This window comes from Qaidamihabitans albus (assembly GCF_016464705.1).
In the GTDB taxonomy this organism is placed as follows: domain Bacteria; phylum Actinomycetota; class Actinomycetes; order Mycobacteriales; family Pseudonocardiaceae; genus Qaidamihabitans; species Qaidamihabitans albus.
On the sequence record NZ_JAEHOB010000001.1, the window covers coordinates 446,751 to 503,463 of the forward strand.

General features: G+C 70.1%; 54 protein-coding genes and 3 tRNA genes (2 of these 57 only partly in view). 41 read left to right on the top strand and 16 right to left on the bottom strand.

What is annotated here, in order from left to right; genetic code table 11:
- The 3 genes from JAP66_RS02215 to JAP66_RS02225 form a co-directional block, all read right to left on the bottom strand.
- Window positions 1-496: the 5' end (the start) of a metallophosphoesterase gene (locus JAP66_RS02215; protein WP_199430036.1), read on the bottom strand. The gene continues 665 nt to the left of window position 1, outside the view; only the first 496 of its 1,161 coding nucleotides appear in the window; it begins with the start codon at window positions 494-496; the stop codon falls past the left edge of the window.
- Between the two features lie 2 nt (window positions 497-498).
- Window positions 499-1,080, bottom strand: a complete 582-nt coding sequence (locus tag JAP66_RS02220; RefSeq protein ID WP_199429709.1) for a PaaI family thioesterase — start codon at window positions 1,078-1,080, stop codon at window positions 499-501.
- Between the two features lie 79 nt (window positions 1,081-1,159).
- Window positions 1,160-2,350, bottom strand: coding sequence for a L,D-transpeptidase (locus JAP66_RS02225; protein ID WP_307849404.1), 1,191 nt, complete (start codon window positions 2,348-2,350; stop codon window positions 1,160-1,162).
- A gap of 451 nt (window positions 2,351-2,801) precedes the next feature.
- Here JAP66_RS02225 and JAP66_RS02230 point away from each other — a divergent pair, with 451 nt between their 5' ends.
- Window positions 2,802-3,005: a cold-shock protein gene (locus tag JAP66_RS02230; protein ID WP_199429713.1), complete on the top strand. Its 204-nt coding sequence runs from the start codon at window positions 2,802-2,804 to the stop codon at window positions 3,003-3,005.
- Between the two features lie 79 nt (window positions 3,006-3,084).
- On the opposite strand, the gene JAP66_RS02235 is transcribed toward JAP66_RS02230, so the two are convergent.
- A complete protein-coding gene (locus JAP66_RS02235) occupies window positions 3,085-3,507 on the bottom strand; it encodes a hypothetical protein (RefSeq protein WP_199429716.1) in 423 nt (140 codons plus the stop codon).
- A 498-nt stretch (window positions 3,508-4,005) separates the two neighbouring features.
- On the opposite strand from JAP66_RS02235, the gene JAP66_RS31925 reads away from it, so the two are divergent.
- From JAP66_RS31925 to JAP66_RS02250, 4 genes are all read left to right on the top strand, one after another.
- Window positions 4,006-4,254 (top strand): hypothetical protein, encoded by a 249-nt coding sequence (locus JAP66_RS31925; protein ID WP_235998653.1) that lies wholly within the window; start codon window positions 4,006-4,008, stop codon window positions 4,252-4,254.
- A gap of 208 nt (window positions 4,255-4,462) precedes the next feature.
- On the top strand, window positions 4,463-5,239 hold the full coding sequence (locus JAP66_RS02240; protein ID WP_199430037.1) for an SCO6745 family protein: 777 nt from the start codon (window positions 4,463-4,465) through the stop codon (window positions 5,237-5,239).
- Window positions 5,240-5,379: 140 nt separating this feature from the next.
- Window positions 5,380-5,452, top strand: a tRNA-Glu gene (locus JAP66_RS02245).
- A 13-nt stretch (window positions 5,453-5,465) separates the two neighbouring features.
- A tRNA-Asp gene (locus tag JAP66_RS02250) sits at window positions 5,466-5,542 on the top strand.
- A gap of 531 nt (window positions 5,543-6,073) precedes the next feature.
- On the opposite strand, the gene JAP66_RS02255 is transcribed toward JAP66_RS02250, so the two are convergent.
- Window positions 6,074-6,724: a maleylpyruvate isomerase family mycothiol-dependent enzyme gene (locus tag JAP66_RS02255; RefSeq protein WP_199429718.1), complete on the bottom strand. Its 651-nt coding sequence runs from the start codon at window positions 6,722-6,724 to the stop codon at window positions 6,074-6,076.
- Between the two features lie 292 nt (window positions 6,725-7,016).
- On the opposite strand from JAP66_RS02255, the gene JAP66_RS02260 reads away from it, so the two are divergent.
- Together JAP66_RS02260 and JAP66_RS02265 are read left to right on the top strand one after the other, a co-directional pair.
- Window positions 7,017-7,448: a MarR family winged helix-turn-helix transcriptional regulator gene (locus JAP66_RS02260; RefSeq protein WP_199429720.1), complete on the top strand. Its 432-nt coding sequence runs from the start codon at window positions 7,017-7,019 to the stop codon at window positions 7,446-7,448.
- Between the two features lie 253 nt (window positions 7,449-7,701).
- Window positions 7,702-7,775, top strand: a tRNA-Phe gene (locus JAP66_RS02265).
- Window positions 7,776-8,439: 664 nt separating this feature from the next.
- Here JAP66_RS02265 and JAP66_RS02270 read toward each other — a convergent pair.
- A complete protein-coding gene (locus JAP66_RS02270) occupies window positions 8,440-8,829 on the bottom strand; it encodes a glyoxalase superfamily protein (RefSeq protein WP_199429722.1) in 390 nt (129 codons plus the stop codon).
- A gap of 170 nt (window positions 8,830-8,999) precedes the next feature.
- Here JAP66_RS02270 and JAP66_RS02275 point away from each other — a divergent pair, with 170 nt between their 5' ends.
- The 4 genes from JAP66_RS02275 to JAP66_RS02290 all read left to right on the top strand — a co-directional run bounded on the left by JAP66_RS02275 (window position 9,000) and on the right by JAP66_RS02290 (window position 10,950).
- On the top strand, window positions 9,000-9,575 hold the full coding sequence (locus tag JAP66_RS02275; protein ID WP_199429724.1) for a dihydrofolate reductase family protein: 576 nt from the start codon (window positions 9,000-9,002) through the stop codon (window positions 9,573-9,575).
- A gap of 121 nt (window positions 9,576-9,696) precedes the next feature.
- Window positions 9,697-10,191: a DUF2975 domain-containing protein gene (locus tag JAP66_RS02280; protein ID WP_199429726.1), complete on the top strand. Its 495-nt coding sequence runs from the start codon at window positions 9,697-9,699 to the stop codon at window positions 10,189-10,191.
- A complete protein-coding gene (locus JAP66_RS02285; RefSeq protein WP_199429728.1) occupies window positions 10,191-10,454 on the top strand; it encodes a helix-turn-helix domain-containing protein in 264 nt (87 codons plus the stop codon). The genes JAP66_RS02280 and JAP66_RS02285 overlap by 1 nt, the downstream gene beginning before the upstream one ends.
- A gap of 67 nt (window positions 10,455-10,521) precedes the next feature.
- Complete coding sequence (locus JAP66_RS02290) at window positions 10,522-10,950, top strand: DUF6194 family protein (RefSeq protein WP_199429730.1); 429 nt, start codon at window positions 10,522-10,524, stop codon at window positions 10,948-10,950.
- 9 nt (window positions 10,951-10,959) lie between these two features.
- Here the strand turns inward: JAP66_RS02290 and JAP66_RS02295 are convergent, their stop codons facing one another.
- Window positions 10,960-11,703, bottom strand: a complete 744-nt coding sequence (locus tag JAP66_RS02295) for a Long-chain-fatty-acid--CoA ligase (protein WP_199429732.1) — start codon at window positions 11,701-11,703, stop codon at window positions 10,960-10,962.
- Window positions 11,704-11,790: 87 nt separating this feature from the next.
- Here JAP66_RS02295 and JAP66_RS02300 point away from each other — a divergent pair, with 87 nt between their 5' ends.
- Window positions 11,791-12,591, top strand: coding sequence for a hypothetical protein (locus JAP66_RS02300; RefSeq protein WP_199429734.1), 801 nt, complete (start codon window positions 11,791-11,793; stop codon window positions 12,589-12,591).
- A 13-nt stretch (window positions 12,592-12,604) separates the two neighbouring features.
- Here the strand turns inward: JAP66_RS02300 and JAP66_RS02305 are convergent, their stop codons facing one another.
- Complete coding sequence (locus JAP66_RS02305; RefSeq protein WP_199429736.1) at window positions 12,605-12,994, bottom strand: hypothetical protein; 390 nt, start codon at window positions 12,992-12,994, stop codon at window positions 12,605-12,607.
- Between the two features lie 40 nt (window positions 12,995-13,034).
- Between JAP66_RS02305 and JAP66_RS02310 the strand changes: the two genes are divergently transcribed.
- Window positions 13,035-13,769: a maleylpyruvate isomerase family mycothiol-dependent enzyme gene (locus JAP66_RS02310; RefSeq protein WP_199429738.1), complete on the top strand. Its 735-nt coding sequence runs from the start codon at window positions 13,035-13,037 to the stop codon at window positions 13,767-13,769.
- A gap of 15 nt (window positions 13,770-13,784) precedes the next feature.
- Here the strand turns inward: JAP66_RS02310 and JAP66_RS02315 are convergent, their stop codons facing one another.
- Window positions 13,785-15,722 carry an arabinofuranosyltransferase gene (locus JAP66_RS02315; RefSeq protein WP_199429740.1) on the bottom strand — a complete coding sequence of 646 codons (1,938 nt, stop codon included), beginning with the start codon at window positions 15,720-15,722 and terminating at the stop codon, window positions 13,785-13,787.
- 358 nt (window positions 15,723-16,080) lie between these two features.
- Here JAP66_RS02315 and JAP66_RS02320 point away from each other — a divergent pair, with 358 nt between their 5' ends.
- The 5 genes from JAP66_RS02320 to JAP66_RS02340 are packed head-to-tail and all read left to right on the top strand — an operon-like array spanning window position 16,081 to window position 20,648.
- Window positions 16,081-16,599 carry a DUF1772 domain-containing protein gene (locus JAP66_RS02320; RefSeq protein WP_307849405.1) on the top strand — a complete coding sequence of 173 codons (519 nt, stop codon included), beginning with the start codon at window positions 16,081-16,083 and terminating at the stop codon, window positions 16,597-16,599.
- Window positions 16,596-17,069, top strand: coding sequence for a hypothetical protein (locus JAP66_RS02325; protein WP_199429742.1), 474 nt, complete (start codon window positions 16,596-16,598; stop codon window positions 17,067-17,069). Before JAP66_RS02320 ends, JAP66_RS02325 begins: the two co-directional genes overlap by 4 nt.
- 3 nt (window positions 17,070-17,072) lie before the next feature.
- The gene (locus JAP66_RS02330; protein WP_235998656.1) at window positions 17,073-18,296 is read left to right on the top strand and encodes a sensor histidine kinase; all 1,224 of its coding nucleotides are present in this window, start codon (window positions 17,073-17,075) and stop codon (window positions 18,294-18,296) included.
- Window positions 18,293-18,949: a response regulator gene (locus JAP66_RS02335; RefSeq protein ID WP_199429744.1), complete on the top strand. Its 657-nt coding sequence runs from the start codon at window positions 18,293-18,295 to the stop codon at window positions 18,947-18,949. Before JAP66_RS02330 ends, JAP66_RS02335 begins: the two co-directional genes overlap by 4 nt.
- 34 nt (window positions 18,950-18,983) lie before the next feature.
- The gene (locus JAP66_RS02340; protein ID WP_307849406.1) at window positions 18,984-20,648 is read left to right on the top strand and encodes a RecQ family ATP-dependent DNA helicase; all 1,665 of its coding nucleotides are present in this window, start codon (window positions 18,984-18,986) and stop codon (window positions 20,646-20,648) included.
- Window positions 20,649-20,815: 167 nt separating this feature from the next.
- Here the strand turns inward: JAP66_RS02340 and JAP66_RS02345 are convergent, their stop codons facing one another.
- Together JAP66_RS02345 and JAP66_RS02350 are read right to left on the bottom strand one after the other, a co-directional pair.
- On the bottom strand, window positions 20,816-21,463 hold the full coding sequence (locus JAP66_RS02345; protein ID WP_199429748.1) for an aromatic acid exporter family protein: 648 nt from the start codon (window positions 21,461-21,463) through the stop codon (window positions 20,816-20,818).
- A 115-nt stretch (window positions 21,464-21,578) separates the two neighbouring features.
- On the bottom strand, window positions 21,579-21,866 hold the full coding sequence (locus tag JAP66_RS02350) for an aromatic acid exporter family protein (protein ID WP_199429750.1): 288 nt from the start codon (window positions 21,864-21,866) through the stop codon (window positions 21,579-21,581).
- Between the two features lie 143 nt (window positions 21,867-22,009).
- Here JAP66_RS02350 and JAP66_RS02355 point away from each other — a divergent pair, with 143 nt between their 5' ends.
- Window positions 22,010-22,459, top strand: coding sequence for a DUF4383 domain-containing protein (locus JAP66_RS02355; RefSeq protein WP_199429752.1), 450 nt, complete (start codon window positions 22,010-22,012; stop codon window positions 22,457-22,459).
- A 64-nt stretch (window positions 22,460-22,523) separates the two neighbouring features.
- Here JAP66_RS02355 and JAP66_RS02360 read toward each other — a convergent pair whose 3' ends face one another.
- Window positions 22,524-24,077, bottom strand: a complete 1,554-nt coding sequence (locus tag JAP66_RS02360; RefSeq protein WP_199429754.1) for a carbamoyltransferase C-terminal domain-containing protein — start codon at window positions 24,075-24,077, stop codon at window positions 22,524-22,526.
- Between the two features lie 149 nt (window positions 24,078-24,226).
- Between JAP66_RS02360 and JAP66_RS02365 the strand changes: the two genes are divergently transcribed.
- The 4 genes from JAP66_RS02365 to JAP66_RS02380 all read left to right on the top strand — a co-directional run bounded on the left by JAP66_RS02365 (window position 24,227) and on the right by JAP66_RS02380 (window position 29,944).
- Window positions 24,227-25,510 (top strand): ATP-grasp domain-containing protein, encoded by a 1,284-nt coding sequence (locus JAP66_RS02365; RefSeq protein WP_372448929.1) that lies wholly within the window; start codon window positions 24,227-24,229, stop codon window positions 25,508-25,510.
- Window positions 25,511-27,535: a CocE/NonD family hydrolase gene (locus tag JAP66_RS02370; RefSeq protein ID WP_199429756.1), complete on the top strand. Its 2,025-nt coding sequence runs from the start codon at window positions 25,511-25,513 to the stop codon at window positions 27,533-27,535.
- An 11-nt stretch (window positions 27,536-27,546) separates the two neighbouring features.
- Window positions 27,547-28,461 (top strand): alpha/beta hydrolase fold domain-containing protein, encoded by a 915-nt coding sequence (locus JAP66_RS02375; protein ID WP_235998657.1) that lies wholly within the window; start codon window positions 27,547-27,549, stop codon window positions 28,459-28,461.
- A gap of 97 nt (window positions 28,462-28,558) precedes the next feature.
- On the top strand, window positions 28,559-29,944 hold the full coding sequence (locus JAP66_RS02380) for an MFS transporter (RefSeq protein WP_199429758.1): 1,386 nt from the start codon (window positions 28,559-28,561) through the stop codon (window positions 29,942-29,944).
- 16 nt (window positions 29,945-29,960) lie between these two features.
- Here JAP66_RS02380 and JAP66_RS02385 read toward each other — a convergent pair whose 3' ends face one another.
- Window positions 29,961-30,722 carry an IclR family transcriptional regulator gene (locus tag JAP66_RS02385; RefSeq protein WP_199429760.1) on the bottom strand — a complete coding sequence of 254 codons (762 nt, stop codon included), beginning with the start codon at window positions 30,720-30,722 and terminating at the stop codon, window positions 29,961-29,963.
- Window positions 30,723-30,757: 35 nt separating this feature from the next.
- Here JAP66_RS02385 and JAP66_RS02390 point away from each other — a divergent pair, with 35 nt between their 5' ends.
- Genes JAP66_RS02390 through hxlB form a run of 3 tightly spaced genes read left to right on the top strand, consistent with a single transcriptional unit; the run spans window position 30,758 to window position 32,941 of the window.
- Window positions 30,758-31,753 (top strand): sugar kinase, encoded by a 996-nt coding sequence (locus JAP66_RS02390; protein WP_199429762.1) that lies wholly within the window; start codon window positions 30,758-30,760, stop codon window positions 31,751-31,753.
- On the top strand, window positions 31,750-32,385 hold the full coding sequence (locus JAP66_RS02395; protein ID WP_199429765.1) for an orotidine 5'-phosphate decarboxylase / HUMPS family protein: 636 nt from the start codon (window positions 31,750-31,752) through the stop codon (window positions 32,383-32,385). Before JAP66_RS02390 ends, JAP66_RS02395 begins: the two co-directional genes overlap by 4 nt.
- 4 nt (window positions 32,386-32,389) lie before the next feature.
- Complete coding sequence (gene hxlB / locus JAP66_RS02400) at window positions 32,390-32,941, top strand: 6-phospho-3-hexuloisomerase (protein WP_199429767.1); 552 nt, start codon at window positions 32,390-32,392, stop codon at window positions 32,939-32,941.
- Window positions 32,942-32,971: 30 nt separating this feature from the next.
- Here the strand turns inward: hxlB and JAP66_RS02405 are convergent, their stop codons facing one another.
- Window positions 32,972-34,012, bottom strand: a complete 1,041-nt coding sequence (locus JAP66_RS02405; protein WP_199429769.1) for a LacI family DNA-binding transcriptional regulator — start codon at window positions 34,010-34,012, stop codon at window positions 32,972-32,974.
- 220 nt (window positions 34,013-34,232) lie between these two features.
- On the opposite strand from JAP66_RS02405, the gene JAP66_RS02410 reads away from it, so the two are divergent.
- The 14 genes from JAP66_RS02410 to hypF all read left to right on the top strand — a co-directional run bounded on the left by JAP66_RS02410 (window position 34,233) and on the right by hypF (window position 52,131).
- Window positions 34,233-35,768, top strand: a complete 1,536-nt coding sequence (locus JAP66_RS02410; RefSeq protein WP_199429771.1) for a sugar ABC transporter ATP-binding protein — start codon at window positions 34,233-34,235, stop codon at window positions 35,766-35,768.
- Window positions 35,765-36,808, top strand: coding sequence for an ABC transporter permease (locus JAP66_RS02415; protein ID WP_199429773.1), 1,044 nt, complete (start codon window positions 35,765-35,767; stop codon window positions 36,806-36,808). The genes JAP66_RS02410 and JAP66_RS02415 overlap by 4 nt, the downstream gene beginning before the upstream one ends.
- Window positions 36,801-37,856 carry an ABC transporter permease gene (locus tag JAP66_RS02420; protein WP_199429775.1) on the top strand — a complete coding sequence of 352 codons (1,056 nt, stop codon included), beginning with the start codon at window positions 36,801-36,803 and terminating at the stop codon, window positions 37,854-37,856. Before JAP66_RS02415 ends, JAP66_RS02420 begins: the two co-directional genes overlap by 8 nt.
- Window positions 37,853-38,938, top strand: coding sequence for a rhamnose ABC transporter substrate-binding protein (rhaS, locus tag JAP66_RS02425; protein WP_199429776.1), 1,086 nt, complete (start codon window positions 37,853-37,855; stop codon window positions 38,936-38,938). Before JAP66_RS02420 ends, rhaS begins: the two co-directional genes overlap by 4 nt.
- 77 nt (window positions 38,939-39,015) lie before the next feature.
- Complete coding sequence (locus JAP66_RS02430) at window positions 39,016-39,348, top strand: L-rhamnose mutarotase (RefSeq protein ID WP_199429778.1); 333 nt, start codon at window positions 39,016-39,018, stop codon at window positions 39,346-39,348.
- 75 nt (window positions 39,349-39,423) lie between these two features.
- Window positions 39,424-40,590 (top strand): L-rhamnose isomerase, encoded by a 1,167-nt coding sequence (gene rhaI / locus JAP66_RS02435; RefSeq protein ID WP_199429780.1) that lies wholly within the window; start codon window positions 39,424-39,426, stop codon window positions 40,588-40,590.
- A gap of 1 nt (window position 40,591) precedes the next feature.
- A complete protein-coding gene (locus JAP66_RS02440) occupies window positions 40,592-42,085 on the top strand; it encodes a BNR repeat-containing protein (RefSeq protein WP_199429782.1) in 1,494 nt (497 codons plus the stop codon).
- A 22-nt stretch (window positions 42,086-42,107) separates the two neighbouring features.
- Complete coding sequence (locus JAP66_RS02445) at window positions 42,108-44,153, top strand: bifunctional aldolase/short-chain dehydrogenase (protein WP_199429784.1); 2,046 nt, start codon at window positions 42,108-42,110, stop codon at window positions 44,151-44,153.
- Window positions 44,154-44,166: 13 nt separating this feature from the next.
- On the top strand, window positions 44,167-45,573 hold the full coding sequence (locus tag JAP66_RS02450; protein WP_199429786.1) for an L-fucose/L-arabinose isomerase family protein: 1,407 nt from the start codon (window positions 44,167-44,169) through the stop codon (window positions 45,571-45,573).
- Window positions 45,574-45,575: 2 nt separating this feature from the next.
- Entirely contained in the window at window positions 45,576-46,979 is a 1,404-nt protein-coding gene (locus tag JAP66_RS02455; protein WP_199429787.1) for a rhamnulokinase, read from the top strand.
- Window positions 46,976-47,692 carry a (Fe-S)-binding protein gene (locus tag JAP66_RS02460; RefSeq protein WP_199429789.1) on the top strand — a complete coding sequence of 239 codons (717 nt, stop codon included), beginning with the start codon at window positions 46,976-46,978 and terminating at the stop codon, window positions 47,690-47,692. Before JAP66_RS02455 ends, JAP66_RS02460 begins: the two co-directional genes overlap by 4 nt.
- Before the next feature lie 70 nt (window positions 47,693-47,762).
- Window positions 47,763-49,187, top strand: coding sequence for a LutB/LldF family L-lactate oxidation iron-sulfur protein (locus JAP66_RS02465; protein ID WP_199429791.1), 1,425 nt, complete (start codon window positions 47,763-47,765; stop codon window positions 49,185-49,187).
- Complete coding sequence (locus JAP66_RS02470) at window positions 49,180-49,797, top strand: LutC/YkgG family protein (protein WP_199429792.1); 618 nt, start codon at window positions 49,180-49,182, stop codon at window positions 49,795-49,797. Before JAP66_RS02465 ends, JAP66_RS02470 begins: the two co-directional genes overlap by 8 nt.
- An 84-nt stretch (window positions 49,798-49,881) precedes the next feature.
- Window positions 49,882-52,131 (top strand): carbamoyltransferase HypF, encoded by a 2,250-nt coding sequence (gene hypF, locus JAP66_RS02475; protein WP_235998658.1) that lies wholly within the window; start codon window positions 49,882-49,884, stop codon window positions 52,129-52,131.
- 118 nt (window positions 52,132-52,249) lie between these two features.
- Here hypF and JAP66_RS02480 read toward each other — a convergent pair whose 3' ends face one another.
- Window positions 52,250-55,024 (bottom strand): sensor domain-containing protein, encoded by a 2,775-nt coding sequence (locus JAP66_RS02480; protein ID WP_199429794.1) that lies wholly within the window; start codon window positions 55,022-55,024, stop codon window positions 52,250-52,252.
- 204 nt (window positions 55,025-55,228) lie between these two features.
- On the opposite strand from JAP66_RS02480, the gene JAP66_RS02485 reads away from it, so the two are divergent.
- Window positions 55,229-56,386 carry a beta-ketoacyl synthase N-terminal-like domain-containing protein gene (locus tag JAP66_RS02485; RefSeq protein ID WP_199429796.1) on the top strand — a complete coding sequence of 386 codons (1,158 nt, stop codon included), beginning with the start codon at window positions 55,229-55,231 and terminating at the stop codon, window positions 56,384-56,386.
- A gap of 52 nt (window positions 56,387-56,438) precedes the next feature.
- On the opposite strand, the gene JAP66_RS02490 is transcribed toward JAP66_RS02485, so the two are convergent.
- Window positions 56,439-56,713, bottom strand: the 3' portion of a protein-coding gene (locus JAP66_RS02490) for an OsmC family peroxiredoxin (protein ID WP_199429798.1). The gene runs 160 nt beyond the window's last position; only the last 275 of its 435 coding nucleotides appear in the window; the start codon falls outside the window, past its right edge; it ends in the stop codon at window positions 56,439-56,441.

A 56,713-nucleotide genomic window follows, 5' to 3' on the forward strand; every position in this document is an offset into this window, starting at 1 on the left:
CGATCCGGCAGCCCGCCGCGCGGGGGTCGAGCCGGTCCAGCTCGATCGGGACGCGGGTGATCGACGGCGGTCCCATCGCCACCGAAGTCCCGTAGCCGACCAGGCCGGTCGCGGCGACACCGGCGATCGCCGCCGAGCCGCGGGCAAGCACCACCCGCCTGCTCACGCCCTGCGGGGGTTCGGTGTCCTCGTCGCGGGGACGCCGCGCCCACCGGCGCAGTGCCAGCCGTGGAAGCTCCAGCACGAGCAGCACCAGCAGGAGGTAGAAGGACATCGCCAGCCACAGGTAACCCGGCCAGGCGAACCACTGCGAGATCGCCGGATCGGTGCGGGTGCCGAACGCGAGCGCCGCCAGCAGCAGCAGTAGCAGCACGGCCATCGCCGCCGTGCCGAGACGGCGGCCGCGCGAGCGGCGCGACGTCGTGTCGACGACGAGCCGCTTCCACAGGTAGAGGTTCAGCAACCCGACGACGCCGAAGACCACGACGACGAAGATGATCAAGGGTTGATATCCCAGTCCTTGGCGGGCTCGCCCCGCCGCGTCGCCTTGAACTTCTCCAGCGCGTTGGTGTCCCCGTGCGTGGTGAAGTGCTCGAACTCGACCGTGACGAACAGGCCCCGCGCGCGGAGCGCGACCGGGCCGTCCTCCGCGTCGAGCCGCCCTTCGGCGCTGACGTAGATCTTGCGCCCGGCCATGCCGTCCAGCTTGGCCGCGATGTGCAGCGTCGAGCCGACCGGCACCGGGCGCCGGAAGTCGGTCTCCAGCCGCCCGGTGACCGCGGGCCTGCGCAGCAGGTTCCCGACCGTCGAACCGAGCGCCTCGTCGAACGCGCAGGCCAGCAGCCCACCGTGGGCGAGGCCGGGCGCGCCCTGGTGTGCCTCGGTGACGGTGAACCGGGAGTGCACGACGCGGCCCTCGCCGACGGTCGAGCGTATGTGCAGGCCGGCATCCACGTCGTCACCGCAGCCGAAGCACTCGTCATAGTGGACGCCGAGCTTGCTGCCCGGGCCGGGTGCGTCCGGATGCGGCTCGACCGGCTCGACCTCCACCGGTGGCCAGGTTTGCCCAGATTGCTTCACCCGGACACGCTAACCGGTGGCCGACGCCACGGGTTCGGCGGTCTTCGTGGCGCACACCCGCGAACTCACGATGCCGCGGCTACTGGCTCAGTGCCGACTTCGCGGTCCACTCCTCCCACGAGTACGTCCAGTCGTGGTAGTCCCCGTCCTGCGGGCCGAGCTGCTGCGTGCTGCCCTCGATCTCCACCGGATCGCCCATCATCGCGCTGTCGAAGTACTCCTTGGCGTCCGCGGGCGCGAGGTTGACGCAGCCGTGCGAGACGTTGCGCACCCCCTGGTCGGCGACCGACCACGGCGCAGCGTGCGTGAACTCACCGTTGTTCGAGATCCGCACCGCCCAGTGCACCTCGAAGTCCTCGTAGCCGTAGCCGGGGTTGTTCATGAAGTACGTCGAGTGCTTGGACATCACAACGTGCGTGCCGCTGCGGGTGACCCGCCCCGGATCGGAGTCGAGGCCGAAGCTGGCCGGGTAGTCGGCCACCTGCTTGCCGTCGCGGATGACGACCATGCGGTGGGTCTGGGTGTTCGCCTTGACCACCTGCGAGCGGCCGATGGAGAAGTCGACGGTGATGTCCTGCTCTCCGTAGGCGCCGTCGCCGAGCTCGACGCCGTAGAGGGGCGCGTCCACGCTGACCTGCGTGTTCGGCTTCCAGTACTCCTTCGGCCGCCAGTGCACCGAGTGGTCGTTCTCCAGCCAGGCCCACGAACCCTCGGTCTCCGGCTTGGTCTGTACGTCGAGCACTTCCTCGACGGCGGCCTTGTTGGTGACCTTCTGGTCGAAGGTGATGCTGATCGGCATCGCGATGCCGTACGTGCGGTCGTCGCCGACGTTCATCCTGGCGCCGATCACCTGCGCCGGGCTGACGGTGGTGAAGGACCCCTCGATCGGTACCTGCTCGCCGTCGGCGCCGGTGGCGCTGCCCGACCACGTGTAGGTCTTGCTGTAGCCGAGCGGCTCGGTGACCGTCCAGCGGGTCTTGTCCTCCGAGAGCTCGCCGGCCACCTTCTCGCCGGCCGGATTGGTCAGCTCGACCGACTCGATCGCACCGTCGGTGACCGCGACCTCCACCGGATCACGTGGCTTGACGTCCTGCGCGCCGTCGGCCGGCTGCGCGACGACCTTGGCCGCCGGCTTCGCGGATGCGGAATCCGGCCTGCCCTGCGTCGAGTTTCCGCCGTTGCCGGCCGTGCAGGCGGTCAGCCCGAGCAGAACGGCCAGAACCAGAGCCGGCAGCCGGAGTCGGCGTGGCCCCGTTCTTGCTTGTGTCACAGTTACTCCCCGTTTGTCCCCATGTATCCCCACTGACGCTCCACGAGAAGCGTTCGTTGCAGCGAAGAAAAGGTGACTGCCGTCACACTTTGGGGATCGTTCACTGTCCTGGGTTTGTCTTGGTTCCGCTCCGTGAAGACGGTCGGCGGCCATGCGCCCATTGTCACCCTGTCGGGAACCGACATCGTCCGCCGCGGACGTTTCGCAACGTTCCCTGCGAGCTAACCGCCCGGTTGGAGCAACCTCGGGTGATGGGAGACGAGACGGGCCTGTTGCCGGTACGATCTCGATCAGGCCGTCGTTTTGCGTGTTCGTGGCTTCACACTCGCGGAACTTCTGACGCGAGCCCGAGCCGTGAACGCTCTCAGCTCGTCTCGTTGGAACCGCCCGGGGCGGCCCTGGTGTCGCTGCTGGCGGCATCCGATGCGGATCTGTAACGAGGAGTAAGACGGTGGCGCAAGGCACTGTGAAGTGGTTCAACGCCGAAAAGGGCTTCGGCTTCATCGCCCAGGACGGCGGCGAGGGTGACGTGTTCGTGCACTACTCGGAGATCGAGGGGCGCGGCTTCAAGACCCTCGAGGAGAACCAGCGCGTGGAGTTCGAGGTCGGCCAGGGCCAGAAGGGCCCGCAGGCTCAGCAGGTCCGTCCTATCTAGGGCGGCGCTTCGCTTGACGCATCGAGCCCCCGGCGGAGATTTCCGCCGGGGGCTCGACGCTTGTCGGGGATCGTGTTCGTCAGCGGAGGCTCCCGCGGGCGGGGCGCTCCCACCGCGGGTCGAAGTAGTGCTCGTCGGTGTGCGGTTCGTTGAACTGGCCGCCCGGCCCGGAAAGGGCCTGTGACTCCCAGGACAGGCGTTCCAGGACCCATTCCTGCGCGAGTGCCTGCGGAGACGTGCCGCGCTGGGCCGCGAGCTCCTTGAGCTGTTCGCCCGCGATCTCGGTCATCCGCAACTGGTAGACCTGCGCACCGCCGAAACGGCGGCCCGATCCCGTGCTCTCCGGGTCGGCTTCGGGGGCGAGCGCCGCGAGGTAGCTGGTCAGCTCGTGGTCATCGGTTGCCGCCTCCGTGTGGTCGGTGCCCGAGTCGCGGTGGCGACCCTGGCTCACGGGCTTGAGGTTGGTCCGGCTGCTCAGCCGGCCGAATGAGGGAAGTGGCACGCGACCACGATAACGGTTGTGTCTCGGCTGCCGTTGTTCTGTGAACCTCCCCACACCGCGTGTCGCGGAATTCTTGCCCGCACTGGGCCACCTGGACGAAAGGCCGTGCCGACATCCGCGCCGATGGTCACTCGGCGTGCCGGGCCGGTCGCCGCTCACGCGCCGAAAAGTGCCAGGCATGGAAAGGTGCAGCCATGGAGAGGCCCCCGCGCCAGGGGGAGGAACGCGGGGGCCGGAGGGGATCTCCACAGGCGCTGACCGGGGGTGTGTCAGCACGTTGATTGTTACACGAGTCGGCGCCGTGCCGCGAGGGTTGCGCCCGAAAAAGGCCCCCGACCTGTCACTTCCGCTTTGCCTGGAGTTCATCTTCGAAGTCGCCCCGGATGGCCGCTCAAGCCCACGGAGCGTGCTGGGACTTTCACTCTGGCGGGGCCTGTGTGGCGGTTCCCGTGCTCGCTAGCCTCGCGGCCAAGGTGTCCAGAAACCGTGGGAGGAGCCATGAGCGGGTCTCTCGAAGTTCGACAGTTCCTCCTTCGACACGAGGGAGATGCGCAGGGATCCGCCTATGGCGGTGTGCCGGCGCAGCGGGCCGGTCACGGCGATGCTCCCCGCGTCTCCGATGACCAGGTGAGAAGGGCGCGCCTCGCCGTGGCGCGCGGGGCTTCAGGGCCGGACGATTGTGCCGAGTTGCTCGACATGCTCGGCCTGAAGCCGGACAAGGACGGTCCTCCGCCCGTACAGCGGTAGCGGCAGAACTCTGGTCGAACGGACTGCCCAGGTGCGCACCCCCTGGTCCCGCACCTGGGCAGTATTCGCTAAAGGTACTGGTCCAGACCGCTGAACGGCAATCGGTCAAGCGCCGTCCGGCCGACTGCCGTGAATCTCTTTCGCATCTGCGAATGCTTCGACCAGTTTTGGTAACAGTGTTATGGTCGCCTTGTCGAGAGGGGACCATGTGGAGACCGTCCAGGTGTCGTCGGAGTTCGCCCGTGCGAGCCGGCTGTTCGTTCAGCGCTGGGGTGGCGCGTTCATGACGTCGGAGCAGCTGGCAGAGGTCGAGGGGGAGGTTGGGCTGGGCCAGCACTCGCTGTACTTCCGGGGCCGTGCGGCGGTGCTCGGTGACCTGTCGCCGGGTGTCGCGACCGAGGTGTTCGGCATCTTCCCGCGCTGGATCTTCGACGTGGTGCTGCCGGCCGCCGTCGAGGCGATCAGCGCCACCGAGGCCGTCGCCGCCTATCAGGAGGCGTCCGCGCGCTGGGCGCGTGCGCGGCTGGCCGGGCTGGCGGAACCCGAGCGCCTCGCGGAGCTGCTGGTTCGGCTGGTCGAAGGGGCGGATGCGAGCGGCCTCGGGTTGTTCGCCGGATGGCGAGAGGCGGCGTGGCCCGCCGGTGCGGTCGAGCGGGTCGCGCACGGCTTGACCGTGCTGCGGGAGTACCGCGGCGGCGTGCATTTCGCGGCTCTGCGAGCGGTCGGGCTGACGGTGCCCGAAGCTGTGGTCGCCGATCCGGAGGGTGGGCGTGGCCGGCTCCTGCGGACGGCCTGGCAGCCGGAGGCGGCCGACGAGCTGATCGCGAGGGCCGAGGCCAGGCCGGGCCTGCGCGAGCGGTGGGCGGAGGCCGAGCGGCTGACCGACGAGCGGGCGGGCGAGCTGATCGAGGCGGTACTGAGCGAACCGGAGCGGGCCGAGTTGCTGGACCGGCTGCGCGCGCTCGACGCGGTCGCCAGGGCGTGAGCCGGGTTTGTGCTGGTAAGCCGACCGCGGTGGCGAAGGGGGACCCGTTTTGAAAGGGCTTGTGGCGGTGCCCTATGCTGGTAATCGCTCCCAGGGAGGACCTGGAGAGTGCGGTCGGTCGGTTCGCCGAAATCGGCCGGGCTCCCATCGTCCAGCGGCCTAGGACTCCGCCCTTTCAAGGCGGCAACGCGGGTTCGAATCCCGTTGGGAGTACGCAGTACAGCAAGGCCCTGTGGCGCAGTTGGTTAGCGCGTCGCCCTGTCACGGCGAAGGTCGCGGGTTCGAGTCCCGTCAGGGTCGCCAGATCTACCCCTCTCGTGAGTGCGTACACGAGTTAGAACACTGTTACGCACTCACGAGCGATCTCTCGGGCCGCCGGAGAGCGAGGCCTGTGTGCGTGCCTGGTGAACGGCGCCCACCTTCGATGCCACCATGCTGGCCTCCCCGACAAACCCGTTCGATTGCCTCCGCAACGCAGGTGCAGTGTCTCGGTTCGGGTCAGTGCCTTCGTCGTCAGCAGGCTGAAGGGCCTCTGGTAGGCGCCGGCTTCCGAGAAGAACCCGGCGCTCCCCTGGATACCACTGGGTGCGTCGAAGAAGCACGAGCCGCCGCCTTTCCTGTTCTGGCCCGCTGTTCCGGCTGCTTGAAGTACATATGACCCGGCTGGTAGTTCCAGCGAAAGCACGTCGACGGTCGTGTTGGCCGGTAGCCGTGCCCGGTAGTGACTGGCCGGTGCGCGGGGACTCGTGGGGAGTTCGGCAGACAGCTGGTTCATGGGTCACCGCAACGGCGGTGTCGCCAGTGATGGCGAAGAGTGTCATTGCGGTGCTCCGTTCAGGTGTTGGTTGCGGTGTTCAGGCGTGCGGCCAGTGACGCGACTTGCGCACCGGTCAGGTACGGCAGCGCGGCGGTGCGGCCGGTCAGCAGGAGCAGCAGCGCGGCGATGGGTCCCCGCACCTCCGGTCCGGCGCCGGCCGTCCAGTCGACGTCGGTGGCAACCAGCCGGAGCCCTGCGAGCTTGCGCCGCGCCCAGAACGGCCAGCCCTTCTGCCAGACCAGGTTGGCGCTGGCCGTGGCGGCGTCGAGTGGCATCTGGCGGGTGCGGCCGAGCGGGATCGCGATGTCCTGGCCGTGTACCAACACGTCCATCAGGAGGTTGCGGTAGTTCGTCAGCGCGGGCACTGTGCGGGACGCGGCGTGCCGCCGAAGCTCGGCGACGATCACGGCATTCGGCCGTTCGGCGTACCGGACCGAGACGTCGTGCACACACCGGTTGAAGCTGCCCCGGGCACGCACCATCTCGGCGAGCATCCGCCAGGCACCGGGCGGCTGCGGCGTGAGCAGGAGATGCGCGGCGACGTCCTTGATCTGCCACCCCACGCACAGCGAGGGCAGTTCCCATTCTTCGTCGGTGAGGGTGGCGAGCAGGTCGGCGAGGCTGCGCCGTTCCTGCTCGATCACTCGCCAGCTGTGGTCGGGCTCCATTCTTGCCTCCGTCGGTGGAATCTGAGCTCGCCGGTGATCGTGCGCTTTGAGCTCGAAAAGTGACGCTCGCGTGCGAGCACACCGCGTCAGCGGTACCCGCGGGTGGTGCACCACCTCGCGACCTGCAGGAGCCATCGCGACGTCACCCACGCGAACGGGCAAGCGGGATCGAAATACACATCGACCTGGGTCTGCTTGGCCACGTCCCGGCCTCCCACTACACTTAGTCAGTGCATCTGACCAAATACGGCACTTTAGTCAGGCATACTGACTAAAGTCAAGGAGTTCCTGCATGGCTGACGAGCCGAACACCGGGCTGTTGCTCTACATCCCCTACCGATGGCTGGAGAACCGCGTGTTCGCCGCGATGACCGAGGCGGGGTACGACATCACAACCGCCCAGATGAAGCTCATGCAGCGCGTCGGCCCCGAGGGCACCCGGTTGACCGACCTGGCCGAGCAAGCCCAGGTCACCAAGCAGACCGGCGGCTTCCTGGTGGACCAGCTCGAAAAGGGCGGCTGGGTCGAACGCGTCCCGGACCCCACCGACAAGCGCGCGCGGCTGGTGTGCCTCTCTGACAAGGCCAAAGAGGCGATCCCCGTTGCCGAAGCCGCCGTCGCCCAGGCCGAGGCCGAGTGGCAAGCCCACCTCGGTAAACAGGGAATGGCACAGCTACGACACGCCCTCACCCGGCTCCGCGAGATCACCGACCCCTACGCCTGAGCCCGCTCCAGCGCGGGGCGACATATCTGTCCGAAGAACGGTTGAGGTTCGGGTCTTGGCCGATGACTTCGGGGCAGGCGAGGTAGGCGAGGACCCATTCCAGCCGGGTGCAGCGTCGTTGCGCATGGGGAGCGGATGCCCGCCTGAGCGACCGGTGCCCCTTGGGTGCATTCAGGGCGTTGCCGCCAGATGGCCGGTCGAGGGGGGCCTGCGCGTCCATCGCTCCAGTTCCGATACACTTCGACGCGTACCTGGCCAGGTAGCTCAGTTGGTACGAGCGTCCGCCTGAAAAGCGGAAGGTCGCCGGTTCGACCCCGGCCCTGGCCACACCGATGACCTGCGAGTACGGCCCGCCTCCCCTCAGAGGCGGGCCGTTCTTGTGGAGCAGGGACTCATTTGATCTGTACAAGCTGTTCTCGTCTGGTGGTGAGTCAGCGGCTTGGGTGGCTTCCAGGGGCGTAGCTCCCATCCATTGGGCCACACGTGTTCGTAATCCAGCGGCGCAGTCGCCCCCAGTGGCAACTTCGATCGCCTCGTGCAGGGTGGTTCGTTGAAGGTCGTTCTCCTGAAAACGGTCCCCTCGTTGGCAGTTACCGAATCGAGGGCAGCAACGCCGTTGCACGTCACTTGGTGGGCAGATTGATTGAACATTGCTTCCGTCGGGATGGGAGCAGGCATACGTAGGTACGCGCACCACACATTGACGATGGGGCCGCGTTGGTCCGGATGTTCCTGGCCGAGACGTTTGAGCGCGCACGGCAAGTAGCAGGGTAAACGCAGCCCCAGCCCCGCCTGCGGCCAATAGCCCGGTACGTATGGCATCGGTCTGCGCCCGATGCCACCTCGACCGCAGCACCCTGCGCGCCCGTCGGCCATGACCACCAGCTCACCGCAGCCCCAGCCATGAGTGCTACAGCTGAATATGCCGCAACGAGCCGTTCAGCTGGTCGACGACGTCCCGCCGGATGTCCTCAGTCACGATCGAAGGCGACTAGACAACCCGGGAGGCCACGCGCTCGTCGATGCGCAGGCAGTTCCCGAAGGGATCGAGCAACGTGAGACATGCTCCGCCGTCGTTGCCTGGGCTCTCACCCATCCCGGGATTGAGGTATGGGTAGTCCTTCGCTTGCAACTCAGCATGCAGCTCGCGAACGCCGGTCGCCGCCACGTAGACGGTGTGCCCGGGCGAGCCGTCCCCATGGTGTTCGGATAGGTGCAGCACGAGCGAACCGCGGGAGACCTGCATATAGAGCGGAGCTCGCTCGCTGAATCGATGCTCCCAGTCCACATCGCAGCCCAGAAACCCGACGTAGAAGTCTCGGGCCCGGGCCTCATCGAAGATCCGCAGGATGGGGACGACACGCTGGACCGTGAGAGCCATGACCAGATCGTAGCTTCCCGCCCGAAGGCGGCTGGGCGCTCTGCACGCCCTGAGCTGCTGTTCAGGGCAGCGTCGGCGCGTCATAGATTTCTCGGTGCGGGGTGTCGCATTCGACAGCTTCCGTTCGACGCACTGACGACAGCACTTCAGACCCCCAAGGAGCAGACCCAATGCGCACCCTGATCGCCACCGCGTTCATCTCGCTCGACGGCGTCGTCGAGGCGCCCGGCGGGGAAGCGGGCTACCGCAACTCGGGCTGGACGTTCAAGGACATCGAGTTCGACGAGGCCGCCTACGAGATCAAGGGCCGCGAGCAGGCCGAGGCCGCCGCCATGATGATGGGCCGGGTGAGCTACCAGGCGTTCTCGCCGGTGTGGCCGGACATGACCGAGGAGTTCCCCGGCTACAACGCGATGCCGAAGTACGTCGTGTCGAGCACCCTGCGGGAGACGGACCTCGTGTCCAACTGGGGCGAGATCAACATCCTCCGCTCACTGGACGACGTCGCCGCACTCAAGGAGACCGAGGGCGGGCCGATCATCATCCACGGCAGCGCCACCCTGAACCGCAACCTCTCCGATGCCCGCCTGATCGACCGCTACCACCTGCTGGTCTTTCCGCTCCTGCTCGGCGCGGGCAAGCGGCTGTTCAGCGACGCCGACAAGGACAAGCAGAACCTCAAGCTCATCGAGAGCGAGTCCTACGGCAACGGAATCCAGAAGCTGGTCTACGACGTCGTCCGCTGATCAGCCCTGCCGTGGTCGGCCCTGTTCAGGGACGACCACGGCAGGCAGGGGTCACCCGCCGCTTGCCAAGGCATATCGACTATCGATATATTCCCATCGTAACTCGATCGAAGGAGGCCCGGTGGGAAAGCTGACCGTCCTGGCGTTGCGCATCGTGCTCGCGACGGTGCTCGCCGGCACGCTGTACGTGCAGGCGGTGATGGTGCCCCTGCTGGACATCGACCTGCAGGAGGCCGGTGCCGACCTGGCCACCGTGCGCGTCCCGATCGCCACCATCATCGTTCTGGGCATCGTGACCATCCAGGTGACGCTGGTCTGCGTGTGGCGGCTGCTGACCATGGTTCGCCGGGGCACGGTGTTCTCCCATGCCGCCTTCAAGTACGTGCACATCGTGATCGGCGCGGCCGCCGCGGCCTCCCTGCTCACGTTCGGGCTCGCCGTCACCCTCGCCCCGACCGCCGTCCCGCCGGGCTTCGTCCTCCTGATCTGCGGGGCGGCCGTGATGGTCGCCGGAATCGCGCTGCTCGTCCTCGTGCTGCGGATGCTGCTCGCCCAGGCCGTCGCCCGCGACGCCGACGCGCACCACCTGCAGGCCGAGCTCGACGAGGTGATCTGATGCCGATCGTCGTCGACATCGACGTGATGCTGGCCAAGCGCAAGATGTCCGTTGGGGCGCTGGCGGAACGCGTCGGGATCACGCCCGCCAACCTGGCGGTGCTCAAGAACGGTCGCGCCAAGGCCGTGCGCTTCACGACGCTCGCCGCGCTGTGCGAGGTGCTCGACTGCCAGCCCGGTGACCTGCTGCGCTGGGAGCCCGACGGTCAGGCGAGCGGGGTGACGTCGGACAGCGGCGATGCCCGATCGCGACGCCTCCCATAAAACTCAGATTGTGATATCCATCACTTGCTTTGCACATTGATCATCAATAAAGTGCTCTATTGGGTCAATGGATATTGATCAGATTGGCCAGGAACTCGGTTCACACTCCGGTACGCGCCTCGTCGAGGCGAACGGCGACACCTTCGCGATCTACGACCCCCGCGGTGATCTTCCGCCGGAGCGCCAGATGCCCTGGGCAACCATCGTCACCTCCGACGCCTACGACTCGGCCTCCGATCTCGACCGGCCCGGCGTGTTCCGGCTGAATCTCGCGCTGCCGAAGGCTCGATTCCGGGAACTGGTCGATCCCGCCGTCGAGTACGACGCCACCTCTCTCGACGTCCTGTTGCCACACCCGGTCTATGCCGGACAACACTGGATCTGTGTCCTCAACCCGCAACAGAGCTGGCCGGTCGCCCGCGAGTTGTTGCGCGAGGCGGCCGCATTCGCCGTGCGCAAGTACGACAACGCGGAGCAGCGCCGCGCCCGCCGGTGAACCCCCGGCTCAGCCGACCGGGACGGGATGTTCGAGCCAGACGTTGGGTTCCACGTAGACAGCCATGTCCTGCTCGATCGAGGCGAGCACGGGCGCCAGGCCGCCGTCGACGACGTTCGCTCCGGGGTGCAGCGGTGCGCCCGTCCAGTGTTCCCATTGCTTCAGCGTGCCGGTGATGGTCATCGCGAACGGTGCCACCTTGACGAACCGTGCTCCGAGCCGTTCGTGCGTTCGCAGCCACGGATCGTCGGACAGGCCATCGGGGCGGCGCTGGTCGAGATAGGCGCGCATCGACAGATGCGGGAAACGCTGCTTGCCGGCCGGGCGCACCGGTACCACCAGACGCTGCAACGCATGCGTTCGTGCGCCGTCTCGCAGGGCGGAAAGCGCCTGTGCCGCGACACCTCGTCCGCGATGGCCGGCATCCACCTGCACGTCCAGGGCGGCCAGCGCGGTCGGGCGACGTTCGTCGAGTGCGTCCTCCACCGCCCAGAGGATGACTCCGTCCCACCCGTGGTCCGGGAGCTCTGTCCGGTCATCGGCCGGGAAGGTCAACGGCACGCCGACCGCCCGGGCCACGGGGAGGCCCCGGTCGAGCACGACGAGGAAGTACTCGGGCCAGCGAACCGCCAGCCGGCTCGCTCTGGTCAGGCCGGCGACCTGGTCGTGCCGCATGAACTCGGCACCGACACCACCCAGTCCGAGTGCGGCGTCAAGAAGATCCGGCCGCGTCGCCAGGCTCTCGATGATCACGGCTGCTCCCTTGCGATTTGCTGTCAGGTCGGGAAGCTGCCTCTCTGCTGGACTTCGTGGCAGCGGTCCGGATGCCAAGCTGTACCCGTGAACCACGGCACCGGCTACAGCGCATACCGGCTCGACGCGAGGTCTTCGTGGTCGCTGCCGTTCCGGCTGGTGTCGGCGGTTCTCCGTAACCGCCGGATACGGCCGGCGCCATGGCTGTACGTCGCGGCGGCCGCCGCAGGCTCCCTCCTCGGCGTCGCCGCACAGTGGGCATTCGGCTGGCCGTGGTGGCTCGTGGCGGCTGCCGCGGTCGGCGCCGTGGTCCTGTTCTTCGTGTCCACCGCCTTCTGGGGGCCCACGCGCCAGGACCTTGCCGGTGACCTGCTGCGGGAGATCAGCCTACGCGAGGCCGATCTGCGGGCCCGCCGGATCGAGACGGACAGGTTCCGGGCCGCGCCATTTCCGCTCTACGGGCTGCCGCCGTCGTGGCCTGGCGCCCGGTACCTCTCATCCTCGGCACACGCCTCCGGCCCGGGGATACCGCCACGTGTCACCGCGCTCGAGCTCGGCCACGGTGCTCCCGCCGGCCGCGATACGGCGTACCTGCACGTCGAGACCCTGGCCGACAAGACTGATCGAGCGGCGCACCGGAGCGAGCTGGCCGAATGGCTGTGGCTGGAGACCGATGTGGAAGAGCCCGCCGATGCTGCGTGGTCGACCGCCACCATTGCGGTCGACGGGCGGCCGGTCGACTTCGACCTGCTGTTCTGCGGTGAGAACTGGGTGGCGCTGGCCGAGGTCGGTGGCCGTCCCGTCGTGCTTTCCGCCCGGCGCTTCGACGTCGAGACCGTCGAACTGGTCCGGATCAGCGACGTCGAACCGTACGTGCGGCGGGAATGATCGGCGACCGAGCTCACCCGGCAAGGCGGGTGAAGCCCGTGAACGGAGGCGTCAGGCTCACCGGCATGGTGTCGCCGGTCGGCGGCCGCAGCCCCGCCCGCACCTCGTCGTTCGGCTGCCCGTAGACGTCGAACTGCCGTACGCTGCAGTGTTCCATCACGTCCCGGATGTACGGATCGGACATCCGCCAGTGGGCGAGGACCGCTTCGGAGTCACGGTAGAGCTGGAAACTGTGCGCCAGCATGTTCTCCTCGTCGATGAACACCTCCACCATCAGCTGAGGTCCGTGTTCCGAGACGAACTCGACCGCCTTGCGGATCGCGTGCTTGAAGCCGTCCAGGTGCCCCTCGGTGATCGTCATCGTGTTGTGGAAAAGGATGGGTTCGTCTTGTCGCGTTCGCATGGTTCGATGCTCGAACATCGAGTGCACTGGAGGTCAACACGTGAACGACATCCGTGGTGACAGTTCCGTCCCGCCAGCGGTCGGCACCTCGCTGAGCTGGGTACGGGACGGGCAGCGGCGGCTGGAGGAGACGGTCGCCGGCCTGCCGGCCGACGCCGTGCGGGAGCCGTCGGCGCTGGCCGGGTGGACCCGGGGGCACGTGCTCACCCACCTCGCCCGCAACGCCGACGCGCTGGTGAACCTGCTGACGTGGGCGCGGACCGGCAGGCGGACGCCCATGTACTCCTCACCGGGGCAGCGCAACGCCGACATCGAGGCCGGTGCCGGACGAGCGCTCGCCGAGCAGCAGGACGACCTCCGTACCTCCGCGCGACGGTTCGCCGAGGCCGCCGCGGCGATGTCCCAGGACGACTGGCAGGCCCTGGTCACCAACGCACAGGGACGCGACATCCCCGCCGCCGAGGTTCCGTGGATGCGGGTGCGGGAGGTCTGGATCCACCTGGTCGACCTGCGCGTGGGCGCGGGCATGGACGTGCTGCCTGCCGAGCTGGCCTGGACACTCGTGCGGGAGGTCGCCGGTTCCATGTCGGCCAAAGTGGACGTGAGCGTTGAGCTGGTGGCGCACGGATACGGCCGCGTCGTCCTCGGCCCGGCACGACCGCGCGGCACGGCCGCCGGTCCGCCCGCGGCGCTCGCGGCGTGGCTCACCGGGCGGGACGGCGTGGGATCGCTCGACCGTTCCGGGGAACTGCCCGAGATTCCCCGCTGGCTCTGACCGCGGAGGCCCGGGTCACGTGCCGTTGCGGACGATCACCGTGTAGGGCCCGACATCGCGCTTGCTGAAGTCCGGCGAGCTGAACTGCTTCCCCGGGAACACGACGTCGTAACCGCCGACGTTCTGTTCCAGCGGGAACGTGTCGTGGGTGAGGTGCACCGCGTACCCGTTCTCGGCGCGGCGCAGGACGAAGACCGAAGGTGCCTGCCAGCGGCCGGCGTCCAGGCGCCGTTGCAGCTCCGCGGGGTTCGCGGCCTTGGTCCACCGCGTGATCTCGGCCCTGCGGGCGTCGAAGTCGGCCAGCGGGTTCGCGTAGTGGATGGTGCTCTGCTGGAAGCTGCGGTACGGCGCGAAGCCGAGCACCGAGTAGTTGTCCGTGAGCAGCACGAGCTCACCCGGCGGTCGCGTGGTGAACGCGTCGATGGTCTCGATGAGCTCGCCGTTCCAGGCGTCGTCGTCCTGGGGATCGCGCTCACCCGCCGCGGTCACGCCGCTCGGGTAGTGCGTGTTGTAGGCATCGTCGACGGCGTCGTCCCACGACTTGGTCGTCCCCTGAACGAGTGAGGCTCCGCCCAGGATGCCGACCGCCACGACCGCTGCGGTCGCCGTGCGCATGCGCTCCGCGCTGGTCACCCGGCCCACGTGTCGGACCGCGTCGACCAGCCCGAACACCCCGGCGCAGCTGAGCAGCACATACAGGGCCGGGTTGAACCGGAATGCGAGCAGTGTCGTCTCGAACGCCAGTGCCAGCGTGGAGAGCGCGAACCAGACATAGACGGCACCGGCGCACAGTGCCAATGCCTGAGCGATGTGGCTCTGCCGGGCCCGGACGACCAGCCAGATTGTCCCGGCCAGAGACAGCGCGCCGAGCACGGAGAACTGCAGCATCGGGAACGGCAGCATCGCCCGCGACGGTTCGAGGTAGCGGGGCGCCGCCTGCGGCGGGAATCCGGCGGCGACCGCGGCGACCAGGTAGCCGCCCCAGATGACCAGCACCAGCGGCAGCGCCGCGAGACCCATGCCGGCCAGCCGTCCAGCTGCCGTGCGCAGCGCGGCTCGCCAGGACGTGCCCGAGCGGTGGGCGAGCGCGGCGGCCAGCAGCCCCATCACAAGCAGGACGAAAAAGACGAAACCGAAGTAGAGGGTGTAGACCGCGCCGCACAGGCCCAGGAACAGGCCCACGCCGATCAGTGCGGGCCTGGGCGCCCGCCCTCGGGTCCGCAGTGTCCGCCAGGCGTGGACCATGACCGGCGGCAGCAGCGCGGCCAGCAGCCAGCAGTAGGGCTCGACCGCACCGACCGACACGTCCGGCATCCGCAGGCCGGTCAGGGTGACGGCGAGCGCGACCAGCACGGCGAGGCGAGGCCGCACGACCGTGCTCCAGAGGGCGAACACGAGCGCCGCGGTCACGGCGACGCTGACGACGGCGTAGGGCTTGTACGCCTGCCACGCCGGTATTCCGAGCAGGTCGGCGGCGCGGGCGCCGATCCAGAACCAGCCCGCCGGATAGTAGGAGGGCAGGCCCGCGTAGTTCATGTCGGCCAGCGCGGGTGAGTCGGCCAGCCGACCGAAGAACTGCATGCGGAACTGCTGATCGATCCCGATACCGCCGAGGTAGAACAGCGTGCCGTGCAGGGGAAGTGCCAGCATCGCGCTGGTCAGGCCGGACAGCCCCGCCCAGACTGCCGGGTCTGCCCACCGTGGCCACGCGCGGTGCGCGGTGCCGTAGCGGAGAGCGATGGTGGCCAGCGCGATGACGACCAGCGCCCCGCCCACGTTCAGCAGCGCCTTCGGTACCGCCGACGGGTAGGGCAGCGGCAGCAGAAGCACCGCCGACTGCACGAGCACGCTGGTGAGTGCGGCGACGGCGACCGCGGCGACCAGCCGCGCGGCGCCGCGCCAGGCTTGCCGGCCGCCGTCGTGCCGTTCCGGGTGCCCACCGGAGAGATTCACGAGCTTGTCCGAGACCTGGGCCGGGGAAGGGATGTGCCCGCACCTCCTCTGATCGCACGTACGGATGCCCTGCCATGCGGGATTCGGGTGGGCAGACTACGTGCCGCGGTTACGTGCGCGCCGTCCAGGTGCACTGTTTTCCCACGTCACAGCGATTTCACTACGGATATTCGGGCGGTTCCACCCGTTCCGTACACGAGTTGTCCACAGGTGGACAGCCTGTGGGTGAAATTGTGGACAACTGCCGTCCGGCGACGGGACTACGTCGAAACGCGTACCCGGTCGAGTCCGGAAACGGATGTCGCCGCCCCCGCCCGAACGTAGCGTCACCTGTGTCGGAGTTCCTTGCCTTTCGGGGGTGTATTGGCCGATGCGAAGAGAACGATTGTGTTCGGCCGTTTCCGCCGCCTACGTCTGGGTGGCCATGGTGGCGTTCGGCGGCATTCTCGTGGAGACGATCGTCATTTATCCGAACGTGTTTCACAACGTGCCCGAGTCGCTCGCCGGCGCGATGGACTTCTTCGAGGTGGTCGGGCCCGCGGACCTGTTTCCGCCGTTGGGAGCGGCGACGGTCGTGGCGGGATTCGCCAGCCTGGTGGTGTTGTGGCGGTATCCGCGCGTACGGATCTGGATCGCCGCCAGCCTCGTTTCCCTCCTGCTCGGCGAGTTCCTGTTCTCCATGCTGTTCTTCTGGCCGCGCAACGACATCATGTTCGAAGAGGGGATCGCCGTGCATTCCGTCGAATTCCTCCGGCAGACGGCCGCCGAGTTCGAAACGGGGCACTGGTTGCGGCTGGGAATGAGTGCCGTGACGGCGACGCTCGCCTTCACGGGGCTGCTGCGCTTCTACCGGGAATCAAGGGGGTTCGCGCGATGAACGAAACAAGGACCGAGCAGGGGCGGGTGCGGCGGCGCTCGCTGGGCATGTCCCCGCTCGGCATCTTCGGCCTGGCCGCGCTCGGCGTGCCACGTGTGATCGCGCACGACCTCGACCTCGTCGGGCCCGTCGGCAACGCCCTGCTGGTCTTCGTGCCGATCGCGGTGTGGCTCACGGTCGCGCTGTGGAAACGCGTGCCCAACGCGTTCCTGACCCTGCTCGTGGTGGGCGTGGTCTACGGCCTGCTGCTGGCGGTGACCCACCAGGTGCTGTGGGCGGAGGCGTTCGCGGACGACCCGCCCGCCCTCGGCGGCAACCTCACCGACGTGCTCGCGCCGTCGGCCGAGGGGATCGTGTTGCGGGTGTTCGCCTTCTTCAGCAGTCTCGTCACCGGAACGGTCGTCGGCGCGGTGACCGGCGCGGTCGGCTGGGCGCTCAGCCGGCTGGTTCCAGGGTTTCGTCTGCGGTAGCGGATGCTTGGGCAAGGAGGAGTCCTGATCGGACAGCCGAACGACGAGCCGTCCGGCGGCGACCGGCGGCGGCTGATGGTCGACACCGGCCTCGCCATGCTCGTACTGATCGTGGTGGGCACGGCGATCACCGCGAACGTCGGCACCGAGTCGACCGAGCCCGGCCCTGCCGCCTATGCCTTCGGTGCCCTGCTCGGCTCGCTGATGTTCGTGCGGCGTCGCTGGCCGGTGGCGACGTTGCTGATCACCGCGGGTGCGCTGCTCGTCTACTACATGCTGTCCTACCCGCCGGTCGGCCTGGCCGCGCCGGTCGCCGCGGCGCTGTACTCGGCGGCCGAGCAGGGCAGGATCCGCTGGTCGATCGGCACGGCGGTCGCGCTGCTGGCGCTCTCGACGGTGACGCGGCTCGCCGAGGGTGACGACGTCGCCTACGTGCTCGGGCTCGAGTTCGCCATGTCGGCCGGGCTGATGGCCGCCGTCGTCGCGCTGGGCGACAGCGTCCGGTCCCGCCGGGGCTGGCGGGCCGAGCTGGACAAACAGGCCCACGCCGCGGTGCTGGAACGGGAACGGGAGGCGGCGCGGCGCGTCGAGGAGGAACGGCTGCGGATCGCCAGGGACCTGCACGACCTGCTCGCCCACACGGTGTCGGTGATCTCGCTGCACGCGGACGTGGCCAGGGAGGCGCTGCACGACGAGCCCGCGACCGCCGAGCGGTCACTCGCCGCGGTCCGGGGTGCGTGCGGCGACGTGGTGGGGGAGCTGCGGGCGACTCTGCGGGCACTGCGCGCCGGCGACGGTGACGACGCCGCCGACGAGAACCGCGCGCCGGTGGCCGGGCTCGCCCAGCTGGACGGCCTCGTCGAGCACGCCACCGCGGCCGGGCTCGACGTGCGGGTCCGCCGTACCGGCGTGCGGGCGGAGCTGCCTGCGATCGCGGACGCGACCGCCTACCGGCTGGTTCAGGAGTCGCTGAGCAACGTGCAACGGCATGCCGGGGCACGCACGGTCGTCATCGAGCTGGAGCACGGCGAGGACGCCCTGCGGGTACGGGTGTGCGACGACGGTCGCGGCGCGGCCGAGTCCGACCTGACCGACCCGGACGGGGGCTGGGGGATCATCGGTATGCGCGAGCGGCTGACGCTGCTCGGCGGCAGCCTGCGGACGACGTCGCGACGAGGTGAGGGATTCGTGGTCGAGGCATGTGTCCCGCTGAACGGGCAGGCGTGATCCGCGTCGTGCTGGTGGACGACCAGCATCTCGTGCGAGAAGGGCTGCGGGCGCTGCTCGACCGCGCCGACGACCTCACCGTGGTCGGCGACGCGGGCACCGGCGACGCCGGGGTCGAGCTCGTCGGCAGGCACCGGCCCGACGTGGTCCTGATGGACATCCGCATGCCCGGCGGTGACGGCATCACCGCCACCAGGAGGATCGTCGAGGATCACGCGCTGCGTGAGGTCCGGGTCATCGTGCTCACGACCTTCGACACCGATGAGCACATTCTCGACGCCGTCCGAGCAGGTGCCGCGGGCTTCCTGCTCAAGAACGCCTCCCCGGAGGAGATGCGGGAGGCCGTCCGCATCGTCGCCCGCGGGGACGCGCTGCTCTCCCCCGCGGTCACCCGGCGGGTCATGCGGGCCGCGGCGGCGGGCCCGTCCCCGCGGGCACGGGAACGGCTGGCCACCCTCACCGAACGGGAGCGGCAGGTGCTCGCCAAGGTCGGGCAAGGATGCTCCAACAGCGAGATCGGGGCGGCTCTCTTCATGAGCCCGGCCACCGCGCGGACCCATGTCGGCCGCCTGCTCGGCAAGCTCGGCGCCCGCGACCGTGCACAACTCGTCGTCGCGGCCTACGAGACCGGCCTCGTCGCCCCGGGCGAATAGGTTTCCGGCGGCGCCGAAGGGGAACACGGCAGCCGTGTGCCAGCATTCCGCCCGGCCGGACCCGCCCCGCGACGCCCGTGCCCGGCTCCGCCACACCGCCGAGGACGCGTTCGGCTGGTCCCGGCTGCGTCCTGAGCAGCTGACCGCGATGGAGGAGCTGCTCGACGGCCGCGACGTGCTCGTCGTGATGCCGACCGGCTCCGGCAAGTCCGCCATCTACCAGGTGCCCGCGCTGCTGCTGCCCGGGCCGACCGTCGTCGTCTCGCCGCTGATCGCGCTCCAGCGCGACCAGGCCGCCCAGCTCGACGACAGCGACGCGCCCGACGCGGTCACGCTCAACTCGCTCCAGCGCCGCCGGGACAGCGAACACGCCTGGGCCGCCGTCGACTCGGGGGACGCCGAGTACCTGTTCCTCTCCCCGGAGCAGCTCGCGAGGGAGGATGTGCTCGCGGAGCTGCGCCGGATGCGTCCCACACTCTTCGTCGTCGACGAGGCGCACTGCATCTCCGCATGGGGACACGACTTCCGGCCGGACTACCTCCGCCTCGGCCACGTCGTCGAAAGCCTCGGGCAGCCACGGGTGCTGGCGCTGACCGCCACCGCGAGCCTGCCGGTACGCGACGACATCGTGGCCCGGCTCGGCATGCGTGACGCGGCCCGCGTCATCGCCGGCTTCGACCGGCCCAACCTCTACTTCGAGGTTCGCCGGTTCGATGACGACGGCGCCAAGCGCGACGCGGTGATCGAATGGACCGTCCGGGCGGCCAGGCCGGGGCTGCTCTACGCCGCGAGCCGCAAGGACACCGAGCGCTATGCGCGGGAACTCGCCGAACGCGGGGTGCGGGCGGCGGCGTTCCACGCCGGTCTCGACCGGGCCGAACGCAAGCGGGTGCACGAGCGGTTCCTTGCCGGCGAACTCGACGTGGTGGCTGCGACCTCGGCCTTCGGCATGGGCATCGACAAGCCCAACGTGCGGTTCGTCGCCCACGCGTCGGTGCCGGAGTCGCTGGACTCCTACTACCAGCAGATCGGCCGCGCCGGGCGCGACGGCGAGCGGGCCGACGCGGTGCTGTTCTACCGCCCGCAGGATCTCAGCCTGCAACGCTTTCTCACCTCGCGCCGGTTCGACCCGGACGGCGTGCGCGAGGTCGCCGAGGCCGTGCGCGAGCACGACGGTCCGGCCAGCCCGCAGGATGTCGACAGCGAGGTGGACCAGACCCATCGCCGCGCGATGCGCAGCCTCGACCTGCTGCACGACGCGGACGTCGTCGAGCCGACCCCGGAGGGGCGTTTCGAGCTCCGCGAGGACGGGGCCGCCGCCGACGAGGCCGTGGATCGCGTGGCGGGCGAGTTCGAGAAGCGCAGGCGTTTCGACCGCTCCCGCATCGAGATTATGCGGCACTACGCGGAGACGCGGTCGTGCCGCAGGCGCTACCTGCTCGGCTACTTCGGCGAGTCGCTCGAACGCCCCTGCGGATTCTGCGACACGTGTGCGGCCGGGACCGCGCAGGAGCACACCACCTCCGCGGGCTCGGACGCCGAGTTCCCCGCCGACACGCGGGTCCACCATGCGGAATGGGGCTCCGGGACCGTGGTGTACCACGAGGACGACCGGGTCACGATCCTGTTCGACGACGCCGGCTACCGCACGCTGTCCATGCCCGCGGTCCGCCGTCGCCGCCTGCTGACCAGGGAGTAGCTCACGGCCCGCGGTCACCGGCGCTCGGCTGTCGCGCCGGTGCAGTCCCCGACCATCGTTCGCAGCGCACGCTCGGCCGCCAGCAGCAGTGCACCCTGCGCGCTTCACGTGGTTGGCGGATCCGCACTGCGTATTCGGTCGGTGAGCCGCCGATGCAGCTCCTGGGGTCACCCGGAGTTGCTCCCGCAGGCGAGGAGCGCGGTCGCCATCGCGCTCCAGCGGCCGCTGGTAGCAGGCGGCGGCGTGCGCCAACCGCTCCAGCAGGTCGGCGAAGGTGTCGTCGAAAGCGCCGTCGAGTGACTTCGCCGTGTCTTCGGTGTCCTCTGTGCCCTCGGTGTCGTCTGTGTCCTTGTGTTGTCCGGATTCTCCGCATGCCCGGCCGCGATCAGCGTGTCGGTGATGTGCTGCACCTGCTTGGTGACCTCGTGCAGCGCCGAAATGGCGCTCTCGTACTCGGACGGGACCGTGACTCGGCGCCGTCGCCACGGCAGCAGCCTGCGGGGTTGAACCAGGTGCTCTCGCGGCCCAGCGGGCGGTCTCCTCGGCGTACCTGGCGGTGGTCTCCAAACCGCGTGCCTGGGACAGCCAGCCCCTGGCGTCCCCCCGGTCCAGCTGTCGCGCAGTCCCCCGGCGATCGTGCGCAGGAGCCGCTCGACCTCCCTGCTCGTCCCTTCGACGCTGCGGTGGGTACTGCGCTGGTGCATGGGCGGGATGACGAGGAGGTTGACGGCGACGCCGACCGCGGCGCCGAGGCTGGTCTCCAGGACGCGCAGCAGCAGGTAGCCGACGTTGTCGGCGGTCCCGTAGGTGAGCATGAGCAGCGCAGTGACGCCGACCCAGATACCGCTGCCACCGAGCCAGCGCCACTGCCCCCCCCACCGCCATGCCGACGAAGACGGCGACCAGGAGCGCGACCCGCCTGCTGCGGGATCAGCTTGATCGTGCCGAACGCCGGCAGTACACCGAGTGCCAGGGCCGCACCTCATGCACGGCATTGGTCATGGGCCGGTACACGGTCTCGCTCATCATGAAGACGGCGGCGTAGGGCGCGATGAACGACTGCGAGGGGTCGACCTGCTGTGCGACCAGCCACGCGATCACCGCGGCTACCGCCATCTTGGCGGCCTGGATGGACCCTTCGCGTTCCCGGCCGGACTCCCGGACCGCCTGCCTCACCCACCGGGCCGGGGCCAGCAGCCGCGCGGCGGCGATCATCACGGTGCGGCCGGGCCGAGGAGGGGCATTGTGCTGGCAACCCGCCGGCTCGCCACCCGAACCCGGCGCCGTTGTGTTTGGGTTCGCGCCGATCGGTTATTCCGGTCGTGAACGGAGTGTCCGTTTCGAGGCGAAGGGGGACAGCGGTGACCGACGCAAGGGCGACCCGGCAGCGGACGAGGCCGGTACAGCCGATTGCCGCGGCGGTGGGCGCGGTGTTCGTGGTGGTCGGCGTGCTGGGCTTCATCCCCGGCGTGACGGCGGACTACGACCAGCTCGGCTTCGCCGGACCCGGCTCGGCGGCGATGCTGTTCGGCGTGTTCGCCGTCTCGGTGCTGCACAACATCGTGCACCTGCTGTTCGGCGTGGTCGGCCTGGCGGCGGCGCGCTCGGCGGCTGTTTCGCGGGCGTTCCTGGTCATTGGCGGTGGTGTCTACCTGCTGCTGTGGGTCTACGGGCTGGCGATCGACCTCTCCAGCAGCGCCAACTTCGTGCCCCTGAACACCGCCGACAACTGGCTGCATCTCGGGCTGGGCGTCGGCATGATCGGGCTGGGCCTGCTCGGCACGGCGATCGAGCGAACGAAGATCGGCTAGCCCCCCCCGTTTCCCCTGGTCACCACTCGTGAGTGCGCACGCGAGTTAGAACTCGCGCGCGCACTCACGAGCTTTGCCGGCGCCGGTACCAGGTGTCACCGACCACCATGTCGGTCAACGACCTGCTCTCGCAGTACTCGACCAGGTCGGACATGCGGTTGATGAACCCGCTGCCGTTGAAGTTCAGCGACGTGTTGCACAGCATTCCGGTGCCGCATTCGTCGGCGAACGCGGTGAGCAGTTCGTGCAGGCGCCCGTTCGTGACGGCGCCCACCGTCTGCGCCCGCGCCGTGCCGTCCACGTGGGTGACCGCGCCGAACTCCGCCGAGCGCAAACGCTGGAAATACAGCATGTAAGGATCGCGCAACGGTGTCGCGAACACCATGTCGAGGTCCTCCTCGCGGCAGCACGGCGCGATCGGCCGGTAGTCCTCCCGCTGCTTGATGGCGTTCAGCCGGTCGCGCGTTCCCGGGTGGAACGGTTCAGCGAGCAGTGAGCGGTTTCCCAGCGCCCGCGGGCCGATCTCCCACCTGCCCTGCACCCAGGCGACGATGCGACCGCGCGCGAGCGCGCCGGCGAGTTCCCGGTGATCAAGCCTCGTCGCCGTCCAGCGCGCCGGGTCGGGGGTGCGGTCGTGCTGGAACTCCAGTCCGCTGTAGACGTCCCAGCCGATGTGCGGATCGCCCTGGATGGTGCACAGTGCGTCGATCGCGGTGCCGATGGCCGAGCCGGAGTCGTTGGTGCACGGCGGGACGAACACCGACGAGAAGTAACCGTCACGCCGCCAGCGCTCGTTCCAATCGCAGTTGAGCCCGCAACCGCCGGAGATCCGCAGCGGAATGCCCGGCGGCAGCTCCTCTTTCGCCGCCTGGGCGAAGATCTGGTAGATGCGCTCGGTGAGCAGCGCCGCGGCGTGCTTCGCCACCTCGGACTCCACGCCCGCGTTGTACACGGGCGAGTCGCGGAAGGCCTCCTTCGGCGCCGGGTAGACGTCGTCCATCGAGAGAATTCCCTCGACCGTGCCTGCGATCGCCGGATCTCTCTCGTCCGCCTCGCCGTAGGCCGCCAGCGCCATGAGCTTTCCGCTGACCCCGAGATCCGGCACCGCGCCGCGGTCGGGAAACGTGGGATCGGCGAGCGCGAACAGGAACGCGTAGCGGGCGCCGGGCGCCGACAGCACGGGAATCTCGCGTCGCACCCGGAAATGCTCGTCGACCAGGTAGAAGCTTCCGGTCACGCCCTCCCACACCAGGACCGCCTGTTCCTGTGGCCGGGCCAACCGGGGTGCCATGCCCAGCGCCATCATGATGTGCGAGCGGACGTGTGACGACGAGAAGTACTCGGCCGGGTGACCGAACCAGCTCGTCCGGCGCCGTACGGGTTCATCGACGCCGTGGTAGCCGGCCGCGATCGGCTGCCTGCCGGTCTGCCAGCCACCGACGGCGACCACGTCGGGTGGTGCGCCGACCCGTTCGGCAAGGCCGAGAAGTGTGCTCGGGGTGAACGCAGAGTTCCGCGGGAACGAGTCCTTCTCCGACTCCAGGGAGAGCTCCAGTCTCCGGTCGTCGATGACGGCGACGCCGCCGTCGTGGCCCGGTTTGAAGGCCGCTACCAGCACCTCTGATCACTTCCCTGCTCTCGGCGACGGCGAGTCCTCCGTGGGTCGTACCCACGGTGCCGTCCGTCAAACGGTCGTCGCCGTGCGTGCACGGGGTTTAGCGATCACGCGTCGTGGGATGTCTGAGTGGGACGAACAAAGGAGCGACAGTGAGCCAGATCGACGTTTTCGTGCTTGGCCTCGACGACGCCAATATGCGGACGTTGCACGATGTGCCTGGATCCGTGCATTACCGTTTCCACGGCCTGCTCAGCGTCGAGGAGGTTCAGAGCGGCGAGATCCCGGTGGCCGACCTGATCGAAAAGGCCGAGCGGCAACTCGACGAGTTCGACGGTGAGATCGGCGCCATCATCGGCTACTGGGACTTCCCGGTCAGCACGATGGTGCCGATCCTGTGCCGCAGGTACGGCCTGCCGAGCGCCGACCTGGAGCCGGTCGTCAAGTGTGAGCACAAGTACTGGAGCAGGCTCGAACAGCAGAACGTGATCGACGAGTACCCGAGCTTCGCGGTGGTCGACCTGGCGGATCCCCGGCGCCCGGAGAACGTCGGCTATCCGATGTGGCTGAAGCCGGTGAAGTCCTTCTCGTCCGAACTGGCCTTCAAGGTGTCCGACGACACGGAATTCGGCGACGCGGCGCGGGAGATGGCCGAGGGCATCGACCGCGTCGGCAAGCCTTTTGAGACGATCATGGAACGCCTGGATCTCCCGCCGGAGATCGCCGAGGTCGGCGGGCAGGCGTGTCTCGCGGAAGAGGCGATGAGCGGTCAGCAGGCCGCCACGGAGGGCTACGTCTACAACGGTGACATCGTGGTGTACGGCACGCTCGACTCGCTGAACTACCCCGGCACGTCGTCCTTCCAGCGGCACCAGTACCCCTCGCAGCTGCCGGAGCCGATGGTGCGCAGGATGCGTGCGGTCTCCGAGAAGGTCATCCGGCAGGTCGGACTGGACAACAGCACCTTCAGTATCGAGTTCTTCTGCCGCCGGGACACCGGTGACGTCCGTCTACTGGAGATAAACGCCCGGCACTCGCAGTCGCATGCCGAGCTCTTCGAGTACGTCGACGGGGTGCCGAACCACTACTGCATGCTCAGCCTCGGCCTCGGCCGCGACCCGGCGCTGCCGAGCCGCGAGGGTCCGTACGCCCTCGCCGCCAAGTGGTACTACCGCCGCTTCGGCGACGCGCTGGTCGAGCGGGTGCCGACCGGACAGGAGATCGCGGACCTCGGCGGGCGCATCCCCGGCGTGGTCGTCGACGTCCAGGCGCCCGAGGGGCGGCGGTTGTCGACGATGCCGGCGCAGGACAGCTACAGCTACGAGCTCGCCTACATCTACGTGGGTGCCGACGACGAGGAAGAGCTCGAGCGCAAGTACGAGCAGGCGGTGGCGGCGCTGCACTTCGAGTTCTCGGACGGGGAGGAGATCGGCTAGATGCGGACGGTCGGTTCACTGCCGTACGAGGTGCACGAGGACGAGCACGTCTGGATTCCGGTCGCCGACGGCACCCGGCTCGCCGCGCGGATCTGGCGCCCGGTGTCCTCCGACGTGGAGCCGGTTCCCGGTGTGCTGGAGTACCTGCCGTATCGCAAGCGGGATCTGACCGCGTGGCGTGACTCGATCCATCACCCCTACCTCGCCGGACACGGTTACGCGTGCGTCCGGGTGGACATCAGGGGGACCGGTGAATCGGAGGGGGTCCTCCTCGACGAGTACCTGGAACAGGAACAGCTCGATGGCGAGGACGTGCTCGCGTGGATCGCCGCGCAACCGTGGTGCGACGGCCGGCTGGGAATGATGGGCATCTCCTGGGGCGGCTTCAACTCCCTGCAGCTGGCTGCGCGCAAACCGCCGGCCCTGCGAGCGATCGCGATATCGTCGTTCACCGACGATCGCTACGCCGACGACATGCACTACATGGGTGGTTGCCTGCTGTCGGACAACCTTGCCGAGGCGGGCACGATGTTCGCGCACGGCACGCTTCCGCCCGATCCGGCGCTCGTCGGCGAGCGGTGGCGGAGCATGTGGCACGAGCGGTTGCGCGAGAGTGGCCCGTGGGCGGACGAGTGGCTCAGCCACCAGGTCCGGGACAGCTACTGGAAGCACGCCTCGGTGTGCGAAAGCTACTCCGACGTCGCCGTACCGGTGCTCGCGTCGAGTGGCTGGGCCGACGGCTACTCCAACGCCGTCCTCCGTGTGCTCGAGAACCTCCACGTTCCGCGCAAGGGGCTCATCGGTCCGTGGTCGCACAGGTACCCGCATCTCGGCGAGCCGGGCCCTGCCGTGGGCTACCTGCAGGAGCTGGTGCGGTGGTGGGATCACTGGCTCAAGGACGCCGACAACGGTGCCCTGGACGGGCCGATGTTGCAGGCCTGGATGCAGGACAGCGTGCCGCCCTCGACATCCTATGAGGACCGTCCAGGACGCTGGGTCGGCGAGCACGAGTGGCCTTCACCGCGGGTCACGGTGGCCGAGTACCCGCTGGCGAAGCGCCGCATCGGCACGCGTGAGGAACAGGTCCGGGAGGAGGCGCTCACCATCTCCTCACCGCTCTCGGTCGGGCAGTACGCCGGCAAGTGGGCCTCCTACAACGCGCCGCCGGACCTGCCCTACGACCAGCGCGAGGAGGACGGTGGATCGCTCGTCTTCGACAGTGAGGCGCTCACCGAGACCGTCGAGATCCTCGGCGCTCCGACGGTCACACTGGAACTGACGTCGGACAAGCCGGTGGCCATGGTGGCAGCCCGGCTCTCCGACGTCGGTGAGGACGGCCGCGCCACCCGGGTCAGCTACGGGTTGCTCAATCTCACCCACCGCGACGGCAACGAACGGCCGGAACCGCTCGAACCCGGACAGCGGTACCGGGTCACGTTCATGCTCAACGGAGTCGCGCAGTCCTTCCCTCCGGGACACCGGATCCGGCTATCACTGTCCACTTCGTACTGGCCGCTGGCGTGGCCGCCACCCGAGCCGGTGCTGCTCTCGGTGTTCACCGGGCAGAGCTCGCTGAGCCTGCCGATCCGGCCGATCCCCGAGGACGGGGACGTTCCGGTGCGGCCGCTCGGCGAGCCCGAGGGAAGTGAGCCGATCCCGATGACCCAGGTGCGCCCCGCCGAGCACTCGTGGACCGTCCGACGGGAGCTGACCGACTACCGGGCGGCGCTGGAGATCGTGAAGGACAACGGGACGGTCCGCTTCGACGACATCGACCTCGACATCGCCAAGCGGGTCCTCGAGACCTACGCCTGGGTGGCAGGCGACTTCTCCTCGGTGCGCGGCGAGACCCACTGGTCGGTGACCCTTTCCCGCGGCGACTGGGTCGCCACGACGGTGACCCGGACGACACTGACGTGCACGCCGGCGGACCTGCGCCTGCACGCGCGGCTCGACGCCTACGAGGGCGACGAGCGGGTGTTCTCCCGCAACTGGCGGCGGACGATCCCGCGCAACCTGATTTGAGGGCAGGGACATTGACCGGCGGCATCAGTATGCAGGCGCTCGCGTTCATCGTGAAGCTGCGCCTGTCACGGGCGAAACGGACGTATGCCGATCTGGACGAGCTGTACGCGAGTATCGAGCGGAGCCGGCGGACCGATCCCGCCCGGCCGCCCGCGCGTGTCCGGCGCGAGGTGTCGGTGAGCTGCACCGAGGTCCTCGGCCGGCCCTGTTACACCTTCGCGCCGTTCGCGCGGAGCAGCGGCAGGCACGTGCTGTACTTCCACGGCGGGGCGTACGTGCACCAGATCCAGAACGACCACTGGTGGTTCCTCGTCCGGTTGGTCCAACGCACCGGCTGCACGGTCACGGCGCCGATCTATCCTCTCGCGCCCGCACACACCTGCGAGCAGACGGTCGCCATGGTGAAGGAGGCCTACGACGTCTTCCTCGGTGACCGCGATCCGGACCAGCAGGTCGTCATGGGCGACTCGGCGGGCGCGGCGCTCACGCTCGCGCTGGCCGAGTCTCTTGAGGAGGCGGGCAGGCCACAGCCCAAGGAGCTTGTGCTGATCTCGCCGTGGCTGGACGTCACCATGACCGATCCGGTGCTGCCCGAACTCGACCGCCGCGATCCCCATCTGGCCGTGGCCGGGCTGCGGGAGGCCGGATGGCTCTACGCGGGCGACCGCGATCGGCGTGACCCCGTGGTCAGTCCGCTGTTCGGGCCGCTGTCCGCGCTGGGCCGGGTCAGCGTCTTCATCGGGACGCGAGACGTGCTGCTCGCCGACGCCCGGCGGCTCCGCGAGCTGGCGGAGGGGCGCGGGGTGCCGATCGAGTACCACGAGTACCAGCACATGTTCCACGTCTGGCCGATCGCGGACATCCCCGAGGGCAGGCGGGCCGCCGAACGCATCGCGCATCTGGTCACCCGACCGGCGCTTAGTTGATCTTCCGAATAATGGAAGGTGATTCCACAAGATAGACAGGCGGGTCTACGGTGCGGCCGCACAGTCCGCACACCGACGACCAACGGAGGTCGTGACCATGCCCGCTGGGACGACGTCCCTGTCCGGCTCGGCCGGGCAGGGACGGATCACCGAAGCCGACCTGCGCCGTGCCGCCTGGGCGAGTTCGCTGGGCAGCGCACTGGAGTACTATGACTTCGCCCTCTACAGCCTCGCCTCGGCGCTGATCTTCAGCGAGCTGTTCTTCACCGGCGCCGACCCGGCCACCGGGCGAATCCTCGCCTTCGCGACCTACTTCATCGGCTTCGCCGTACGGCCCATCGGCGGCCTGTTCTTCGGCTCGCTCGGCGACCGGATCGGCCGCAAGCAGGTGCTGCTCCTGACGGTGCTGCTGATGGGCGCGGCGAGCTCGCTGATCGGCCTGCTGCCCACCTACGGCAGCGTCGGCCTCCTGGCGCCGATCCTGCTCGTCGTGCTGCGTGTCGCGCAGGGCCTCGGCGCGGGCGCCGAGCAGGCGGGCGCGGCGACGCTGATGGCCGAGTACGCGCCCCGGCAGCGGCGCGGCTTCTTCGCCTCGTTGCCGTTCATGGGAGTCCAGCTCGGCATGGTCACCGCGGCCCTGGTCTTCTTCCTGCTGCTCATCCCGAGCGAGGACATCGTGCACGGCTGGCTCTGGCGGGTCCCGTTCCTGGCGAGCGGTGTGCTGATCGCCGTGGCCCTGTGGATGCGGCTGCGGCTGAAGGAGTCGCCGTCCTTCAGCAAGCTCGCGGCCCGCGAGCAGGTGCGGGACAAGCCGCTGCGCACACTGCTGCGCACCTCCCGCCGCCCGGTGCTGGTCGGGCTGGGCCTGCGCATGGCCGAGAACGGCGGCTCCTCGATCTACCAGGCGCTTGCGGTCAGCTACGTCGTCACGGTCGCGCTGAGCGAGGCCGACTCGCCCGGCCCGATCGGGGCGATCTCGCTGGTGTTCGCCGCCGCGGTGGGAGCGGTGACGGTGCCGGTGGCCGGGCGGCTGACCGACCGCTACGGCCGGGTGCCGGTGTACCGCGGCTTCGCGCTGTTGCAGCTCGCGCTCGCCGTGCCCGCCTGGTGGATCATGAGTACCGGCCACGTCGTCGCGACGGTGGCCGTCCTTTCGGTCGCCCTCGGCGTGGGTGTGTGGGGGATGTTCGGCGCGCAGGGAGCGCTGCTGCCCGAGCTGTTCGGCGCCGCCCACCGCTACACCGGTGTCTCGGTGGCCCGCGAGTTCTCCGCCGTGGTGGCAGGCGGGGTCGCGCCGCTGGTCGGGGCCGTGCTGCTCAGCGCGTTCAACGACAGCTGGGTGCCGCTGGCCGGCTACGTGATCCTGCTGACGCTGATCACGCTGGCCACCACGTTCGTGACGCCGGAGACGCGGGGCAGGGACCTAGACGCGGAGACCGACGCGGTCGCCGGTGAGGCCAGGTTCGCGGAGGCCGTGCGGTGAGGTTGGGGCGGTGAGGTCAGGTATGGGGCAGCAGCACCGAAAGCTGTTCGGCCGCGTCCCGCAGCGGCGGCAGGAAGCGCATCGCAGCGGCCAGCGTGTTCCGGTACGCGGGCGAGGGCACCGACAGGGCGGCCACGGCGGTGCCCAGCGGCCCGAGCACCGGTACGCCGATGGCCCGGATGCCGAGCTCGTGCTCCTCGTCGGCGACGGCGAAGCCCTGGGCGCGCACTCGCCCGATCTCGTGCCGGAACGTGGGCCGGTCCACGATCGTGCGCGGTGTGAACCGCTCCAGCTCGACGTTCTCGATCAGCTCCTCGCGGGTGTCGTAGTCGGCGAAGGCGATCAGCACCTTGCCCATCGAGGTGCAGTGCAGTGGCCCGAGCTTGCCGGTCTCGCCCTTGACCACGACGTTGTGCCTTGCCTCGACGTGGTGGATGTAGAGCTGATGGTGCCCGTCGCGCACGGACATCAGCGTGGCCTCGCCGGTGGTCTCGGAGAGCCGCCGCATCACCGGCACCGCGATGCCGGTGAACCCGCGCGCGGACGACACCGCGGCACCGAGCTGGAACAGCCGCAGGCCGAGGGCGTAGCGCTTGGACTCCGGATCGAAGGCCACGAAGTCCTGCCGGCGCAGCGACGCCAGCAGCCGGTGCGTCGAGGGCGGTGGGAAGCCGGTCGCCCTCGACAGTTCCGACAGGGTCGCCCCGTCGGGCACCGTGCCGAGGTGCACGAGCAGCCGCGATGCCTTGCCGACCGTGTCCAGGTCACCTTCCGCCATACGGCGACTCTATCCGAATACCGGAAAGGCCGGCCGTGCCCGAACCGCTGAGCCAGCTCGACGCCGTCACGTTCGGCGAGATCATGGCGATGTTCGTCGCGGGGCAGAGCGGTCCGCTCGAACACGTCACCGACTACCGCCGCGCGCTGGCCGGTGCCGAGTACAACGTCGCGGTCGGGCTCGCCCGGCTCGGGCACCGCGTGGGCTGGGTCGGCCGGGTCGGCGACGATCCGTTCGGCCGCTTCGCGCTCGCGGAGCTGGCCCGGCACGGGATCGACGGCTCGCACATCACGGTCGATCCCGTGCTGCCGACCGCCTTCCAGATGAAGGGCCGCGCGCACGGGGACGATCCGGAGGTCGTCTACTTCCGGTCGCACTCGGCGGGCCGGGGGCTGGTGGTGACTCCGGCGGTGGAGCGCTATCTCACCGGTGCCCGGCACCTGCACGCCACCGGGATCCCGCCCGCGTTGTCCCCGGCGGCGCGGGAGTTCGCGGACCGGGCGGTGTCGGTGGCGCGGGCGGCGGGGCTGACGGTGAGCGTCGACCCCAACCTGCGACCCGCGCTGTGGGACGGCCGCGACGAGATGGTGCGCGCGGTGAACGATCTCGCGCTGCGCGCCGACTGGGTGCTGCCCGGTGTCGCCGAGGGCGAGATCCTCACCGGACGGTCCGAGCCGGAGGAGATCGCAGCGTGGTACCTGGAGCGCGGCGTGCGCATGGTCGCCGTCAAGAACGGCGCACACGGCGCGGAGCTGTTCACTGTGGACGGTGACCGGTTCGCGTGCCCCGCGTTCGCCGTCGATGCCGTGGACACCGTCGGCGCGGGAGACGGCTTCGCCGCGGGCCTGATCAGCGCCGCACTCGACGGTGATCCGCCGGAGCGCCGGCTCGTGCGCGCCGCGGGAACCGGTGCGCTGGCGACGACGCGCCGCGGCGACCAGGAGGGGCTGCCGGACCGCGCGGAGCTGGCGGCGCTCACCGGCCTCCCGCTGCGCACCCGGACGGAGAAAGGCACGGTGGTGTCAGGATGATCGAGCTACAGGTCGCCCTCGACCGCGTCGAACTGGGCCACGCGCTGGCCGTCACCCGCGCGGTGAAGGGCACGGCCGACTGGATCGAGGTCGGTACCTCGCTGGTCAAGCGGTACGGGATGGCCGCGGTCGAGGCGGTGGCCCTGCAGGCGGACGGCGCGATGCGGGTGCTCGCCGACCTCAAGACCGTGGACGACGCGGCACACGAGTTCGGGCTCGCCTTCGATGCCGGGGCCACCGCCGCCACGGTGCTCGGCCTGGCCTCCCCCGCGACGCTGGCGACCGCAACCGCGGTCGCGGGCGAGCGGGGCGGCGACGCCGTGGTGGACCTGATGCTGCTGACCGAGGGGCAGCGCGCGGATGTCGCGGCTCGCACCGGTCCGGACGTCGTGCTGGCCGCGCATGTCGGCAAGGACGACCAGGCCACCGGCCGCGGTCCGCTCGACCAGCTCGGTTCCTGGGCCGAGGGCAGGCGGCTGGCCGTGGCGGGCGGCCTCGGCCCGGCCGATGTCCCCGCGCTGCGGCACGTCGGCCGGCTGCGCCTGATCGCGGGTTCGGCCGTGACGAGGGCCGACGACCCGCGCGCGGCAGTCGCCGCGCTCGATGCCGCCCGCCGGACGGAAGAGGAGTGAGTTCGTGAACGATCTGGTGACCACGGTGCTCGACGAGATCCGGCCGGTGCTGGACAGGGTCGATCGGGCCGGGCTCGCCGAGTTCGCCGGCCGCCTCGCCGGTGCCGGGCGCGTCTTCGTGACCGGGGAAGGCAGGTCCGGGTTCATGGCCAAGGCGTTCGCGATGCGGTTGATGCATCTCGGCCTGCGTGTCCACGTGGTCGGGGAGACGACCACCCCGGCGATCGCCACCGGGGACACGCTCGTCGCCGTGTCCGGTTCCGGCACGACGCCGGCGACCGTGCGGGCAGCCGAGCGGGCCGGGCAGGCTGGGGCGGTGGTGCTCGCGGTCAGCACCGATCCCGCGTCGCCGCTGGCGGAGGCGGCCGCGCACACGCTCGTCGTGCCCGCGGCGACGAAGTACCGGCGCGACGGCGAGGCCCCCAGCGTGCAGCCGCTGTCGAGCCTGTTCGACCAGGCCACGCACCTCCTGCTGGACGTGGTGTGCCTGCGGCTGGCGCAGGCTGGCGAGTCCGGGCACGACGCCGCCAGGGCCCGGCACGCCAACACGGAGTGAGCCCGCCGCCCTCGTGAGTACGCACGCGAGTTAGAACTCGTCTACGCACTCACGAGGGGGTTTGCGCGCGGCGGTCGACTCGCGCGTGACCAGCTCCGGTTTGAACATCACCTGCTGGTGTGCGTGCGTCTCCGGGTTGTCGCACTCCTCCACCAGCAGCTGCGCCGCGGCGCGGCCGATCTGCTGGGTCGGCTGCCGGATGGAGGTGAGCGGGATCGTCGCGTCGGCGGCGAACTCGATGTCGTCGTAGCCGACGATCGCCAGATCCTCCGGTACCCGGCGGCCGGTGCGCAGCGCCGCCCGCAGCACGCCGAGCGCCATCAGGTCGTTGGCGCAGAACACGCTGGTGGCCGTGGACCCCGCCGCGAAGAGCGCGGACGCGGCTGCGTGGGCGGTACGCGCGTTCATCGCCCGCTCCTCGACCACCTCGATCGCCTCGTCCGGATCCAGCCCGGCCGCGGCGACGGCCCGGCGCAGGCCGGTGAGCCGGTCGGCGCACTGGCGCAACGCGAGCGGCCCGCTGAGGTAGACGATCTTCTCGTGTCCCAGTTCGACGAGGTGTGCGCCGGACAGCTCACCGCCGCCGACGTCGTCCACCGCCACCGAGCAGCAGTTGACCCGCGGATCGTGCCGGTCGACCAGCACCGTGGGCGTGCCCCGCCTGCGCAGGGCGTCCAACCGCTCCGAGCTCACCTCGATCGGCGTGATGAGCACGCCCCGCACCCGCTGCTCCTCCAGCACCTGCAGGTAGCGGTTCTCGCGCGGGAGCTGGTCGTCGGAGTTGCAGAGCACCACGGCGTAGCCGAGCTCGTCGGCAACCTGTTCCACGCCGCGGGCGACGTCGTGGAAGAACGGGTTCGCCATGTCCAGCACGATCAGCCCGATCGACCGGCTCGTGCCGGCGCGCAGCTGGGCGGCGGAGGAGTTGCGCACGAAGCCGAGCGCGGTGATGGCGGACTGCACGGCGGCCCTGGTGCCGTCGGCGACTCGCTCCGGGTGGTTGAGCACATTGGACACCGTGCCCACCGAGACGCCCGCGCGTTCGGCGACGTCCTTGATGCTCGGCGACATGGTGCTGTCCTCGGTCAGTCTGATGAAACGTGTCAACCCAGCCGGTCCGGGTGACACCGTGCCGTGCTGGTTGCAAGCTAGCACGCCGGTCCGGCTCCCCGCGTGCCGGATCGTTACCAAAGGCCACGTGAGGGAAGGTCTTGACGGGTGCCTGTGACTGGCCTAACTTGAGCGCCACTCTGAATGAAACGTTTCACGATCTCCACCGAAGGAGGGCGTCGTGGAAGCAACGGAGCATTCCCCCGTGCCGCTTCTGGAGCTTCGGAACGTCAGCAAGTCGTTCCAGGCCGTCCGGGCACTGCGCGGCGTCTCGATCGCCCTGCGCGCCGGGGAGGTGCACGCTCTCGCCGGGGAGAACGGCGCGGGCAAGTCCACCGTCGTGCGGATCATCGGCGGCGAGCACCAGCCCGACGGCGGCGAGGTCCTCCTCGACGGAGAGCCGGTGCGCTTCTCCGCGCCGCGTGAGGCGCAGCAGCGTGGCGTCGCGGTCATCCACCAGGAGCCGATCCAGTTCCCCGACCTGAGCGTCGCGGAGAACGTGTTCATGGGCAGGCAGCCGCTGCGGCCCGGCCGCCGGATCGACCGGCGCGAGATGAACCGCCGCGCCGCCGAGGTGTTCGACCGCCTCGGCGTGCCGATCGAGCCGACCCGGCAGACCCGCGGGCTCTCGATCGCCGACCAGCAGATCATCGAGATCGCGAAGGCGCTCTCCGCCGACGCGCGGATCATCGTGATGGACGAGCCCACCGCGGCACTCTCGGCGGTCGAGGCCGAGCGGCTCTTCCGCGTGGCCCGCGGGCTCGCCGAGCGCGGTGCCGCACTGCTGTTCATCTCGCACCGGCTCGACGAGATGTACGCGCTGTGCGACCGCGTGACCGTGCTCCGTGACGGCGCACTGGTCGCCACCGAGCGGATGACCGAGATCGACCACGACACGCTCGTGCGCCGGATGGTCGGCCGCTCGGTCGAGCAGCTCTTCCCCGAGCGCGAGAACGAGGCGGGCGACGAGGTGCTCGTCGTGGACGGCCTCAACAGGGCGGGCGTGTTCGGCGACATCTCGTTCACGGTCCGCGCGGGCGAGATCGTCGGGCTGGCCGGCCTGGTCGGCTCGGGCCGTTCCGAGGTGGCCAGGGCCGTCTTCGGTGTCGACGAGCGCGACTCCGGGACCGTGTCGGTGAACGGCCGCCCGCTGCCCGCGGCCGATCCGCGTACCGCGATCGAGAACGGTATCGCCCTGGTCCCGGAGGACCGCAGGGAGCAGGGCCTCGTGCTGGAGCTGCCGATCGAGCGCAACGCGAGCCTCGCCCGGTTGCCGCAGGTGTCGCCCGGCGGCATCACCCGGCGCGCCAGGGAGCGCGCGCTCGCCCGCAAGTGGGGCGAGCGGCTCTCGCTCAAGTACGGCCGGCTCTCCGACCCGGCGACAACGCTCTCCGGTGGCAACCAGCAGAAGGTCGTCCTCGGCAAGTGGCTGGCCACCGAACCGTCGGTGCTGATCGTCGACGAACCGACACGCGGCATCGACATCGGCGCCAAGGTCGAGGTGCACGCGCTGCTCTCCGACCTGGCCGCCCAGGGGATCGCGATCCTGCTCATCTCCTCGGAACTGCCCGAGGTGCTCGGGATGGCCGACCGTGTGCTCGTCATGCACGAGGGACGGATCACCGCCGAACTGTCCACAGAGGAAGCGACCGAGGAGACCGTCATGTATGCGGCAACCGGTAACGGCCGCGGCGGCCAGAACGGCAGCGCGGCATGAACCGGGTGCGTTCGCTGCTCTCCGGCCGGGAGATCAGCATCGTGCTCGCGCTGGTGGCGGTCGTCGCCGTGACCGGCGCGGTGAACCCGTCGTTCGTCAGCGCGCAGGGCTTTCACGACCTGTTCCTCAACGCCTCCATCATCGCGCTGCTCGCCATCGGCCAGACCCTGCTCGTGATCACCCGCAACATCGACCTCTCCGTCGGTTCGGTGATGGGGCTGACGGCCTACCTGTCGGGCCAGATGTTCATCGCCGACCACGACACTCCGGTGATCGTGGTGGTGCTGGCCGGGATGGCGCTCGGGGCCGCGTGCGGCGCGTTCAACGGCGCGCTGGTGGCGATCGCGAAGGTGCCCGCGCTCGTGGTCACCCTCGGTACGCTCTACGTCTTCCGCGGCGTCGACTACGGCTGGGCCAGCGCCACCGGCGTGCACCAGATCAACGCCGACCAGATGTCGCCGAGCTTCCTGTCCTTCGGCAGCGGTTCGATCCTCGGCATCCCGCACCTCACGCTGATCGCCGTGGCCGCGCTCGCGGTGGCGGGCTACGCCCTGCACAACTGGCGCTCCGGCCGGGAACTCTACGCGATCGGCTCCAACCCGCAGGCGGCCCGGCTGGCCGGCATCCCGGCGGGCAAGCGGGTGTTCAGCGCGTTCGTCATCTCCGGCGCGCTGGTCGGCCTCGCGGGTGTGCTGCACGCCTCCTACTTCGGCACGATCAACGCCTCCGTCGGCACCGGCCGTGAGCTGGCGGTGGTGGCGGCGGTCGTCGTCGGCGGCGTGGCGATCTTCGGCGGTAGCGGCACGGTGCTCGGCGCGGTGCTCGGCGCGCTGCTGCTGACCACGATCACCAGCGCACTGCCGATCCTGGGGGTGCCGGCCTTCTGGCAGCGCGCCGTCGACGGTGCCGCATTGCTGCTGGCCATCTCGCTGGACCGGGCCGTGATGCTGCGGCTCGCCGCGCGCCTGCGCGCCGAAAGATCGCGAGCGCGCCCCGCCGGGGATACCGGGGACACGGAAGGGAGCGTTCCTCGTGCGTGACAAGGTCTTCAGGTGGGAGACGGTTCTCCTGGTGCTGTGCGCGGCGGTGTTCGTCTTCGGCTCGACGAGCACTCCCGGGTTCGCCGAGGCGGACAACATCAGCTTCCTGCTCCTCGACTACACCGAGGTCGCGCTGCTGGCGATGGCGCTGCTGGCGATCATCCTCACCGGGCAGATCGACCTTTCGGTTGCCTCGATCCTGGGGTTCTGCTCGGCGCTGACCGGTGCGCTGTGGAACGCGGGCATGTCCTTCGAGACGATCGTGCCGATCGTGCTGCTCGCCGGGGTCGTGCTCGGGTCGGTCAACGCCGGGCTGATCGTCAAGTTCGGCCTGCCCGCGCTCGCGGTCACCATCGGCACGCTCGGCCTCTACCGCGGCCTTGCCTACGTCGCGCTCGGCGACGGCGCGGTCACCGGCTTCCCGGCCAACTACCGTCCACTAGCGACGGACACGGTGCCGGGCACGTTCCTGCCCTATCCCACGTTGCTCGTGATCGTCGTGGGACTGCTGGCCGCGCTCGTGGTGCACTTCACGCCGGTCGGCCGCTCGCTCTACGCGATCGGGCTCGGCGAGCAGACCGCGCGGTTCTCGGGCATCCGGGTGCAGCGCCTCAAGTTCGTGCTCTACCTCGTCTCCGGGCTGCTGTGCGCGATCGCCTCGCTCATCTACACACTGCGGTACAACAGCGCCCGCGCCGACAACGCCTACGGCATGGAGCTGATCGCGGTCGCCGCGGTGCTGCTCGGCGGGGTGTCGATCTTCGGCGGCCGGGGCACGGTCGTCGGCGTGGCGAGCGCGCTGCTGCTGATGGCGGGGCTGCGCAACGTGCTCTTCCTCAACGACGTGACCAACGAGATCCAGAACGTGATCAACGGCATGCTGCTGATCATCTCGGTGCTGGTTCCGGTGGTCGCGACGCTGCTGCAGAGGCGGCGACGACCCGCGCCGGCGGCGGCCGCGGACCCGGCACACCCGGACCCCGATCCAGTTTCCGTCCCTGACCCCGTGGGCGTTTCCCACGGTTCCCCTGAGGAGGACCAACGATGATCCACTCGCGATCGAGAAGGAGCCGCGTCGCGCTCGCGGTGGCCGGCGGCGGGCTCGCGCTCGCACTGGTGGCCGCCTGCGGCGGGACGACCAAGGACTCCGCGCCCGAGGCAGACACCGGTGCGGGCAACGAGAAGGTCGCCGATCCGAACGCCCCCATCAAGGAGGGGCTGAAGATCGCGTTCCTGCCCAAGGAGATCGACAACCCGTACGAGAACATCGTCGACGCGGGCGGTATCGCCGCGGTCGAGGAGCTCGGCGGTGAGGGCAAGGAGGTGGGACCCTCCGACGCCTCCGCGTCCTCGCAGGTCTCCTACATCAACACGCTGGTGCAGCAGAACCAGGACGCGATCGTGATCGCGGCCAACGACCCGAACGCGGTGGCGCCGGCGCTGAAGGAGGCGATGGCCAAGGACATCGCCGTCGTCAGCTACGACTCCGACGCCGCGCCCGACGCGCGCCAGGTGTTCGTCAACCAGGCGAACTCCGAGGACATCGGCCGCACGCAGATCAAGATGATCTCCGAGCAGATCGGCGGCAAGGGCAAGATCGCGATCCTCTCGGCGACGCCGAACGCCACGAACCAGAACACGTGGATCGACTTCATGAAGGACGAGCTGACGAAGCCGGAGTACGCCGACATCGAGCTCGTCAAGGTGGCCTACGGGGACGACGACGACCAGAAGTCCTTCCAGGAGACGCAGGCGCTGCTACAGTCCATTCCGGACCTCAAGGGCATCGTCTCGCCGACCACGGTCGGCATCTCCGCCGCGGCGCGCTACATCTCCTCCTCGCCTTACAAGGGCAAGGTGGCGCTGACCGGGCTCGGCACCCCGAACCAGATGCGCCAGTTCATCAAGGACGGCACGGTCGAGGAGTTCGCGCTGTGGGACCCGGAGCAGCTCGGCTACCTGGCCGGCTACGCGGCCGCGGCGCTCGCGTCCGGGCAGATCACCGGCGCGGAGGGCGAGGTGCTCAAGGCCGGCGAGCTCGGTGAGCGCACCATCGGCAAGGACGGCGAGATCATCCTCGGCCCGCCGACGACGTTCAACGCCGACAACATCGACAAGTACGACTTCTGAGGTGCCCCGGCTCGTGAGTGTTCGGACGAGTTCCAACTCGGCTGAACACTCACGACCCCCGGCGAAGGGTTCTCGTGATGCACACGTCCACCGCACGGCGGGTCTGTTTCCTGCTCAGGGTCAAGGCCGACCGGATGGAGGAGTACCGGCGGCGGCATGCCGAGGTCTGGCCGGAGATGCTGGCCGCGCTCTCCGAGACCGGCTGGCGCAACTACTCGCTCTTCCTCGCGCCGGACGGGCTGCTGGTCGGCTACTTCGAGACCGACGACCTCGACGCGGCGATCGAGGGCATGGCGGCCCGGGACGTCAACGCGAGATGGCAGGCCGAGATGGCGCCGTTCTTCGAAAGCCTCGACGGCAGGCCCGACGAGGGGATCGCTCCGCTCACCGAGGTCTTCCACCTCGACTGATCACGACTCGTGAGTGCCTACCCGAGTTAGAACTCGCGTGCGCACTCACGAGCGGAACACCACAGGGAGGACTCCATGCCCGACCACTCCGCCGTCAAGGCCGCGCTGCGGGCACAGCACATCGAGACCCCGTCGTGGGCCTTCGGCAACTCCGGTACCCGGTTCAAGGTCTTCGCGCAGGAAGGCATCCCGCGCGATGCCTACGAGAAGATCGACGACGCCGCCACCGTCCACCGCTTCACCGGTGTGGCGCCGAGCGTCGCCGTGCACATCCCGTGGGACAAGGTCGCCGACTACCGTGACCTCGCCACGCATGCCGAGAACGTGGGCGTGCGGATCGGCGCGGTCAACCCCAACGTCTTCCAGGACGACGACTACCGTCTCGGCAGCCTCTGCAACCCGGACGCCACCGTCCGCCGCAAGGCCCTCGACCACTTCCTCGAGTGCGTCGACATCATGGACGTCACCGGCTCCCGCGACCTGTCGGTGTGGCTGGCCGACGGCCTCAACTACCCGGGGCAGGACTCGATCGCCGAACGCCAGGCCCGCCTGGAGGAGTCCCTGCACGCCGTGTACGACCGGCTCGGCGAGCACCAGCGCATGCTGCTGGAGTACAAGTTCTTCGAGCCCGCCTTCTACGCCACCGACGTGCCGGACTGGGGAACCAGCTACGCGCACTGCCTCGAACTCGGCCCGAAGGCGCAGGTGCTCGTCGACACCGGGCACCACGCGCCGGGCACGAACATCGAGTTCATCGTGGCGCTGCTGCTGCGCAAGAACCGGCTCGGCGGCTTCCACTTCAACTCCCGGTTCTACGCCGACGACGACCTCATGGTCGGCGCGGCCGACCCGTACCAGCTCTTCCGCATCATGGCCGAGATCGTGTTCGGCGGCGGGCTCTCCGACAGTTCGGGCGTGGCGTTCATGCTCGACCAGTGCCACAACATCGAGCCGAAGATCCCGGCGCTGATCCGGTCGGTGATGAACGTGCAGGAGGCGACGGCGAAGGCGCTGCTGGTCGACGTCGAAGCGCTGCGCGCGGCGCAGCGGGCGGGTGACGTCCTCAGCGCCAACGGTGTCCTCGTCGACGCCTTCTCCACCGACGTCCGCCCGCTGCTCGCCGAGGTGCGCGAGGAGATGGGCATCGACCCGGACCCCATCGCCGCCTACCACCGCAGCGGCCACGCCGCGAAGATCCGCGAAGAGCGGGTGGGCGGTTCCCCCGCGGGCTGGGGGGCCTGACATGCGACGTGCGCTGCTCGCCACGGTGCTGGTCGTGGCCGCCGTGCTCACCCCGGCAGGCGCCGCGGCGGCGCCGAAGCCCGCGGCACCCGCGGTCACGCCGCTGTCGGACACCCTGCTCGACCCCTCGGCGCTGTACTTCGTCTCCTACGACGGGCTGGTCAACAACGACTCGTTCCAGCAGGACGGGATCGTCACCTACGCCGGATACCAGTACGCCACCTGGTACACGGGCAGCCGCAACGCGGTCATCGCGCGGCGTGCTCTGCACGGCGCGACCGGCACCGTTCGGGAGCCGGGTACGGCAACGAGCGCCGCACAGCCCGGCCGGCGAGTGAGGCCAGAACACGGCAGAACGGCGTGGGAGACCGTGGTCCTGCCGCACAAGCTCACCGTCGACGACTCGCACAACGTGATCTCGCTCGGCATCTCGCCGCAGGACGGCAGGCTGCACGTCGCGATGGACACGCACAACAGCCGCATCCACTACACGCGCTCCGTCGCCGGGCTGGCTTCGCGTCCCGCGGCGCACCGCTGGACCGCCGATCAGTTCGGTGAGGTCCGGCGCACGCTCGGTGGCGCCGAGCTCGGCAACATGACCTACCCCCGGTTCGTGATCACGCCCGAGGGCAGGCTCCAGTTCAGCTACCGCACCGGCGGCTCCGGCAACGGCGTGAACGAGCTCGCCGAGTACGACGATGGAACCTGGCGCAAGCTCGGTGCGTGGAGTTCGGCCACCGGCGCGTACACCGGCCCGAACGGCGTGGTGTCGCACACCCGCAACATGTACCTGCACGGCCTGACCTACGACGACAGCGGGCGGCTGCACGCGTCGTTCACCTGGCGGGAGGGCAACTGGGACGTGCTGTGCCATCCTGGCGGCCTGACCAACCACGACACCGGCTACGTCTACAGCGACGACCGCGGGCGCACCTGGCGCAACGGCGCGGGCCAGGTCGTCGGCAGCACCGGCGGCGATCCCGTCGGCATCGACTCGCCCGGCCTGGTCGCCGACCCGCTCGACCCGAACCACGGGCTGATGAACCAGGAAAGCCAGGCCGTCGACTCGGCGGGCAACCCGCACGTGGTGATCAGCTACGTGCCGGGGCGCTTCACCCAGTGCGTCTCGGACTACTCGGCGCAGCGCGCGCAGTTCGGCCGCACGTTCCACGTTTTCCGCGGGGACGACGGCGGCTGGACCAAGCGTGAGGTGCCGATCCCGCCGAACCACACCCAGCGCACGAAGATCGTCTTCGACAGCGCCGACAACGCGTACCTGATCATGCCGAGGGGCCGCATCGTGGCGGCGAGCAAGGCCAGCGGCTGGACCGACTGGACGCTGGTGTTCGACCGGCCCAGCATGAAGGCGTTCGGTGAGGTCAACGTGGACACCTCGCGGGTCGCCACCGACGGCGTGCTCTCCGTCCAGTACCAGCAGGCGTCCAGCGGCACGACGCCGTCGCCGATCCGTGTGGCCGACTTCAAGCTCGGTTGAGACAAGCCGTGAAAGGACGAATGTGAGTACCGAAACCCACCCGGCCGTCGCCGACCTGCTCGCCCGATCGCACGAGCTCGGCGCCGACCGGCGCAACACCAACTACGCGGGCGGCAACACCTCCGCGAAGGGCACCGGCACCGACCCGGCGACCGGTGGTGACGTCGAGCTGATGTGGGTCAAGGGTTCCGGTGGCGACCTCGGCACGCTGCGCGAGGCGGGCCTCGCGGTGCTCCGCCTCGACCGGATGCGCGCGCTCGGCGACGTCTACCCCGGCGAGGAGCGCGAGGACGAGATGGTCGCCGCGTTCGACTACTGCCTGCACGGCAGGGGCGGCGCCGCGCCCAGCATCGACACCGCCATGCACGGTCTCGTGGACGCGCCGCACGTGGACCACCTGCATCCGGACTCGGGGATCGCCGTCGCCACGGCCGCCGACGGCGAGGAGCTGACCCGCAAGATCTTCGGTGAGTCGGTGGTCTGGGTGCCGTGGCGGCGCCCGGGTTTCCAGCTCGGCCTCGACATCGCGGAGGTCAAGCGGGCCAACCCGAGGGCGATCGGCTGCATCCTCGGCGGCCACGGCATCACGGCGTGGGGCGAGAACAGCGAGGAGTGCAAGCGGAACTCGCTGGAGATCATCCGCACCGCCGAGCGCTACCTCGCCGAGCACGGTGACCCGGAACCGTTCGGTGAGTTGTTGCCAGGCTGCGAGCCGCTGCCCGAGCAGCAACGCCGGGAGCGCGCGGCCGCGCTGTTCCCGGTGCTGCGCGGGCTCGCCTCCACCGACTCGCCGCAGCTCGGCCACTTCACGGACAGCCCCGAGGTGCTCGACTTCGTCTCCCGTGCCGAGCATCCCCGGCTGGCCGCGCTGGGCACGTCGTGCCCCGATCACTTCCTGCGCACGAAGGTCGCACCGCTGGTGGTGGACCTGCCGGCCACCGCGCCGCTGGAGCAGGTGCTCGACCGCGTCAAGGAGCTGCACGCGGCCTACCGTGAGGACTACGCCGCCTACTACCGGCGGCACGCCATGCCCGACTCGCCGCCGATGCGTGGTGCCGACCCGGCGATCGTGCTGGTGCCGGGCGTTGGCATGTTCAGCTTCGGCCGCGACAAGCAGACCGCTCGTGTCGCGGGCGAGTTCTACGTCAACGCGATCAACGTCATGCGTGGCGCTGAGTCCGTGTCGACGTACGCGCCGATCCCGGAGTCGGAGAAGTTCCGCATCGAGTACTGGGAACTCGAGGAGGCCAAGCTGCGGCGGATGCCGAAGCCGAAGCCACTCGCGACGCGGATCGCTCTCGTGACCGGGGGTGGCTCCGGGATCGGCAAGGCCATCGCGCAGCGGCTGGCCGCGGAGGGCGCGTGCGTCGCCGTGGCCGACCGCGACGAGGCGGCCGCCGCCGAGGTTGCCGGGGAGATCGGCAACGCCGACCGGGCGGTCGCGGTCACCGCCGACGTGACCGACGAGGACGGCGTGGCGCGCGCCGTAGCGGAGTGCGCGCTGGCGTTCGGCGGTGTGGATCTCGTGGTGAACAACGCGGGCCTCTCGGTGTCGAAGCCGCTGCTGGAGACCACCACCGCCGACTGGGACCTGCAGCACGACGTGATGGCGAAGGGCTCGTTCCTGGTCTCGCGCGAGGCGGCGCGGGTGATGATCGCGCAGGACATGGGCGGCGACATCGTCTACATCGCGAGCAAGAACGGCGTGTTCGCCGGGCCGAACAACATCGCCTACGGCGCGACGAAGGCCGACCAGGCGCACCAGGTGCGGCTGCTGGCGGCCGAGCTGGGCGAGTACGGCATCAAGGTCAACGGCGTGAACCCGGACGGTGTCGTGCGGGGCTCCGGCATCTTCGCGTCGGGCTGGGGCGCGCAGCGAGCGGCGGTGTACGGCGTGCCCGAGGAGGAGCTGGGTGCCTTCTACGCCAAGCGCACGCTGCTCAAGCGAGAGGTGCTGCCGGAGCATGTCGCGAACGCCGTGTTCGTGCTGGCCTGCGGCGAGCTCTCGCACACCACGGGCCTGCACATCCCGGTCGACGCGGGCGTGGCGGCCGCGTTCCTGCGCTGAGAGGGGAAGCACTATGACCGACGGCAAGCGGCGGCCCCGGATCGGACTGGTCGCGGGCGGGCTCGGCGCCTACTGGCCGCAGTTCCCGGACCTGCTGCCGATCCTGAAGCGGTCCTCGGCCTACGTCAGCGAGCGCATCTCCTCGTTCGACGCCGAGATCGTGGACGCCGGGTTCATCTCCGACGCGCAGGAGGGCGCGGCCGCCGCCGAGAAGCTGCGTGCGGCGGGCTGCGACCTCATCGTCGGTTTCCTCACCACGTACATGACGGCCACGATGCTGACGCCGATCGCGCAACGCAGTGGCGCTCCGGTCCTGCTGATCAACCTCCAGCCCACCGAGTCCATGGATCACTCCTCTGTGGACACCGGGCAGTGGCTGGCGTACTGCGGGGCCTGCCCGCTGCCCGAGATGGCGAACACGTTCCGCCGCGCGGGCATCGAGTTCCGCAGCGTCTCCGGCCACCTCCGGGACGAGCGCGCGTGGACGAAGATCGAGCGCTGGATCTCGGCGGCGGCCGTGCGCAGGGTGCTGCGGCACGCGAGGCACGGCCTGATGGGGCATCTCTATCCCGGCATGTACGACGTCTCCACCGACCTGACGATGGTCAGCGCGCACTTCGGCGGCCACGTCGAGGTGCTGGAGTTCGACGACCTGCGCGTGCGGGTGGAGAAGGTGACCGACGACGAGGTGGCCGCGAAGGTCGCCGAGGCGGAGTCGGTCTTCGACCTGGACACTTCGGTGAACCGGGACGACCTCGAATGGGGCGCCAAGGTGTCGGTGGGGCTCGACCGGCTCGTCACCGACTTCGAGCTGGACAGCGTCGCCTACTACCACCGTGGCCTCGACGGGGAGATGCACGAGCGGCTCGGCGCGGGCATGATCCTCGGGGCGAGCCTGCTCACGGCGCGCGGCATCCCGGCGGCCGGTGAGTACGAGCTGCGCACGAGCCTCGCCATGCTGGTCATGGACATCCTCGGCGCGGGCGGCTCGTTCACCGAGCTGCAGGCACTCGACTTCACCCGCGGGCACGTGGAGATGGGCCACGACGGCCCGGCGCACCTCGCGATCAGCGCGAAGAAGCCGCTGTTGCGGGGACTGGGCGTCTACCACGGCAAGCGCGGGTGGGGCGTCTCGGTGGAGTTCGACGTCGCGCACGGCCCGGTCACGCTGCTCGGTGTCGGCCAGGACCGGGACGGCCGGTACACGCTCATCGCGTCCGAGGGGGAGGTCGTCGACGGGCCGCTCATGCGGATCGGCAACACGACGAGCCGGGTCGACTTCGGCCGCGACCCCGGCGAGTGGACCGACGAGTGGTCGGCCAGCGGCGTCGCGCACCACTGGGCGCTCGGCGTCGGGCATCGCATCGGTGAGCTGCGCGCGGTGTCCAGCCTGCTGGACATCCCGCTGGTGGAGGTCTGACGGTGCCGAGCTTCGTCGCGGTCGACCTCGGCGCCAGCAGCGGGCGGGTCATGCTCGGCCGCGTGGTGGACGGTGCCGTCGACCTCACCGAGGTGCGCCGGTTCGCGACGGGGCCCCGGGACCGGCCCGGCGGCGGCCTGCGCTGGGACGTCGACGAGATGTACGAGGAGATCCTGGCCGGGCTGCGACAGACCGCGGCTGCCGGGCCGGTGTCGATCGGCATCGACTCCTGGGCGGTCGACTACGGCCTGATCGGCCCGGACGGCAAGCTCGAAGGGGACGTGCGCTGCTACCGGGACTCCCGCACCGACGGCATGGCCGAGCGGCTGCGGGAGACCGTGGACGACGAGACGCTCTACCGCGTCACCGGCCTGCAGTACCTGCCGTTCAACACGATCTACCAGCTCCTCGCCGAACCATTGGATCGACTTGTCGACAAAACGATGTTGCTGCTGCCGGACCTGCTCGGCTACCGGCTGACCGGGGAGACCGGGGCCGAGGTGACCAACGCGTCCACCACGGCGCTGCTCGACGCGACGACCCGGCAGTGGTCGGCCGAGCTGGTCGAGCGCGCCGGCCTGCCCGCGAGTCTGCTGCCCCCGTTGCGGCAACCGGGAGAGCGGATCGGTGCCGGTCCGGAGGGCACGCCGGTGCTGTCCGTCGCCTCGCACGACACCGCGTCCGCCGTGGCGGCGGTGCCCGCGTCCGGCGACGACTTCGGCTACATCTCCTGCGGCACGTGGTCGCTCGTGGGGCTGGAGCTGCCTGCCCCGGTGCTCACCGAGTCCGCGCGCCGGGCCAACTTCACCAACGAGGCGGGGATCGACGGCACGGTCCGGTTCCTCCGCAACACGATGGGCCTGTGGCTGCTGAGCGAGTCGCTGCGGGTATGGCGGGAGCGGGGACTCGACGTTACTCTCGACGGAATGCTCCGAGCGGCCGCACGGGAACCCGCATTCACGTCCATAGTGGATCCAGATGATCCCGCGTTCCTGCCGCCGGGTGACATGCCGGCACGGATCGCGCGCGCGTGCCGGGAGACCGGCCAGCCGGTGCCGGAGACACCGCCCGCGGTCACGCGCACGATCTTGGAGTCGCTCGCCGTGGCGCACGCGGCCTCGCTGCGCACGGCCACCCGGCTGGCGGACCGCGAGCTCGACGTCGTGCACGTCGTCGGGGGTGGCTCACGCAACGAGCTGCTGTGCCGGTTCACCGCCGATGCCTGCGGGCTGCCCGTGCTGGCCGGGCCGGTGGAGGCGAGTGCGCTCGGCAACGTGTTCGTACAGGCCAGGGCGGCGGGCGTGCTCGCAGCCGGCTCCCCGCTGAGCGCGCCGTTCGCCCGCTACGAGCCGGGCGGCGGCCAGCGGGCGTGGCACTCGGCGGCGCAGCGGGTGGGGCTCGGATGAGCGGGCCGCGCGTGGCGCTGTTCGCCACCTGCATCACCGACACGATGTATCCGGAGACGGCGAAGGCCGTGGTCCGGCTGCTGGAGCGGCTGGGGTGCTCGGTGGACTTCCCGCTGGAGCAGACCTGCTGTGGGCAGATGCACTACAACACCGGCTACTACGACCACGCCCGGCCGCTCGCCCGTGGTTACGCGGACACGTTCGCGGGCTACGACCACGTGGTGGTGCCCTCCGGGTCGTGCGCGGGCATGGTGCGGGAGATCCACCCCGATCTGGTCGGTACCAGCCCGCCGGTCGAGCGCACCTACGAGCTCAGCGAGTTCCTGGTGGACGTGCTGGGCGTGACCGACGTCGGCGCCTACTTCCCGCACCGGGTCACCTACCACCCGACGTGCCATTCGCTGCGGATGCTCGGAGTCGGCGACCGCCCGCTCACGCTGCTGCGCGCCGTGCGCGGGCTGGACCTGGTCGAGCTGCCGCAGGCCGACCAGTGCTGCGGGTTCGGCGGCACCTTCGCGCTGAAGAACGCGGAGACGTCGACGGCGATGCTCGCGGACAAGATGCACTGCGTGCGGGACACCGGAGCGCAGGTGCTCACCGCGGGCGACAACTCGTGCTTGATGCACATCGGCGGCGGGCTCTCGCGGCTGCGTGCCGGAGTGCGCAGCGTGCACCTCGCGGAGATCCTGGCGAGTACACAGGAGGACACATGAGCCATGCTTGTGGGTTCGGGCTCGTGATGGCCGACCGGGTGCGGGTGTCCCGCAACAAACAGGAGGAGCCGTGGCCCGCAACCCGGTGACCTGGCTCGGGAGCCCGACGTTCCCGAAGGCGGCACACGCCGCGCTCGCCGACACACAGCTGCGGCAGAACCTGCGCAAGGCGACCACGACCATCCGGGGCAAACGGGCCGGTGTCGTCGCGGAGCTCGACGACTGGGAACGGCTGCGCCACGCGGGCGAGTCGATCAAGGACGACGTGCTCGCGAACCTGGACACCTATCTGCTGCGGCTGGAGGAGTCGGTGACCGCGCGGGGCGGGGTCGTGCACTGGGCACGCGACGCCGAGGAGGCGAACCGGATCGTGCTCGACCTCGCGCGTGCCGAGGGCGCCGACGAGGTGGTGAAGGTCAAGTCGATGGCCACCGCCGAGACCGGCCTGAACGAGGCGCTGGAGGCGGGCGGCGTGCGGCCGGTCGAGACCGACCTCGCCGAGCTGATCGTCCAGCTGGGACACGACCGTCCCTCGCACATCCTGGTGCCCGCGATCCACCGCAACCGGGCGGAGATCCGGGACGTGTTCCGCCGCGAGATGGCCGACGCCCCGGCCTCGGACGAGCCGCGTGACCTGGCGGAGGCCGCGAGGCGGCACCTGCGGCGCAAGTTCCTTTCGGCGAAGGTGGCGATCTCCGGGGCGAACTTCGCGGTCGCCGACACCGGCTCGATCGTCGTGGTCGAGTCGGAGGGCAACGGCCGCATGTGCCTGACGCTGCCCGATACGCTGATCACGGTGATGGGCATCGAGAAGCTGGTGCCCACCTGGGCCGACCTCGAGGTGTTCCTCCAGTTGCTGCCGCGCTCGTCGACGGCGGAGCGGATGAACCCCTACACGTCCGTGTGGTCCGGGGTGACGCCGGGAGACGGGCCGCAGAAGTTCCACCTGGTGCTGCTGGACAACGGGCGCACGGCGACGCTGGCCGACACCGTCGGGCGGCAGGCGCTGCGCTGCATCCGGTGCTCGGCCTGTCTCAACGTGTGCCCGGTGTACGAGCGCACGGGCGGGCAGGCGTACGGATCGGTGTACCCGGGGCCGATCGGGGCGATCCTCGCGCCGCAGCTGGTGAACGACCCGGACGACGAGCAGGCCGCGTCGCTGCCGTACGCGTCGTCGCTGTGCGGCGCGTGCTACGAGGTGTGCCCGGTGCGGATCAACATCCCCGAGGTGCTGACGCACCTGCGCTCGGAGGTGGTGCAGGCCAAGGGAAAGCGCACGCCCGAGGCGCTCGCGATGGCCGCCGCGGCGTGGATGTTCGGCGACCCGAAGCGGTACGAGGCGGCGCAGCGGGCCGGTTCGCTCACCCGGTTCCTGGCACGGGACGGCAAGATCTCGCACCTGCCATGGCCTGGTTCGAAGTGGACGTCCTCGCGGGACCTGCCCGCGGTGCCGAAGGAGTCCTTCCGTGCTTGGTGGAGGCGCAACCGTGGCTGACGCGCGTAGCGAGATCCTGAGCCGCGTGCGTGGCGCGCTGGCCGACCGCCCGTCGCCTGCTCCGGTCGTGCGGGACTACGAGCGCACTCGCGTGGTGGACGATCCGCTCGGCCTGCTGGCGGAGCGCGTCGCCGACTACCAGGCGGTCGTGCACCGGGTGCCGACGGCGGAGTTGCCCGCGCGCATCGGCGAGTGCCTGCTCGCGCGCGGCGCCTCGACGGTGGCGGTTCCCGCCGACGTGCCGCAGCCGTGGCGGGTGCCGGGCGTGAACTGGCTGCCGGACGAGCCACCGGTGCCGCTCACGGAGCTGGACGGCGTGGACGGTGTGCTCACCGGCTGCGCGGTCGCGATCGCGGAGACCGGCACGATCGTGCTCGACGCCGGGGCCGCGCAGGGCCGCCGCATGCTCAGCCTGGTGCCGGACTACCACCTGTGCGTGGTGCGGGCGGAACAGGTGGCGGTGAGTGTGCCGGAGGCGCTGGCGCGGCTCGACCCGGTGCGCCCGCTGACGTTCATCAGCGGCCCCTCGGCGACCAGCGACATCGAACTCGACCGCGTCGAGGGCGTGCACGGCCCCCGCACCCTGGAAGTCCTCCTCGTGAGTGCGTAGACGAGTTCTAACTCGTGTGCGCACTCACGAGCGTCGGGCGCTGCCCGGGTGGTCGGCTTGCGTGCTGGGCCCCAGACTGGACCGATGGACCGGCGCGTGCGGATGGAGGTCCGGGTCGACGGTGTCGTGCAGGGTGTCGGCTTCCGGCCGTTCGTCCATGCGCTCGCGCGCGAGCTGGCTCTCACCGGGCACGTCGGCAACGACTCCGCGGGCGTGTTCATCGAGGCCGAGGGCCCGCCGGAGGCGACGGCCCGGTTTCTCGACGCGCTGAAGACGGACGCCCCGCCGCTCGCGGTGGTCGACCGGCTCGACGTCCGGGAGGTGCCCGCCACCGGGGCCGACGGCTTCGAGATCGTGCCGAGCCCGCCGGGCGGCACGGCCCGCACGCTGGTCTCCGCCGACAGCGCCACCTGCGCCGACTGTCTCCGCGAGCTCGCCGACCCGGCCGACCGGCGGTACCGCTACCCGTTCGTCAACTGCACCAACTGCGGGCCACGGTTCACCATCGTCCGCGGCGTGCCCTACGACCGGCCGCGCACGACGATGTCTGGCTTCCCGATGTGCGCGGAGTGCGCGCGCGAGTACGCCGATCCGGCCGACCGGCGCTTCCATGCCCAGCCGGTCTGCTGCCCCGCGTGCGGTCCCGGGCTCCGCCTCGGCGACGCCCGCGGCGACGGCGCGCTGCGCGAGGCGGTGCGCCTGCTCGGTGCGGGCGGGGTGGTGGCGATCAAGGGTCTCGGCGGCTACCACCTGGCCGTGGACGCCACCAGCGACTCCGCCGCGGAAACGCTGCGCGGGCGCAAGCACCGCGAGGACAAGCCGTTCGCCGTGATGGTGCCCGACCTGGCCGCCGCGCGAGAGCTGTGCGAGGTGGACGACGTCGCGGAGCGGCTGCTGAGCGGCAGGCGCAGGCCGATCGTGCTGCTGCCACGCAGGCCCGCCGCCAGGGTCGGCCGCGCCGTCGCGCCGGGCAACCGCAGCCTCGGCCTGCTGCTGCCGTACACGCCGCTGCACCACCTGCTGCTCGCCGACTTCGCCCGGCCCGTGGTGCTGACCAGCGCGAACGTCTCCGACGAGCCGATCGTCTACCGCGACGACGACGCCCGCGACCGGCTCTCCGGCATCGCCGACGCGTTCCTCGGCCACGACCGGCCGATCCACGTCCGTACCGACGACTCCGTCGCCCGCCCGTTCCGGGGCGGGGCGCAACTGCAACGGCGCTCCCGTGGCTACGCACCGGAGCCCGTCGTGGTCGGCGAGGACTTCCCCCGGCACGTGCTGGCCTGCGGCGCCGAGCTGAAGAACACGTTCTGCCTCGCCAAGGGCAGGCACGCGTTCCTCTCCCACCACATCGGAGACCTGGAGAACTACGAGACGCTGCGCTCCTTCACCGAGGGTATCGAGCACTTCTGCAGGCTCTTCGACGTCGTGCCGGAGATCCTGGCCCACGACCTGCACCCCGAGTACCTGTCCACCAAGTACGCGCTCGACCGGTCCGAGTCCGGCGGCGTGGAGCTGGTCGGCGTGCAGCACCACCACGCGCACATCGCGTCCTGCCTCGCGGACAACGGGGAGAGCGGCCCGGTGCTCGGTGTCGCCTTCGACGGCACCGGCTACGGCACCGACCACACGATCTGGGGTGGCGAGTTCCTGCTCGCCGATCTCACCGGGTTCCGGCGGCTCGGCCACCTGGCGCCGGTGCCGATGCCCGGCGGCGCGACCGCGATCAGGCAGCCGTGGCGGATGGCCGCGGCCTATCTGGGCGCCGGGAACGGCGACCTCGATATCGCCCACCGCCACGAGCCCGGCTGGGCCGCGGTGCTCTCGATGGCGCGCTCCGGCGTGAACGCCCCCGCCACGTCCAGCGCGGGCAGGCTGTTCGACGCGGTCGCGGCGCTGCTCGGGGTCCGCGACACGATCAACTACGAGGGGCAGGCGGCGATCGAGCTGGAACAGCTCGCCGACCCGGCCGGGCGCGGCGCCTACCGTGCGGCGGTCGAGGGCACCGAACCCGCCACGGTGTCCGGGCACGACCTGTTCCGGTCCGCCGCGGAGGATCTGCGCGCGGGCGTCGCTCCGGCCACGATCGCGGCCCGGTTCCACAACGGCGTCGCCGAGACGATCGGGCGCGTGTGCGCACGCCTGCGCGAAACGACCGGTGTCGGCACGGTCGCGCTCTCCGGCGGCGTCTTCCAGAACCTGCTGCTACTGGAGCGGACGGTCCGCTCGCTGGAGGGCAAGGGATTCCGCGTACTCACCCACGCCCGCGTGCCGGCCAACGACGGCGGCGTCAGCCTCGGCCAGGCCGTCGTCGCCGCCGCCCGGTGCCGTTGACCCGCGTGTCCGCCGTCCATGAACGCGTGTCCGCGGTTCCCGCACGGGCGGGTGTACAGCGAACGCGGACACGTGTGCGCAGCTAGCGGACACGTGTGCGCAGGGCGCGGACACGGTGTCACTGGCGGGGCAGGTGCGGGAAGACGTGCTCGGCGGCGGCCGGCTTGCCGAAGTGGTAACCCTGCGCCTGGTCACACTCCAGCCGCCGCAGGGTCTCGGCCTGGTGCGCGCTCTCCGCACCTTCCGCGATGACGGTGAGCCCGACCGCGTGCGCCATCGCCACGATGCTCGCGATGATCGCCTCGGCGTCTTTCGACTGCTCGCGCGGCTCGCCGAGCCCTGCCACGAACGACTGGTCCGCCTTCAGCGTGTCCAGCGGCAGCTTCCGCAGCTGCGCCAGCGACGAGTAGCCGGTGCCGAAGTCGTCGATGGCCAGCCGCACACCGAGCCCGCGCAACGCCGTGAGCACCTCGGCGGCCGCGGCGGGTTCGCGCATCAGCGCGCTTTCGGTGATCTCCAGGCACAGCGCCTCCGGCGGCAGCCCGGCCGCACGCAGCGCGTCGTGCACGGCGGGCACCAGTGCGGCGTTGTCGAGCTGGCGCGCGGACAGGTTCACGGTGAGCTGCGTCCGCAGACCGTGCTGCCTGCGCCTGGCGGCGACCTCCCGCGTCGCCGTCCGCAGCATGTGGTCGCCGATGAGGTTGATCAGGTCGCTCTCCTCCGCGAGCGGGATGAACTCGCTCGGCGAGATCGCGCCGTGCACGGGGTGCGTCCAGCGCAGCAGCGCCTCCACGGCGACCGGATCGCCGGTGTCGAGATCCACGATGGGCTGGTAGGCCAGCCACAGCTGGCCGTTCCCGACCGCGTCGCGCAGGTCCTGCTCCAGCCGCAGTTGCCGCTGCACGCGCTCGCGCAGCTCCACGTCGAAGAACTCGTAGCGTCCCCGGCCGCGGGTCTTCGCCTCGTACATCGCCACGTCGGCGTCGCGGATCAGGTCCTCGGCCGTGCGCTCGTCACCGGGTTCGGCCGTGACGACGCCGATGCTCGCGTCGATGTGCAGGTGCCTGCCCTCGACGGTGATCGGCTCGGTGAGGGCGTTGCGGAGGTGCTCGATCAGCGCCGCGATCTCGCCTGATTCCGCGACATCGAGCGTCACCACCGCGAACTCGTCCCCACCGAGCCTGCCGACGACATCCCGGCGGCGCACGTTGCCGTACAGCCGTTCGGCCGCGATCCGCAGCACCTGGTCGCCGACGCTGTGGCCGAGGGAGTCGTTGATGACCTTGAACTTGTCCAGGTCGATGAACAGGACGCAGGCGGTCGCCGTGCGGTCCGCGGCCCCCAACGCCGCTGTCAGCCGTTCCAGCACGAGCGTGCGGTTGGCCAGCCCGGTGAGCGGATCGTGCGTGGCGTCGTGTTCGAGCCGCTCCCCGATCGCCCGGCGCTCGGTGATGTCGGTGAACGACGTGACGACTGCGGCGGGCGGCCGCGCGCCGGGATCGAGCGGACGGCAGCTCAGTGACAACCAGACGTCGCGGCCGTCCGGGCGCTGCGCGCGCAGCACGTACCCGTTGCACGGCAGGCCGGTGCGCCGGGTCCGCGCCGACGGGTACTCCGATTCGGCGATCGGCTCCCCCGCCTCGTCGTAGAGCGGGAACATCGCCGTCGGCTTGCCGATCATCCGGTGTCGCGGCAGGCCGAGGATGCGCGCGGCGGCGGGGTTGGCCGACTCGACGAGCCCGCCGGCGCCGACCACGACCACGCCCTCGTCGAGCGCGGCGACGACGGTGCTGAACCGCTGCTCCGCCTGGCGCCGCGCGGTCTCGTCCGAGCACACGAGGACGTAACCGGAGTTCATCGCCGACGCCGACACCCGGATCGCGAGGGCGGTGCCGTTCGCCCGGCGGTGGGTGGCCGCGACGACGCCGCCCGTGCGCAGGATCCGTTCCGGATCGAGCGGCGCGCCGACGAGGTCCTCGACCTTGCGGCCGACCGCCGCCGCGGCGGCATGGCCGTACACGGCCTCGGCGGCGGGGTTCCAGCTGGTCACCACGCCGTCCGCAGTGGTGGCGATGATCGCGTCGCTGACGTGCGAGACGAGTGCCGCCTGGTAGTGCAGCGCGGCCTCGGCCTGCTTCTGCGTGGTGATGTCGCGCATGATCACCTGGAACGCCGGGCGTCCTTCCCAGGTGGTGCGCACCGAGACGGACTCGACGACCATCGTGTCGCCGTCGAGGCGCTTGAGCATCACCTCGGTGGGCTCCGAGGTCGAGCCGGGCGTGGTGAGCGCGTCGATCCGATGCAGCATGTCCGGCACCGAGTACGGATCGACGAAGTCGGTGATCGGCCTGCCCAGCATCTCGGCCTCCGACCGGGCCGCGGAGAACCGGACGGCCGCCGGGTTGGCGTAGACCACCCTGCCGTTCTCGTGGACGCAGATGGCGTCGGGGCTGAGTTCGACCAGGAGCCGGTACCGGTCGGCGAGGTCGGCGAGTGCCTGCCGGTCGCCGTGTCGCTCAGTCACGTCTGCGGCGATCCCTAGCAGGCCGCCGGCGTCGTCGCCGCCGAAACTGCGGGCGCGAAACCGGATCCATCGCGTACCGCCTTCTGGCGTCTCGTGACACTGTTCAAGGTCGAAATCCTGCCACACTCGCGCCGTTCGCGCTGCTGTGAGCAGGGGCTCGATCAGCCGGAGGAGCCCCTCGCGCACGTCCCGCTCGGGATGTTCGGGGACGCCGAGCACCGCCGCGAGGCCCGGGGTCCAGGTAACGGAGCGGCTGTCGAGGTCGACACACCACAGGACCGCCGAGTCGACCGAGAGCGCCAGGTCCACGGCGAGCTCGGGCCGGAGCCGCTTACCGAGGGGCAGCTCGCTGTAGTCGTGCGCCTCCATGTTGCGTCCATCCGCGTGGTGGTGTGTGGATTTCGATTACAGCACGAGATGGCCGCTGGGCGAACCGGGAGAAATCAGACTCGAGTTCACCACTCTGGCATCCCAGGTGCGTCGATTAATCGTCATCACAGTAGGCGGCCTTTCCGAATGGACGGCGTCGTCCGGCCGCCGGTCTGGGAATCCGAACGGAAAGTGAGGGCGAGCATGGCCTCGCAAGGAATGGGAATCTGTGGCATCGGCGCGGTCACCGGCTACGGCTGGGGCCGGGAGAAACTGTGGGACGGGCTCGCGGCGGCGAAGCCGGCGGCCACGTTGACGGGCGGCTACGGCGAGGACGGGACCGAGACGGTGTGGCTGGCGACCGTTCCGGAGGGCGGCGACCCGGCCGACGGCCGGGGCCGCTTCGCCCGGGCGATGCGGGCCGCGGCACGGGAGGCGATCGACGACGCCAGGGCCCGCGGCTGGGTCGCGGGGGAGCGGGTCGGCCTGCTGCACGCGGTCGTGCTCGGCGAGGTGGACCTGTGGAAGGACTTCTACCTCAAGGAGAACGGCACGCTGCGGGTGCGCGACTACCTCTCACTGATGCCGTCCACCCCGATGTCGCTGTTCATGCAGGAGTACGGCTTCCACGGGCCCGCGATGAACGTGTCCGCGATGTGTGCCTCGGGCAACGCGGGGCTGCTCACCGCGAAGGCGTGGCTGGACGCGGGCATCGTCGACGACGTGGTCCTTGTGGCAACCGACCTGTCCCTGACGCCGGAGAACGTCTCGCACTTCACCCGGCTCGGCGTCTCGGTGGTGGACGCGGAGCCGCTGGAGGGCTGCCGTCCGTTCCAGGAGGGCAGCCGCGGCTTCATCATGGGTGAGGCTTCGGTCGGCTTCGTGCTCTCGAACTCCGCGCCGCGGCCGTACACCGCCGTGCACGGTGGTGCGATGTCGCACGACGCCCACCACCTGACGTCGATCGACCCCTCGCTGCGGCAGGTGCGGCGCTGCTTCACCGAGGCGCTGGACAACGCCGGGGTGCGGGCGGGCGAGGTCCGCTACGTCAACGCGCACGGCCCCGGAACCAAGCAGTGCGACGAGGCGGAGGCCCGGATCCTGGAGGAGCTCTTCCCCGCCGATGCCGGGATCTACTCGGTGAAGCCGCTCACCGGGCACTGCCAGGCCGCGGCCTCGGCGGTCGAGCTGGCGGTGGCCGCGATCGGGTACGACCGCGGCGTCGTGCACGCGCCACCGGCCGTGGCCCCGGCGCACCCGCAACTGCTGCACGGCGAGGTTCCCATCGACGGCGGTCTCACGGTGAAGTCGTCGCTCGGGATGGGTGGGCACAACTCGGCGGTCGTGCTGGGGCCGGCCTGACCCGGACCCGGTGACCGGCGCCCGCGCTCAGGCGCCGGTCACCGGCACCCGGTCAGCCGGCCAGCGCCGCGTCGAGCGTGATCGTGGTGCCGGCCAGGGCCTTGCTGACCGGGCAGGTGTCCTTGGCGGTGCGCGCGAGCCGCTGGAAGGTGTCCTCGTCCACGCCCTCGACGTCGGCGCGCAGGGTGATGGCGATCTCGCTGATCTCCAGCCCGCCGTCCACCGGACCCACGGTGACCTCCGCGCTGACGTCGATCGTCCTCGGTGTGAGGTTCTGCTTCTCGAGCACGCCGGAGAGGTTCATCGCCAGGCACGAGGTCTGCGCCG

Bases quoted from the DNA above. Each gene is read 5' to 3' on its own strand.
- JAP66_RS02385 (WP_199429760.1), bottom strand. From the start codon at position 30,722: ATGGCGGAAGGTGACCTGGACACGGTCGGCAAGGCATCGCGGCTGCTC.
- JAP66_RS02325 (WP_199429742.1), top strand. From the start codon at position 16,596: ATGAACGAAACAAGGACCGAGCAGGGGCGGGTGCGGCGGCGCTCGCTG.
- JAP66_RS02255 (WP_199429718.1), bottom strand. From the start codon at position 6,724: ATGGAGCCCGACCACAGCTGGCGAGTGATCGAGCAGGAACGGCGCAGC.
- JAP66_RS02485 (WP_199429796.1), top strand. From the start codon at position 55,229: ATGGCCTCGCAAGGAATGGGAATCTGTGGCATCGGCGCGGTCACCGGC.
- JAP66_RS02395 (WP_199429765.1), top strand. From the start codon at position 31,750: ATGATCGAGCTACAGGTCGCCCTCGACCGCGTCGAACTGGGCCACGCG.
- JAP66_RS02370 (WP_199429756.1), top strand. From the start codon at position 25,511: ATGCGGACGGTCGGTTCACTGCCGTACGAGGTGCACGAGGACGAGCAC.
- JAP66_RS02460 (WP_199429789.1), top strand. From the start codon at position 46,976: ATGAGCGGGCCGCGCGTGGCGCTGTTCGCCACCTGCATCACCGACACG.
- JAP66_RS02415 (WP_199429773.1), top strand. From the start codon at position 35,765: ATGAACCGGGTGCGTTCGCTGCTCTCCGGCCGGGAGATCAGCATCGTG.
- JAP66_RS02430 (WP_199429778.1), top strand. From the start codon at position 39,016: ATGCACACGTCCACCGCACGGCGGGTCTGTTTCCTGCTCAGGGTCAAG.
- JAP66_RS02480 (WP_199429794.1), bottom strand. From the start codon at position 55,024: ATGGAGGCGCACGACTACAGCGAGCTGCCCCTCGGTAAGCGGCTCCGG.
- JAP66_RS02330 (WP_235998656.1), top strand. From the start codon at position 17,073: ATGCTTGGGCAAGGAGGAGTCCTGATCGGACAGCCGAACGACGAGCCG.
- rhaI (WP_199429780.1), top strand. From the start codon at position 39,424: ATGCCCGACCACTCCGCCGTCAAGGCCGCGCTGCGGGCACAGCACATC.
- JAP66_RS02405 (WP_199429769.1), bottom strand. From the start codon at position 34,012: ATGTCGCCGAGCATCAAGGACGTCGCCGAACGCGCGGGCGTCTCGGTG.
- JAP66_RS02440 (WP_199429782.1), top strand. From the start codon at position 40,592: ATGCGACGTGCGCTGCTCGCCACGGTGCTGGTCGTGGCCGCCGTGCTC.
- JAP66_RS02285 (WP_199429728.1), top strand. From the start codon at position 10,191: ATGCCGATCGTCGTCGACATCGACGTGATGCTGGCCAAGCGCAAGATG.
- JAP66_RS31925 (WP_235998653.1), top strand. From the start codon at position 4,006: ATGAGCGGGTCTCTCGAAGTTCGACAGTTCCTCCTTCGACACGAGGGA.
- JAP66_RS02345 (WP_199429748.1), bottom strand. From the start codon at position 21,463: ATGCTCACCTACGGGACCGCCGACAACGTCGGCTACCTGCTGCTGCGC.
- hypF (WP_235998658.1), top strand. From the start codon at position 49,882: ATGGACCGGCGCGTGCGGATGGAGGTCCGGGTCGACGGTGTCGTGCAG.
- JAP66_RS02270 (WP_199429722.1), bottom strand. From the start codon at position 8,829: ATGGCTCTCACGGTCCAGCGTGTCGTCCCCATCCTGCGGATCTTCGAT.
- JAP66_RS02260 (WP_199429720.1), top strand. From the start codon at position 7,017: ATGGCTGACGAGCCGAACACCGGGCTGTTGCTCTACATCCCCTACCGA.
- JAP66_RS02275 (WP_199429724.1), top strand. From the start codon at position 9,000: ATGCGCACCCTGATCGCCACCGCGTTCATCTCGCTCGACGGCGTCGTC.
- JAP66_RS02290 (WP_199429730.1), top strand. From the start codon at position 10,522: ATGGATATTGATCAGATTGGCCAGGAACTCGGTTCACACTCCGGTACG.
- JAP66_RS02305 (WP_199429736.1), bottom strand. From the start codon at position 12,994: ATGCGAACGCGACAAGACGAACCCATCCTTTTCCACAACACGATGACG.
- JAP66_RS02450 (WP_199429786.1), top strand. From the start codon at position 44,167: ATGACCGACGGCAAGCGGCGGCCCCGGATCGGACTGGTCGCGGGCGGG.
- JAP66_RS02380 (WP_199429758.1), top strand. From the start codon at position 28,559: ATGCCCGCTGGGACGACGTCCCTGTCCGGCTCGGCCGGGCAGGGACGG.
- rhaS (WP_199429776.1), top strand. From the start codon at position 37,853: ATGATCCACTCGCGATCGAGAAGGAGCCGCGTCGCGCTCGCGGTGGCC.